Annotated in this window: 23 protein-coding genes; 12 read left to right on the top strand and 11 right to left on the bottom strand. The window is 68.1% G+C overall.

The genetic code is table 11. From position 1 onward, the window contains the following. Positions 1-120: 120 nt before the first annotated feature. Positions 121-342, top strand: coding sequence for a hypothetical protein (locus NA8_RS16870; protein ID WP_063051337.1), 222 nt, complete (start codon positions 121-123; stop codon positions 340-342). Here the strand turns inward: NA8_RS16870 and NA8_RS16865 are convergent. Then, a complete protein-coding gene (locus tag NA8_RS16865; protein ID WP_063051354.1) occupies positions 315-2,681 on the bottom strand; it encodes a heavy metal translocating P-type ATPase in 2,367 nt (788 codons plus the stop codon). The genes NA8_RS16870 and NA8_RS16865 overlap by 28 nt on opposite strands. A 353-nt stretch (positions 2,682-3,034) precedes the next feature. On the opposite strand from NA8_RS16865, the gene NA8_RS16860 reads away from it, so the two are divergent. The 4 genes from NA8_RS16860 to NA8_RS33830 all read left to right on the top strand — a co-directional run bounded on the left by NA8_RS16860 (position 3,035) and on the right by NA8_RS33830 (position 7,341). Further along, a complete protein-coding gene (locus NA8_RS16860) occupies positions 3,035-3,364 on the top strand; it encodes an ArsR/SmtB family transcription factor (protein WP_063051353.1) in 330 nt (109 codons plus the stop codon). A gap of 88 nt (positions 3,365-3,452) precedes the next feature. Next, entirely contained in the window at positions 3,453-5,285 is a 1,833-nt protein-coding gene (locus NA8_RS16855) for a phosphoenolpyruvate carboxykinase (GTP) (protein WP_063051336.1), read from the top strand. Continuing rightward, entirely contained in the window at positions 5,282-6,940 is a 1,659-nt protein-coding gene (locus NA8_RS16850; protein ID WP_174550090.1) for a SulP family inorganic anion transporter, read from the top strand. The genes NA8_RS16855 and NA8_RS16850 overlap by 4 nt, the downstream gene beginning before the upstream one ends. Before the next feature lie 242 nt (positions 6,941-7,182). Next, the gene (locus tag NA8_RS33830; RefSeq protein ID WP_157106747.1) at positions 7,183-7,341 is read left to right on the top strand and encodes a hypothetical protein; all 159 of its coding nucleotides are present in this window, start codon (positions 7,183-7,185) and stop codon (positions 7,339-7,341) included. Positions 7,342-7,350: 9 nt separating this feature from the next. On the opposite strand, the gene NA8_RS16845 is transcribed toward NA8_RS33830, so the two are convergent. Beyond that, entirely contained in the window at positions 7,351-7,974 is a 624-nt protein-coding gene (locus tag NA8_RS16845; RefSeq protein WP_245663875.1) for a LysE/ArgO family amino acid transporter, read from the bottom strand. Positions 7,975-8,048: 74 nt separating this feature from the next. On the opposite strand from NA8_RS16845, the gene NA8_RS16840 reads away from it, so the two are divergent. Continuing rightward, the gene (locus tag NA8_RS16840) at positions 8,049-8,930 is read left to right on the top strand and encodes a LysR family transcriptional regulator ArgP (RefSeq protein WP_063051334.1); all 882 of its coding nucleotides are present in this window, start codon (positions 8,049-8,051) and stop codon (positions 8,928-8,930) included. Between the two features lie 562 nt (positions 8,931-9,492). Next, positions 9,493-10,812 (top strand): phosphatase PAP2 family protein, encoded by a 1,320-nt coding sequence (locus NA8_RS16835; RefSeq protein WP_157106746.1) that lies wholly within the window; start codon positions 9,493-9,495, stop codon positions 10,810-10,812. A gap of 417 nt (positions 10,813-11,229) precedes the next feature. On the opposite strand, the gene NA8_RS16830 is transcribed toward NA8_RS16835, so the two are convergent. Then, on the bottom strand, positions 11,230-12,600 hold the full coding sequence (locus tag NA8_RS16830) for a flavin monoamine oxidase family protein (RefSeq protein ID WP_063051333.1): 1,371 nt from the start codon (positions 12,598-12,600) through the stop codon (positions 11,230-11,232). A 62-nt stretch (positions 12,601-12,662) separates the two neighbouring features. Here NA8_RS16830 and NA8_RS16825 point away from each other — a divergent pair, with 62 nt between their 5' ends. Then, positions 12,663-13,265: a TetR/AcrR family transcriptional regulator gene (locus tag NA8_RS16825; protein ID WP_063051332.1), complete on the top strand. Its 603-nt coding sequence runs from the start codon at positions 12,663-12,665 to the stop codon at positions 13,263-13,265. A 248-nt stretch (positions 13,266-13,513) separates the two neighbouring features. On the opposite strand, the gene NA8_RS16820 is transcribed toward NA8_RS16825, so the two are convergent. The 5 genes from NA8_RS16820 to NA8_RS16800 all read right to left on the bottom strand — a co-directional run bounded on the left by NA8_RS16820 (position 13,514) and on the right by NA8_RS16800 (position 36,788). Next, a complete protein-coding gene (locus NA8_RS16820) occupies positions 13,514-16,081 on the bottom strand; it encodes a helix-turn-helix transcriptional regulator (protein WP_084466864.1) in 2,568 nt (855 codons plus the stop codon). Between the two features lie 273 nt (positions 16,082-16,354). Continuing rightward, a complete protein-coding gene (locus NA8_RS16815) occupies positions 16,355-32,434 on the bottom strand; it encodes a helix-turn-helix domain-containing protein (RefSeq protein WP_157106745.1) in 16,080 nt (5,359 codons plus the stop codon). 9 nt (positions 32,435-32,443) lie between these two features. Beyond that, positions 32,444-33,085: a hypothetical protein gene (locus NA8_RS16810; protein ID WP_063051329.1), complete on the bottom strand. Its 642-nt coding sequence runs from the start codon at positions 33,083-33,085 to the stop codon at positions 32,444-32,446. Between the two features lie 982 nt (positions 33,086-34,067). After that, positions 34,068-35,462 carry a hypothetical protein gene (locus NA8_RS16805; protein ID WP_063051328.1) on the bottom strand — a complete coding sequence of 465 codons (1,395 nt, stop codon included), beginning with the start codon at positions 35,460-35,462 and terminating at the stop codon, positions 34,068-34,070. Between the two features lie 957 nt (positions 35,463-36,419). Beyond that, positions 36,420-36,788 carry a VOC family protein gene (locus tag NA8_RS16800; RefSeq protein WP_063051351.1) on the bottom strand — a complete coding sequence of 123 codons (369 nt, stop codon included), beginning with the start codon at positions 36,786-36,788 and terminating at the stop codon, positions 36,420-36,422. Positions 36,789-36,851: 63 nt separating this feature from the next. On the opposite strand from NA8_RS16800, the gene NA8_RS16795 reads away from it, so the two are divergent. Then, complete coding sequence (locus NA8_RS16795) at positions 36,852-37,310, top strand: MarR family winged helix-turn-helix transcriptional regulator (protein WP_063051327.1); 459 nt, start codon at positions 36,852-36,854, stop codon at positions 37,308-37,310. A 212-nt stretch (positions 37,311-37,522) separates the two neighbouring features. Continuing rightward, entirely contained in the window at positions 37,523-38,314 is a 792-nt protein-coding gene (locus NA8_RS16790; protein WP_157106744.1) for a hypothetical protein, read from the top strand. A 242-nt stretch (positions 38,315-38,556) separates the two neighbouring features. Here the strand turns inward: NA8_RS16790 and NA8_RS16785 are convergent, their stop codons facing one another. Further along, positions 38,557-39,156: a YdeI/OmpD-associated family protein gene (locus NA8_RS16785; RefSeq protein ID WP_063051350.1), complete on the bottom strand. Its 600-nt coding sequence runs from the start codon at positions 39,154-39,156 to the stop codon at positions 38,557-38,559. A gap of 68 nt (positions 39,157-39,224) precedes the next feature. Then, on the bottom strand, positions 39,225-39,662 hold the full coding sequence (locus NA8_RS16780) for a carboxymuconolactone decarboxylase family protein (protein ID WP_218019473.1): 438 nt from the start codon (positions 39,660-39,662) through the stop codon (positions 39,225-39,227). An 80-nt stretch (positions 39,663-39,742) separates the two neighbouring features. On the opposite strand from NA8_RS16780, the gene NA8_RS33825 reads away from it, so the two are divergent. After that, a complete protein-coding gene (locus NA8_RS33825; RefSeq protein ID WP_169810516.1) occupies positions 39,743-40,318 on the top strand; it encodes a MarR family winged helix-turn-helix transcriptional regulator in 576 nt (191 codons plus the stop codon). Between the two features lie 322 nt (positions 40,319-40,640). Here NA8_RS33825 and NA8_RS16770 read toward each other — a convergent pair whose 3' ends face one another. Continuing rightward, the gene (locus NA8_RS16770) at positions 40,641-42,185 is read right to left on the bottom strand and encodes an amidase (RefSeq protein WP_245663874.1); all 1,545 of its coding nucleotides are present in this window, start codon (positions 42,183-42,185) and stop codon (positions 40,641-40,643) included. A 427-nt stretch (positions 42,186-42,612) separates the two neighbouring features. On the opposite strand from NA8_RS16770, the gene NA8_RS16765 reads away from it, so the two are divergent. Then, positions 42,613-43,917, top strand: coding sequence for a cytochrome P450 (locus NA8_RS16765; protein ID WP_063051322.1), 1,305 nt, complete (start codon positions 42,613-42,615; stop codon positions 43,915-43,917). The last annotated feature ends 118 nt before the right edge of the window (positions 43,918-44,035 follow it).

Genomic DNA, 44,035 nt, shown 5'->3' with positions numbered 1-44,035 from the left:
TGCTGAGGCGGTGCGTCACGGCACTCCATGCCACGTTCTGATCCAGCAGCGTGTTCAAATCTGTGGCGTGGTGGTCCGCCCGGCCGGAAGACCTTCAACAAGACCTCGCGAAGAACCTCGATGCCGATCTCGCGGCCCTCGAGCCCGGGGTCGCGAAAGGACTTCGGCGAACGCGACATCTGCGTCGAAGGAATCGACAAGCACGCCAACGATGTCGTGCGCCAAGCCGACGACGAGGCGCAAGACCTGCGCGCGACGCACTGGCTGATGCTGCGCGCCCTGGTTGCCGAAGGCCGGCTCAGCGGGCAGCAGCGTCAGCGCCGCAGGGGTTTGCGTGGGTGAAGCCGCTGAGAGGCCGCGTTGTTCTCGGGCTGGTCGTCGTCGGTGAGGGTGAAGTAGTTTTCCTCCTCTTGCAGGAAGTGCAGCTGTAGCAAGGTGTGCAAACCATAGAGGCAGGCGAGCAGGTCGTCGATCTGGTCGCTGGTGATGGCGCCCGCCGCGTGGGCGCGGTCGAGGTGGGCGCCGATGCGGGTGGTGAGCCGCTGGATCTCGGCGTGGGCGCGGCTCATCGTCGCGGTGGCCTCGGTGCTGCCGAGCGGGCCGGCCAGCGCCGGGTACAGCAGGGTTTCCTCGGCGCGTTCGTGGGGCAGCAGATCGGTCACCAGGAAGTGGTTGGCGTCCTCGACAGCGGCCAGGGCCGCGGGATCGTTGGCGGTGGCGAGCCGGTCGGCAGCGGTACGCAACAGCGTGAGCATCTCACGCAGGGTCTCGTGTTCACCCGCGAAGCGGTGCAGCAGTTCCTCTGTCGCCGCGGCCACTTCGGTGCGAGCGGCTGGACTGCCCCGTAACGCTCGCAGCGCGTTGAGGATCACCGCCACATCGATGACCTCTTGCAGCAGTGCGCCAGCGGCGGGCGGGAGGAGCCCGGCGGCGGCCACGATCATCGCCAGCAGCGACAGGCTCATCCCGACCCCGGCGCTTTGCACGGCGATCCGGCGCGACCAGCGTGCGGTTTCCATGGCGTCGGCAAGCCGGTCGAGCCGGTCGGTGGTGAGCACGATGTCGGCGGCCTCCGAAGAAGCGGTCGACCCGCGTGCGCCCATCGCCACACCGACAGTGGCGGCCGCCAAGGCGGGAGCATCGTTGACACCGTCACCGACCATGGCCGTCACCGCACGCTCGCGTTCGCCGCGCACCGCGCTGACCTTGTCGGCGGGACTCTGCCCCGCGTAGACCTCGTCGAGGCCGAGCACGGCGGCGACCTCGCGGGCCGGTTCGAGACGATCGCCGGTGAGCATCACCAGCCGGTTCAACCCCGCCTCACGCAGTCTGCGGATTGTTCGCGGCGCGTGCCGCCGCAACGGATCGCGCAGCAAAACCGCCCCGAGAAGCTCCTCGTCGACGACGATCCACGCTATCGCGGCGGAGTCCAAGCGCGCTCGGCTGTCCACCGCGCGCGCCCACTCGGATCCCGTCGCCGAATCAGGCAGTTTGCCCACTTCGACGCGGTGGCCGTCGACGGTGCCGGAGATGCCGCGGCCAGGCTGTTCGACGACAGCGGTGGGCAGCGACAGCGCCGCGTCGCGGGTCAGCGCCTCGGTAACGATCGCCTCGGCCAGCACGTGAGGCGACAGTTGGTCCACCGACGCGGCCAGCCGCAATGCCTCGGCCGCGTCCTGGCCAGGGGCGGCGATCACCTCGACTACCGCGGGCCGGCCCGCGGTGAGCGTCCCGGTCTTGTCCATCACAAGAGTGGTCGCGTGGCCGAGGTTCTCCAGCGCACCGCCGCTGCGGATCACGACCCCCTGGCGGGAAGCCCGCGACAGCCCTGACACGATAGCCACCGGCGCGGCCAACAACAGCGGACACGGGGTGGCCACGACGAGGACCGCGACCGCGCGCACCGCTGACCCGCTCAACAGCCACGCCGCCCCGGCCACGAGCAGCGTCAAGGGCAGAAACCAGGCCGCGTACCTGTCGGCCAACCGGACCACGGGCGCGTTCTCGGCGCCGGCTTCTCGGGCCAGCCGCACGATTCCGGCGTAGGTGCTGTCCGCCGCGGTCGCGGTCGCACGGATCTCGAAGGAGGCACCGGCATTGACGACACCGCTGCGCACCGGTTCCCCGATCCCACGCTCGACCTGCAACGGCTCGCCGGTGAGCACCGATTCGTCCAGTACGGCCACTGTGTCGAGCACCCGCCCATCGACCGGCACCACCTCGCCGGGCGCCACAACCAGCACATCATCGACGGCGACCTCGTCCAACGCGATCACGCTCACCTCGGCGCCGATGCGGCGGCGAGCCGAACGCGGTGCATGCTCGAGCAGAGACCTCAGGTCGTGCGACGCGCGTCGCTCGGCCGCCGCGTCCAATGCACGACCGGTCGCCAACATCACAGCGATCAGCGCACCAGCGAGATACTCGTGCACCAGCAAGGTGCCCACCAGCGACAACACCGCGATCAAATCCACCCCGACCCGACCCCGCAGCAGCGTGGTGACCATCCACCACACCGCAGGCACGACCGCCACCACCGTCGCCGCGATCCAGCAGCCCTCAGCGACCTCGCGCAGCCCGAATAGCCAGAACACCAGTCCTGACATCAAGGCGGCCACAGTCGCCGACGCCAGCACCGGCCCCACCCACGCAACGACCCGTCCGGACCACTGCTCGATCATCGAATTCGTTCCGGACACGCCCGCTCCTTCCCGAACAGCGCCTTCCGACGAGCGGATTCGTCTCAGCAAAACCGACCCGGGCACCTCCTGGACAGGGTCGCAATTCCCGAATGCGGAGGCCGTTCGCCCTGGCGAAACGCACCGCACCGAATCCCAGCAGCCATGACTCGGCCTGCGTGGCCAGGGGGCCGCGACGACTCGATCGTGGTGCTGACTGCGATGAGACCGCGTGCAGCGAGGAGCCCTCCGCGCGAGGATGCCCCGTGCGACTTGCCAAAAGCATTGTTTGCTAAACTCTGCAAATAAGGCGGTGGCCGATACCGCCTCGCCGGGAACCGAAGGGAGTGGTGGCGATGCCAGGACTGCAGCGGCCGCTCTATCAGATGAAGGCCGACTTCTTCAAAACCCTCGGGCATCCGGTGCGGGTGCGCGTGCTCGAACTGCTCAGTCAGCGTGAGCACGCAGTTTCGGAGATGCTGACCGAGATCGGGATAGAGGCGGCCAACTTGTCCCAACAATTGTCGATCCTCCGGCGCGCCGGCCTGGTGACCGCTCGCCGCGAAGGGCTCTCGGTGACCTACGAATTGACCACTCCCGAGGTCGCCGAGCTTCTGGCGGTCGCACGAGCCATTCTCACCGGCGTAGTCGCCGGTCAGGTCGAAGCCCTCGAAGAACCCGCCTGACCTCGCCACCCATAAGGAAGCCGCTCGCTCACTGATTGCAATTTTTCTAAACTAAATACCTAGCAGATTTCGAAGGAGAGATTTCGTCGTGACCAACCACTTAGACGTTGCCGCGAGCGTGCAGGCACCGACCGAGCATGAGGGCATCCTGGCGTGGGTCGCCGAAGTCGCGGAGTTGACCGCACCCGATCGCATCGTTTTCTGCGACGGCTCTCGGGCAGAGTGGGACCGACTCACGGGGCTGCTGGTCGAAAAGGGCACCTTCGTGCCGCTTGCGGCGAAGCCGAACTCCTTCTGGTGTGTGTCGGATCCCGACGATGTGGCGCGGGTGGAAGACCGCACCTTCATCTGCTCGGAAGATCGCGAGGACGCCGGCCCGACCAACAACTGGGTCGATCCGCTGGACATGCGCACGGTGATGACCGAGCACTATCGCGGGGCCATGGCGGGACGGACGATGTATGTGATCGCGTTCTGCATGGGGCCGTTGGATGCCGAAGATCCGAAATACGGGGTGCAGGTCACCGATTCGGAGTATGTGGCGGTTGCGATGCAGATCATGACCCGCTCCGGCGCGCACGTGTGGGACAAACTCGCCGACGGGACGGGCTTCGTGAAGTGCCTGCACTCGGTGGGCGCTCCACTGGGAGAAGGCCAGGTGGATGTGCCGTGGCCGTGCGATTCGACCAAGTACATCTCACATTTCCCGGAGCGCCGGGAGATCTGGAGTTACGGCTCCGGCTACGGCGGTAACGCGCTGCTGGGCAAGAAGTGTTTCGCGCTGCGGATCGCCTCGGTGCTCGGCCGTGACGAGGGGTGGCTGGCCGAGCACATGCTGATCCTCAAACTCACCACGCCCCAGGGAAAGATCCACTACATCGCGGCCGCGTTCCCGTCCTCGTGCGGCAAGACCAACCTCGCCATGCTCGAACCCGCCCTGCCCGGCTGGACCGCGGAGACGATCGGCGACGACATCGCCTGGATGCGTTTCGGCGCCGACGGCCGGTTGTACGCGGTGAACCCGGAGGCGGGGTTCTTCGGCGTCGCCCCGGGAACCGGCGCGCAGACCAACCCGAACGCGATCGCCACGATCGATGCCGGTAATTCGATCTTCACCAACACCGCACGCACGGACGCCGGTGACGTGTGGTGGGAAGGCTTGACCGACACTCCGCCCGGGCATCTCATCGACTGGCACGGCCAGGACTGGACCCCTGAGTCGGAAACCCCTGCCGCGCATCCGAACTCCCGCTACTGCACCCCGATCGAGCAGTGCCCGTCGGTGGCGGCGGAGTGGAACGACCCGGCCGGGGTGCCGATCTCGGCCATCTTCTTCGGCGGCCGCCGCAAGACGACAGTCCCGCTGGTGACCGAGACATTCGACTGGGAACACGGGGTGTTCACCGCGTCGGTGCTGTCGTCGGAGACCACCGCGGCGGCGGCTGGAGCGGTAGGTGTGGTGCGGCGCGATCCGATGGCGATGCTGCCGTTCCTCGGCTACCACGTCGGCGACTACTTCGCGCACTGGCTGAAACTCGGCGCCGCCGCCGATCCCGCGAAGCTGCCGAAGATATTCCAGGTCAACTGGTTCCGACGCAGCGCCGACGGCAGCTTCCTGTGGCCCGGCTTCGGCGACAACGTGCGTGTACTCGAGTGGGCCCTCGAGCGCTTGGACGGTGCCGCCGATGCCGTGGAGACACCGATCGGGTTCGTGCCCACTGCCGAGGCCCTGGACCTGACCGGCCTGTCGGAGCGAGCCCGGAGACTGGCCACCGCGGCGCTGGCCGTCGACATCGACGAGTGGGTGGCCGAGACCACGTCGATCGACGAGTGGTACGCCACCATCGGCGGCAATCGGCTGCCCGACGGGCTGCGTGCGCAGTTGGCCGCCCTGAAGATGCGTCTGGCCAAAGCCCTGTGAACGCGCTCGCACTACTGCCGCGCTGGTCGGACTGGCAACCCGTGCTGCGCGCGCCCGGCGCGGACCTGGTGTCGGGTCTGATCGTGGCGCTGGTGGCGCTGCCGCTCGCACTCGGCTTCGGAATCTCCTCCGGGTTGGGCGCGGCCGCTGGACTGGCCACCGCCGTTGTCGCGGGCGCGACCGCGGCGGTGTTCGGCGGCTCCCGCTTCCAAGTGTCCGGGCCCACGGGCGCGATGACGGTGGTCTTGGTGCCGATCGTCGGCCAGCACGGCGCCGGCGGGGTGCTCGCCGTGGGGCTGCTCGCCGGTCTCGTACTCGTGGTGCTCGCAATTGCCGGGGTCGGGCGGGCCGTACGCTACATGCCGGCCCCGGTGATCGAAGGCTTCACCGCCGGCATCGCGGTGGTCATCGCGCTGCAGCAGGTCCCGTCCGCGCTGCGTATCGAGCACGCCGAGGGCGAGAAGGTGTGGCAGTCGGCATTCGACGCGGCATGCCAATACATTTCGCACCCGCACCACCTGACGCCGGCGACCGCACTGGTGGTGGCAGCGGTAGTCCTGGCCGGTGGCCGGTACCTGCCGAAGCTGCCGTTCGCGCTAATCGCTGTGGCCGCAGCCACCGTCGCGGTGCGGGTGTTCGATCTCGACTTGACCCCCATCGGGCAGATCCCAACCGGATTACCGGCTCCCTCCATAGGATTCGTGCACCTCGACCAGCTCGGGTCATTGATCGCGCCTGCACTGGCAGTGGCGGCACTCGCAGCACTGGAATCACTACTGTCGGCGACCGCCGCCGACGCGATGGCCGTGGGCACCCGCCACGACCCCGATCGCGAACTGCTCGGCCAAGGCGTGGCCAACATCGCCGCCCCGATGTTCGGCGGTGTGCCCGCCACCGGCGCGATCGCTCGCACCGCAGTAAACGTCCGCTCCGGCGCGCGTACCCGGCTCGCGGCGCTGACCCACGCCGCCGTGCTGGCCGCGATCATCTACCTGGCCGCACCCATGGTGGCCGAGATCCCACTGGCAGCCCTGGCGGGAGTCCTGCTGGCCACGACCGTCCGGATGGTGGAGACCGCGTCGCTGACCGCGATCGCCCGTGCCTCGCGCGGCGACGCGATCATCATGGCGATCACCTTCGGCGTCACCGTCGCGCTCGACCTGGTCACCGCGGTCGCCGTCGGCGTCGGCATCGCCATCGTGCTCGCTCTTCGGTCGGTCGCGAAAGAAGCCCGGCTACAGCAGGTCCCACTCGAGATGCCGGCCGACGGCACCGACCATCTGGCCGAGGAACACGACCTGCTGCACGACCATATCGTCGCCTACCGCATCGATGGGCCCTTGTTCTTCGCCGCCGCTCACCGGTTCCTGCTGGAACTGGCCGAAGTGTCCGATGTGTACGTGGTCATCCTGCGCATGTCCGGCATCACCGCCTTGGACACCACCGGCGCGCTCGTGCTGAAAGACGCGATCGGCAAACTCGAACACCGCGACATCACCGTCCTGATGTCCGGTCTGCGCGAGGACCATCGTCGCCGCCTCGCCACGATCGGCGCCTTGCCCACCGGCGGCGACGCGCACATCTTCGAGCACACCCCCGAGGCCATCGCCCACGCCCGCAGATGCGCGCCGAACCCTGCCGGACAAACCACATGAGCTCCACGATCCGCTCCAGCACACCGGCACCGTTTGTCTTCCCAGAGCCAGAGGGTCCAAGGACGCGGCACCGCTGGCTCGGCACGCCGCGTGTCCGGACGAATCACAGCGCCCGCCTGGATTCAGGATGTGGCGGCTGCACCGCCGGCGGGAATCTGGCCGTACCGGGTGAGCCGGCCCGACCGGATCCAAGCATGAATGCCATTCCGGCGCGGCGGTCGAGGCGGAGTCGCTCACCGGGAATGCCGGCAGGGCCTGCGCCGGCCACCGATCCCGGCCAGGCGGCCGAGCAAATGGCCGCCTACGCCGAGGCCGGCGCGGCACGCGTCGTCCTCGCGCCGTCCGGGCCGCAGTGGGAGGCCGGCTACGACTTCGCCGCGAAGATCAAAGCGCAGCTCTGATCGCGGTGCTCATCCGCCGCACAACAGTCCCACTCCGAGACCGAGCAGCACCGCCGCGATCAGCGAATCCAGCACCCGCCAAGCCAGCGGACGGGTGAACAGCGGACCGAGCAGGCGCGCACCGAAGCCGAGAGCGGTGAACCAGAGCACGCTGGACAGCATCGCCCCCGCGCCGAGAAACCATCGATCCGGGCTCGCGTAGGTGCTGGCGAAGGAACCCAACAACACCACGGTGTCCAGGTAGACGTGCGGATTGAGCCAGGTCAGCGCCAGGGTGGTCGCCACTGTCGCGCCGAGTGCCGCGGTGGCCCGCCCCGCTTCGGTGCGCAGCGCCGCGGCGCCGAGCGCCCGCCGGACCGCCAGGCCCGCATAGCCGATCAGAAATGCCGCGCCCGCGTAGCGCGCCACCACGAGCACCGCGGGAGCCGACTCGACGACCACGCCGAAGCCGGCGACCCCTGCCGCGATCAGCACGATGTCAGACACCGCGCACACCGCCACCACCGCGTGCACATGCCCGCCGCTGATCCCTTGACGCAGCACGAACGCGTTCTGCGCGCCGATCGCCACGATCAGCGACAAACCGAAGCCCAAACCGGAGGCGGCGGCCAGCGCCGCGGAGGAAACGCTCACGTCCAGCGACGCTAAGGGCGCGGACCATACCCCGGCAAGCTAAAGATTCTTAAGTATCATTAGCATTTCTTGATATGGATCTGCAACTCGACCAGCTTCGCGCACTCGACGCCGTAATCACCGAGGGGACTTTCGACGCGGCGGCGCGGCGCTTGAGCGTGACGGCGTCGGCGGTCAGTCAGCGCATCAAGGCACTCGAGGACGCCGCGGGCCGGATCCTCGTGCAACGCACGAAACCGGTGCGCGCCACCGAATCCGGGCTGGCGGTGCTCCGATTGGCCAGGCAGATCCAGTTGCTGTCGGGGGACACCGCGCGCGAACTCGGCGGCGAGCCCGCCGACGGTCCGATCCGGGTGCCGATCGCGGTCAACGCCGACTCGCTGGAGACCTGGGTGCTGCCCGCTCTCGGCCGCGCGCCGCGCGGCGTGTGCTTCGAGATCCATCGCGAGGACGAGGAGCACACCACGCGCCTGCTGCGTGACGGCACCGTGATGGCGGCGATCACCGCGACCGCGCAACCGGTGCAGGGCTGTAAGGTCGAGCGGCTCGGCGCGATCCGCTACCGGCCGATGGCCAGCCCGGAGTTCGCCGCCGCCTGGTTCGCCGACGGCGCGACCGCGAAAGCCTATGCCGCCGCTCCGGTCGTGCTGTTCGACCGCAAAGACGACCTACAGGATCGCCTGTTGCGCAGACGCGGTCGCAAACCGCTGGATCCGCCGCGCCATTACGTACCGTCCTCCACAGGATTCGCCGAGGCGGTCCGGCTGGGGCTCGGCTGGGGCATGCTGCCCGACCTGCAGACCCGCGGGGACCGGGCCGCCGGCCGTTTGGTCTCGATCGATCCCCGCGTAGTCATCGATGTCCCGCTGTACTGGCAGCAGTGGCGGCTGGACTCCCCTGCCCTCGGCGCCGTCGCCGCCGCCATCGCGGCCGAAGCAGCGGACGTGCTCCGCTGAACACGAGTTGTGCTGCCCGGCATCGTATTCCGCTTTCCGAACCATTGCGGGCAAGGTCGTGCTGGTGCTGGCCTGTTCGGCCGCCCACCACCGCAACGACGCGGAGCCGTCGCGGTGAAAGACGAGTCCCAGATCCCGCGTCACTGCGCGAGAGACAGAAGACTCGCCCTGTACGCCGGTTTCCGAAACGGCGGGATCGGGATTCGGTCGGGGACATCGCGAAGTTGTCGACCGTGACCTATCCGGATTGATTGCGGCCGCTCGTTTCGGGAAACCGTGGACAACGAACGATCCGGACCCGGACGTTCTCTGGTGACCTGTCGCGGGTCTTCGCTGCACGGCGGGGTCTCGCACGATCGCAGGAGGTGTTGTGTTGTCTGCCGACCGCCACGACGGGGATGCCGCGACGGGCGCCGACCGCCCTGGCGGCCCGGCCCCTCGGAGTGAGGCCGCGGCCGCCGAACGATTCGCTGTCCGCAGTGCCGCGGCGTTGTTGGGCGCTGTGGCCGTCGGTATCGGGTTCGGTGTGCTCACAGCGCTGGTCCGGACACGGTGGGAACCGATGCAGACAGCGGATCAGGCGGTCACCGACAGCCTGGTCTCCGTGGTGGCCGAGCACAGGATTCTGCGGAACATCCTCACCGGCATCACCGATCTCGGCGGGACCGGCACGCTGGTCCTGGTGCTCGCCGTCTGCGGGCTCTGGCTGCTCATTCGTCGTCTACCACGCCTTGCTGTCTACGTGGTGATCACAGGCACCGGTGGGTTGATCCTCAACCCGATCGTCAAAGAGCTTGTCGCCCGGCTACGTCCGGTGGTGGAGACTCCCGTCTACAGCACCGACGGGTGGAGCTTCCCCAGCGGACACGCGATGAGCTCACTGGTGTGCTACGGCGTTGTCCTGCTGGTTTTCGCACCGATCCTGCCAGCGGGCCCACGCCGCGCGGTGGCCGTGTTCGCGGTCCTCATCGTGGCGGCCGTCGGCCTCAGCCGGATAGCGCTGGGCGCGCACTACCTCACCGACGTCCTCGCGGGCTGGCTGCTCGGGTCGCTGTGGCTCGTGCTGGCCACCGTCGCGTTCCACCGATGGCGGGGCGACGCCCGAGTCGGCAACGCGGGCCCGCTGCCCGGTGACGTACCACCGGCCGACGAAGACGACTTGCGGCCGGTCCCGCTTCGGCATGCGCCCACCCTTCCCCACCCATGGCGAGGAATCGGCGAACTCGCGGTTGCGTGGGTGCTGCTCGTCGGAGGGCTCGTCGGAATCGGCATGCTGGTGCGCACCCCGGAAGCCGAAAACCCTGTCCGGCGGTGGGATCACAGCGTCGTGGAAACGTTTGCCGAGCACCGTGACCCGACGCTCACCTCCGTCCTCGGCGTGTTCGGCGAACTCGGCAATACCACCGCGGTCATCACGGTCGCCCTGATCGTCGCCGCGCTGGCGGTGGGCGTCCTGCGCAGCTGGCGCCCGGTGTTGTTCCTCGGCAGCGCGCTTCTGGGTGAGATCACGCTGTTTCTCACCACCGCCGCGATCGTCGACCGCGACCGCCCCCAGGTTCCGCACCTCAATCCCGACCTGCCACCCACTGCCAGCTTCCCTTCCGGACACGTCGCCGCCTCGCTGACGCTTTACTCAGCCACCGCTGCACTCCTGTGGGCCACCACCCGCCGACGACGGTATCGGCTTCTGTCCGCCGCCATCATCCTGATCCCCGGGCTGGTGGGCGTGCAGCGAATCTACGCCGGTGCGCACTACCCCACCGACATCATCGGCGCGGTCCTATTGGCAACGATATGGACAGCGATCGCCTGGTTGGTCGTCGAACCCGTCGAGACCTCTGGTCAGTCGACGCAGGCGCACGTTCGCCATGCCCAGGCTTGATCGAAGAATCCGCACGGATCCCTCGACCGGCTGCGAACACGCGGTCACAACCACCGCCAACACCACAGGCGCACCGAAGAAGAACGAGCAAGCCGAGCAGTGGCGACCGCAGCTCGTTCATGTTCGCCGGCATGGAGGTCGCGACAACGCAGGAGAATAGTCGGCATATGACGGTGGTGCGGTACGGAGGCGATGCGCTCGACAGCTATCGATAGGCCCTGTGGCAGACCGACGTTGTCGACCCCGACCTGCGCCGTAGCGGTGACACCGTCGCCGACGCCACCAGAAACTGATGGCCGATGCCTGCGCGGGGGCTGGCGCCGGGATATCCGGCCCTGGCCGATTCGGCGAGGGTAACCGCATCGGCGGTGGCCGGATGTCAGAATCTCTTCTTGTGCAACGAGACGGTGTTTGCCGTCATTTGCTCGCTGCGATGCCGGCCAGGATGTTGTTGATCTCCTCGGCGACGCGGTGGCCGGACTCGGCGGCACCGTCGATGTAACCGGGCCACCGGGTGGCGGTCTCGGTGCCCGCCCAGTGCAGCGGGCCGATCGGGCGGCGCAGCGCGGGCCCGAAGCGGGTCAGGGTTGCGGGGGTGGTGAACGCGCCGTAACAGCCGCGGCTGAATTCCTCTTCGGCCCAGTCCTTTTCGATGTAATCGATCGGTTTATTCGCCTGCTGGCCGAAGTATCCGGCCAGATCCCCGAGCACCAGCGCGCGCCGGTCGGCCGGGCTCAGTCGCGCGCTGGCGTCGGCGTGGCGGCCCTCGAGGAACCCGACCAGTACACCGGGACCGTCGGCGAAGGGGGTGTTGTCGAAGACGGTGCCCAGAGCGCGGCGGTCGCTGTTGGCCTGTCCGCTCCAGCCTTCGGCCCGCCAGAACGGTTCGTCGTAGGCGACATTGACCTTGATCACCCGGCCCATCGGCATCCGCTGCAGGAGCTGGTCACGATCACCGGGCAGACCCGGGATGAACCGCATGCGGGCGACCAGCGGCGGCGGCACCGCGATCACGGCGCGGCGCGCACGCACGGTGACATCGTCGGCGCGGACCCGCACTCCGGACTCGTCCCAATCGATTTCGGTCACCGGACTGTCGAGGACGATTCGGTCCCCGAGTTCCTGGGCCATGGCCAGCGCGATCGTCTGTGTGCCGCCCACGACCCGGTCCTGCTGGGCCCCCTGGGTGACGTTGATCAGCGCGTCGAGGCCCCCGGCGGCGCCGATGTAGAAGTTCGCCCACAGCGCCGACATATCCTCGGGGCCGGTGGAGAACACGGCCTCGGTGACCAATCGGAAGAAGGCCCGCCCGTCGGTGGTGCGGGCGTGGTTTCGCAGCCAGGTGTCGAAGGTCTGCGCGTCCAGGGACTCTGCCAGTTCGTACTCCCACGGCTCGGTCCGGACGACCTTACGTGCCAGCCGGTCCAGTCGCAGCTGCGTCTGGGCGATGTCGAGCAGCGTCAGCGGGTTCACCCGTGGGATACGGCCGGTGTATTCCGAGCGCGAGCGGCCCAGCTCGGCGATGTGACGCCCGGCGGTGTGGGTGGGATAGGTCCGCAGTCCCAGCTCCCCGATCAGCGCCATCACCTGATGCTGGGTCGGGCCGACCCACTGGCCGCCGACCTCGATCGGCGAGCCACCGGGCAGTTCGGCGTTGAGCAGGCGGCCCCCCACCCGGCCCCGTGCCTCGAGTACCAGCACGTCGGATCCGCTGCGCACGAGGTCACGGGCAGCGACCAGCCCCGCGGTACCGGCGCCGACGATGACGACGTCCACTGACTTGTCCATGCCACCGCTTCTCTCATGCATCACGTATCTGTCATACATTCTGTATGTGTTAAACATAACGTATGGAGTCGTTGCGTGACAAGCACGTCGAGAACACCCGGCAAACACTGCTCGACACCGCCGCACGCCTGTTCGCCGAACGGGAGTACGCCGATCTGTCGGCCGAGGAACTGGTGCGCGCCGCCGGCCTGACCCGCGGCGCGCTGTATCACCACTTCGACGGCAAGAAGGGACTGTTCGAAGCAGTCATAGACGACCTCGAACAACAAGCAGCCCAACGCATCCGAGCCGCGATCGACTCCTCGACCGATCCGGTGGAACGCGTGGAACGGGCCATGGAGACCTTCCTCGACATCTGCACCGAGCCCCTCTACCGCCACGTCGTCCTGCTGCAAGGCCCCATCGCGCTGGGTTGGCGGCGCTGGCGCGAACTCGATCAGCGCCACCTCAGCGGCCTGGTGGTGGAGGCTGCGCACAATCTGCTCGACGCCGACCGAATCCAGCCTCATCCGCCCGAACTGCTCGCCAGCGCCTTCTACGGCGCGCTCACCGAAATGTCCCTCAGCATCGCCGAATCCGACGACCTGACACACGGCCGCGCCCGGGCAGTTGAGCTGGCTCGCGCACTCCTCAACGGACTGGTCACGCCCGAAACAGGTAACTGAGGCCAGCGGCGAACCAGCGAGGTGAGCAAGGGCTCCCCACCTGGTGCACGATTGACCACTTCAGGACCATGACTGCCGTCTGCACACCAACGGTCGTGACACCCGTGGCCGGTCCGACCAGCGATGGATCGCACACCTGATGTTCTCACCGGTACAGCAGAGGCCCCCGAATTACGCTGTGTTGCCGCCGGATCGGGGGTGTCCGACGCTTCGCGACCGGCGCGACCCGATCGGCCTTCTTCGTCCGGTCAGCGGAGACGAGGATTCGGACGGCCGCGCTGTGGCCTGCGTGCGGCCTCGGCGCTCACCTGGGCCTGTCGATCGGTAGGTACCAGAGAGCGGATAGCCGCGCGGGAGTCGATCATCAATTTGTGTAGTACGGCGGCCATTTGAGCGTCGACAGTCTTGAAGGAGCTGCCGCGCCGGGCAGCGATGGCCGTGTTGGTCCACCCCGCCGCGGCAAGTACGGCGACCTCCTGTTCGGCCTCCGACAGTTGCTGCCACGGCGAGGGGCGGCTGCGCCGGACCGGATGTTCGACGGGCAGCCTGTCCATGGACAGGTTGCCTAGCGCCAGCTGCGCCACTTCGCCCGACTCCGGCCGCAACATCGCACCCTCTCGTTCGGCCTCCGCGAAGGCGTCGTCGCCCAATACTCTTCGGGCGGTGTCCGCGGCGAATTCGGTCTCGGTGGCGAACGGGCCGAGGTGGGTGATGTCCACGCCGAGCTCCTCGCGAAGCGTGGTCCCGCCGCCGAGCAGGCGTGCGATATCGCGCGCCCGGGCCGTCGCGGCTGCGAACGGTTCATCGCCGATGGCGCCGACCATGCGGGCCAGGGTCCATGCCAGCATGTGCACGGCCCATACCGCGCCCCACCTGTCGCGCATCGCGAGCTGATCCGACAATGTCGCGCGCCCGACGGCAAGCGCCTCGTCCATGTCGCCGTGCTTACTAGACGCGATCACCCATGCCAGCTTCGCCCAGCAGATCGCCCATCGGGCACCGGAGCGCTCGGCATTGCCGAGATGGGAGCGGCAGGTTTCCAGCGCTTGTTCGGCAGTGCCGAAGAACGCGGTGGCCAGCGCTTCGAACATTTCGCTCATCGCCGCACCGCCCTCGTCCCCCTCGGCGGCGAAACGCGCCCGCGCCCGGGCCAGGACGTTGATCGCCCGCGTATCGCAGCGGATCAGCATCAGCTCGGCACCTCGGGCGAATTCGACCGCACCGGGAAGCCCGAGGTCCACTTCGGGTTCCGCGCGCCAGCGCAATCGGTCTGCGTCGCCGGGTACGCAGCGGGCGACGCATTCGTCGAGCATCCGTTCGGCGTCTTGGTGCATCCCCTGGCACATACTGATCCAGGCAATCAGCGACATCGCCCCGACCTGCAGCGAAACCGGCTCGGGGTCGAGGTCCCGGGTGGCCACCAGCGCCCGCTCGGCCCACCGGCGCGGCTCCCGCAGTGAGCCGGTCAAGAACGGGATGCGCAAGGCGATCAGCCCGGCAGCGATCTCTAGTCCGACCGCCGCCTCGCCCGGCGTGGCGATACTGCTCTCCATGGCGACCAGTAGGTTGTCCCAGGCCGCTCGCGCCCAATCGAGCAGCGCCTGCTCGTCGGGCCCGAACCAGCCGGCACGGGCCGCGGCCACCTTGTCGCGGTAGTAGCGCCGGTGCCTGCGCGCCAGCCGGTCGGCTTCCGCGCCGTGGTCCCGCAGGCGTTGCTGGGCGAAGAGACGAATGGTTTCGGCCATCGAATAACGCACCGTGGTCTCGGTTAAGTGGATCGACACCAGGGACTGATCCACCAACCGCACCAGCAGGTCTTCGATCTCGGCCGGGGCCAATCCGCCTTCGCGGACGGGCTCGTCGTCGGCGCAGACCGCTTCGATGGCTTCCAGCTCGGCGCCGACATCCTGTCCGGCCGCGTCGGGGTTGTCGCTGCCCATGTCGTACCCGGCCGCGAACACCGACAGGCGGTCGAACAACAGCCGTTCCTTGTCCCGGCAGAGATCGTAGGACCAAGCGATGACATCGCGGATACCCTGGTGCCGCACGTCCGCCCCGACTCTGGGTCCGTTCCGCCACTGCAATCGCCGATCGCCCGCCTCACCGCTGAGGTCACGCAGGATCATCGGCAGCGGCTGACGAGACAGACGTGCCGCCGCCAGCCGGATATAGAGCGGGTGATTGTGGACATGCCGGCAGATCGCGGCGGCCAGGTCGGTTTCCTCCTCGGCGAGAGTATGCCCCACGAGGTCCGCGCGGGCGCGGAACAAGGCCAGCGCCTGCTCACGCGATAGCGCGGGCACCGGCACGAGTTGTTCGTCGACCCACCCGATCGCCTCGCGGCTGGTGGCCAGCACGGTGAGGCCCGGTACGGCGTCGAGTAGGCCGGCTATCACTGCGCCCGCACCGTCGAGGACGTGTTCGCAGTTGTCCATGACCAGGATCGTTTGCACATCGCGCCCGGCTCCGTCTCGGCGGCGCAGCGTGTCCAGTACCGCGTCCCATGCCGACCTCCCGGAGAAATCGGCCTCGATCACCGAGCCCGCGACCTGTTCCTCCACCGCTGTCGCCTCCGCGCCCGGGGCAAGCACCGCCAGTCGTACCCAGTGCACCGGGACGCGCCGCGCCCGTTGGAAGTGCTGCACAGCCTCGGTCGCCAATCGGGTCTTTCCGATGCCACCCGCACCGATCAATGTCACCAGGCGAGTATTGCCCAGCAACGCCATCCTGATTCCTTCCAACTCCCGATCGCGGCCCACGAAATCGCTGGCGGCCGCGGGCGGCAATCCACTGACAGAAGTTCGTCCTGCCGACATACAGGCAGCCTAGCGGAAGAAGGAATGGGACGGTGCCGGGGCACACTGCCGCGGCCAATTCTCCGGCAACCCGGCGTTCTCTCGAATGCTTCGATTCGAATTTCCGCTGCGTCGACCGAAATGCAGTTATTCCGCTGCGTCGACGAAGTAACGCAGCTTACGGAGATCGACTTTTCATGATCTCTTCAGGCATTACAGCGGCACCGATGATTCGTGGACGAGTTCGGGGCCGAAGGTGAAATTCGCGGTCCGAGAAAAACCTACCCGGGCACCTCAGCGCGGCATTTCCGAGCCGGGATAGAAGCGACTCATGAACGCCGCGACGATAGCGCCCGGGGCGTCCAGTCCGGCGAGTAGGCGCAGCGCATACCTCGGGCTGATGCCGGATTCGCCTCGGGGGTTGTGCGCACGCTCCTTCTGACTCAAACCCGTCAGGCCGACACCTGCGCGTGCGGCCAGCTCCGCGCGTGACAGTCCCCTACTCGTGCGAGCGGCGATGATCCAGTCTTTGGGATGGCGGAACCCGTCGGACCGGGGGTCGGGAAATTCGCCGTCTTCGTCCGGAAAATACTCCCGGAAAACTGCGTCGGCCAGCTCGTCGGGAGCGTCCAGGCCTTCCAGCAGACGCACTGCCATCTCCCTGGTGATCGCCACGCCGCGCTCCAGCGAACCGATGTATGTCGCCGAATCGGCCACGCCCATGCGAGCGGCCAATCCGGACTGGGTCAGTCCGCGAGCCAGGCGAGCAGCCTTCAACCACCGCCGGAACGGCTGATCGCCGTTCGGTGTCGGCCACGCTGCGGCTGGAGCGGCCCCGTCGGGCGGATCGGTGGCGGCCTCCTCGGTCAGGTCGCCGACACCATCGTGGGCGTCACCGTCCGAGAGGCGCGACCATGGCGTCGTCCGCGGCGACTCCCCCGATACATGCCTACGAGAAGACTCGCCGGGTTCGGTCGGCTTGCTCCCGATGAATCCGCCCGGCCTATTCGTGCCCTCCTCCGGCGCGGAATCGCCGCGCCGAACCGGTGGAGTCGACGGCTGGTCCGGGTCGGCCTTCGTCTTGCTCCACGGCGTCGGCGGACTCTGCTCACTCATGGTGACGTCGGCGTGTGCACGATGGTCGAATGCACCGCGCAACCGGACGACCGCGTCGGCGAGAACGTCTGCCGCAGCACCGACAGGCAACCCCAGCCGCTCGGCAGCGCGAGCCAAGGACATGCCCTCGACCAGATGAAGCATGACCAGCCGCTCCGCGATGGCCGGGTCGGCCAGGTCGGCGAGCGCGGAGCGGACCGTCATCGCGAAGTCGGTGTCGGCGAACCCCGCCGAAGCCCGGTCGGCCAACTCCCGGCGCGGCGACCCGTCGTTGCCGCTGATCGGCGCATCCAGCCGCAGCGTGGGTCTAGCCAGAATCTCCCGGGCCAACGCGACATCGGCCGGCTTCACTCCCGCTCCCCGCGCGATCTCGGTGTCCTCGAGCGCCGCACCCGCGGAGACCATCCTGTAGATCTGCGCTTCCACCGTGCTCACGAGTTTCCGTGTGCGGTTGTCGAGATCGGGGAATCGCAGCGCGAGACGGTACCGGAACACCGCGCCGCGGCAACCGGCCCACGCATGAGCCGCGAACGACGCAGACGGAACGTGGTTGCTCATCGCGCTCAGCATTCCGATCCAGGCGGCCTGTTCCGCGTCGTCACGGATATCCGGAGATTCGCGACGCGCCACCGCCTTCGGCACCCACGCGAATCTTTCGAAAATCTTGTCCTGGGCCGCTTTCTCTTCCGGCGACCCCACCCGAGTCACAACATATTGTTTGAACAGTTCTTCTTCGTCTCGATAGCCGGACCGCTCGTAACGATCCGCATAGAATCGCTCGACGATCTCCAGCAACAACTCGCCGCCGACGCCCTGCGCTCGACACAGTTGTCGCAATTTCCTCAGCCGCGGCAGATAGCGATCGTTCTCGATACTGGAAAGAGTGCTGCGAGGCGTCCGCACTCGGCGCGCGAGCTCAGATGTCGAAATTCCTTCGTCGTGACGCAGCGCCGCAAGCCAACGCCCCAGCGATTCGTGTGCAGCGGGATCGATATCGGCGGTGATATCCGAGTAGAAGTCCCGCACCGCCTGGATCAGCAAGCCACCCGAGACGCCCAGCGCTCGGCAGATCCGCCGGAACGTGCCATACAGCGGGCGTCGATTCTCGGTCTCGACCTGTGCCAGGTACTTCGTGGACAGACCGGTCACACGGGCGAGTTCGGCGCGGCTCATGTCCCGGTCGTTACGCAGCGCGGTGATCCATCCGCCGAGGTCGTGTGCCGCCGGCTCGAGGTCGAGATCGATGTGTGGATAGAAGTGCCGAGTCGCCACCCGCAGCAATACGTCATCGATGCCCAAAACCTCGCAGATCCGCCGGAAAACCGCGAACCTCGGCGCATAGTTTCCGCTCTCGATATGGGCTAGATGACCCCAGCCGGGCCCGATCGCGTTCGCGAGATCGGGCCTGGTCATATCCCGATCGTGACGCAGAGCCACGATCCAGCTGCCGGGCGACACGGAATCGTGCGCCGTCGGGTCGACACCGAGCACGAGATCCGGATAGAAGTGGTGCGTGGCTGTGCGCAGAAGTTCCGGCGCGACTTCCAGCGCCCGGCAGAGTCGCCGGAAGATGATCGAGCTCGGACTGTATTCCCCGCCCTCGATTCCGGCGAGGTATCCCGCCGATGTGCCCGCGGCTCGTGCCACCTCGGCCTGGGTCGAGTCGTTGCCGTGCCGCAGCGCCATGATCCAGTTACCGGGTGCGGCGGGATGGTGCGCCGTCGGGTCGAGATCGAGTACGAGATCCGGATAGAGGCTACGCGTGGCCTCCGCCAGTGCCTGCTGTTCCACGCCCAATGCGCGAGCAATCCGGAAGAACACGTTCGGTGGCGGGCGGTCCCCGTTCTCGATTTCCCCGATCCGCGTCGGCGTCACTCCGACCGCGCGCGCGAGGTCGGCCTTGGTCATGCCCCGGTTGTTGCGGTGCGCGGCAACCCAGCCACCCGGCGAATCATGCGCGGCAGCGTCGGTTTCGAGTTCGACCTCCGGGTAGAACCGCCGAGTGACCTCGGTCAGTTCCGCATCCTCGACTCCCAGCACGCGGCAAACCTGCTGGAAAGTGCCGAGCGTTGTCCGTCGCCCGTTCTCGATATTGGACAGTGCGGCATTGGTGAGACCTGCCGCTTGCGCAACATCCTTCTGCTTCCTCCCTTGTTCGAGCCGCAACGCCTTGAGCCACGTGCCCCGCGCGGCGTCCACCGACGGATCGGACTGCTCCCCCGGCCTGCTGCCGATGAATCCGGACGGACGGTCCGCCATCCCCCTTCGTGCGTCCACGCGACCCGCCGCCTCCGAGTCGCCGGTCCCGCGCAGACCCCGGTCGAGCGCTGCGGCGAACCACTCGACGAAGTCCGGCTGCCGCCTCGACATGGCCTGCAGATCGATGTCGTGCGGTAGGCGGATCGGCCGGCCGAAGGCGAAGGTGAACACTGTCGCCGCGAACGTCCGAATCGTCGCGTCGCTGCCCCGCGTCATCAGCGGCGCCTGGAACAGCAGGTAGACCGCATCGGCGAAACGACGCAGCACATCGGCAGACGGTTGCTGCGACCGCTGGCCGACAGCCGCGGCCAGTTCGGCCAGGGCGGCATCGAAGATCCTCCGCTGGTCGCCGGCCAACGCCGTCTCGATCACGAACCGGCCACGCTCGAGCGCGCACAGGACATTCCCGTCGACACGGTCGCCACTGGGCAGTTCCACGACGTTCTGCAACACCGTGCTGCCCGGCGCCTCTACGTCCATCCTGCTTCGGACGAGACGTCCGATCGCGAGCGTGGTCCAGAACGCCGGTGTCCCCACGCCGCCGTGCCACTTGCCGGTTCGTGGATCGCGGCGAACCCCGGCGCGCAGACCGGGCAGGTGCCCGACCATGTCCATGTTGGGCGCGTCGTCGCCCAGCCTGGTGCGGAAGTAGTCGGGATGGCTTTCCCCGTGTTCCCCCACCACGCTCGGGTCACGCTCGACGGCCCAGACCTGCCGCATGTAGCGCTGGTGCGATATCCAGAAGTACAGCTCCGCCAGCGCCCTGCGGCCCCCGGCCGGAGTCACGACCGAATCCCACCGGCTGACAAGCTTTCCCAATCCGCGATTGGCCACGTACGCCTGCCAGAGCGAGAACATTCGCAAGGCCGCGTTCCCGCCGGGATCGTTGCTCTTCATCCGCAACCCCGGCACCGGGAAATGCTCACCACGAAGCGGTCCTCGCCCGGCCCGCACTTCGTCGTTGAGGACACGTGCATCGCTGGTGAACGCCCGATCCGGCCGCTCGGGGGTGGGCTTCGACGGTCTGCTGCCGATGAATCCGTGGTTGCCCGTGTCCGGCCGGTTCCCGGGTCGATTTTCCTGCGCGGGGAGATCGACGACGAGGTCGTGGGTGATCCGCGGTGGCCGACCGGCGGTGACGTACTCGTGGATCACCCACTGCGGCGTGCCGACCGCCGCGCCGTGAATGTCCGTCTCGGCGAATCCGACGGCAAGGGCCTCGTATTCTCGCAGTGTCGCTTTGGTCTCGTCGACGAAGGCGTATACCGGCAGTCGCGCGAGCCAGGTCTGCTTCGGTTCGCGGATCAGGCCGAGTTCGTGGAGCCGGGACCAACTCTCCTCCAGCACCTGCCCCAGGCTGCCCGACAGCAGCTCCAGGGCATCGATCGCGTGGACGAATTCGTGGACCGCATCGTGGTGGAACGGTCGGTCACCGACTGGGTTGAAACCGCGCTCTCGCAGCTCGATACCGCGTTCGACAGTCCACGCCGGCCTGCTCGCATTGCGCAAGCTGAACTGTATTGCCACGGTTCGAAACGTCGACTCGGAGTCGCGCTGGGCGAAGGACGCGGCTCCGGCGTTCTCGTTGCCCAGGTAATCGATCCACAGGCCTCTGATGTTGGTACGGCCCGGAAACCTGGTGAGCATCTCGGCCAGCCCGCCGAGAATTTCCTCGACGACGTGGGCAGGAACATCCGGATGTTCGAACCCGGCGATCGTGATGTACGGGTAGTCGAGATTGAACGCCTCGACCAGCCGCGCCTTGGCCTGCGCTTGGATGTCCAGCCCGGCGCCACGCAATACCTCGTCCGGCGTGCGCACGGCGTGCCACTCGATCTCCGCCAGCGCGTCCATGTACCGGCCGTGTATGTGATGCAGCGCGGGCTTGTACTGGTTGGGTATCGGAAGATCCGAGATCCACGATTGCAGGTACGCCACCTGTTCCCGAATGCCCGAGAGTTCCGACCTCGGCATGCCGTGGTGCTGCCACTCCTCGCGCCCCTCGATTTCCCGCACGAACTTCGCGGCGAATTCACCGGTCGGCGTCGCGTTGATCGCGGATGGGGCGCGACCACCTCGCACCTCGTTGTCCGGACCGACACTCCAGTTTCGCGCGGCACGGTTCGTCCTGGTCACCGCGTCGAAAAGGCCGAGTCGCCCGGCCGAGCCCGAGTCGAGAATCCCGCGGTCCAGTGCCCGCAGGCTGTCGCCCGGCCGCCCGGGAACGATCTCCCGATAGACGGTGTCGTCCTCCAGAATCAGGCAGGTAGGCGCTACCGGCGCGTCCATGATCGCGGCGACCTTCCTTTGCAGTACCTGCTCGATAGCGACGACAGGATCGGTGTAGGTCTCCGCGAACACCCGGGTACCGTTGCCGAAGGTCACCGACTCGACCCGCACTCCCGGCGCATCCTCTACCAGCGAACGTTCCGCTGTTCCGGACTCCCTGCCCGCGAGCACCAGGTCTTGGAACTCGGGACCGGCGGACGCGCCGCCGCTGGACGGATTCTCTTCCCGCGGCCGGCTGCCGATCAGGCCGGCCGGACCATCGCTGCGACCTGTCGTCGGTTGGTTGTCGGATCGTTCTTCATGCCGCCGCGCCACCGTTGCGGGCACCTGCTGTCCGGACATATCCGGTGCCGACACGGCCGATCCACTCCGTGACCAGCCGCTGCCGGGGAGGAGAGATCCGACCGCGGCCGTCACCGTCGGTGCGAATGCGGCCAGGGTCGTGATCCGCTCCGACTCTCCGTCGGCGGACCGCCGGCTTCCGGTGCGGCCGGAGAGGATCCGATCGGTGACGATCCCCGCGACGGCGGAGGCGAGGAGCCGGGCGGTGCGGGCGTCGATATCCTCGACCACCTCGTTGAAGTGCTCGGCCAGCATCGCCTGGTGCCGGTCGTGCGGCTGGTGCGATCCGGGGCCGGGTGCCAGCAGGTTCAGGTGCAGCAGGCGGGCTTCGTCCGGATGCTCCGCGAGCGCGGTGAGGTAGGCATGGACGGCGGCCCGCAGCCGTGACAGCAGGTCGTCGGCCGCCGCCTCCGGCATGGCGGCGCGGGTGGCGGTCCGCACGCGTTCGACGGCTGCCGCGCACGCGGCCTCGAAACCGGTTTGCTTGTCGGAGAACAATGTCCGATATGTGCGGGGTGATACGTCAGCGCGCCGCTGGACGGTCTCCGGAGACATCTCGGTGTAACCCTGTTCGGCCGTGACAGCCATCAGCTGTGTCAGAATCCGTTCCCGCTCGTCGGGTTCCGCCTGCCGCGCCGAGCGGCTGCGCTGGTCCCGAGACGACTTCCCGGACGCGGCCGGGACGTCGGCCGCCGAGTCCACGGCCGGGGTCGGCGTGCCGTTGCGAAGCAGATCGACGAGATTTCGGCGGAGGGCGGGCACGGCGGTGACGTCGCCGGTCACGGCCCAGTCGGCGAGGATGCCGTAGATCGCTGCCGCCAAGGCGCGGCGCTCCCGCGTCGGCGTGATCGACTCCTCGAACACGGTCGCGAGCGTGGCGGCGATCTCTTCGATCATGCCCACGGTGAGTGCGGCGCGCGCTCCCGGGTCGGCGGCGAATCCCTCGGCCAGCAGTAGGCGGGCCGTGGCCGGACGTGCGGCCAAGGCGCTCACATACGTGTTCACCGCGGTGGTGACACGGGCGGCGCGGTTCGACGTCGGCGCGGCGCCCACCTCGTCGACGACCAGTCGATTCAGATTGCTCCGGGCCTCCCGGTGCGCGTCGGCCAAGGCGCTGGAGATGGTCGGGAAGTGATCGTGGAATACGTCTCGAGAGATTCGCGCGCGCCGGCAGACGTCATCGATGGTGGTTGCGCCGAATCCCTGCACCGCCACCGTCGCCGCGAACGCCCGCAGGATGCCCGCGCGTAAACCGTGGCTCCGCGCAGCGGTTATCACGGACGGATCGAACAGCCACTCGTCCACGCGCGCCGCGGCGAGCCGGATGGGCAGCGGGTCCCGCGACGGCGCGAACTTCACGACCGTATAGCCCATGACGGCCCGCCGCACCGCGGGATCGGTTTCCATCGCGTCGGCCACGTCGAGGATCAGTTCGTAGTCGGTTCCTTCGCCGCGCACCACCACATGTCCGTTTTCGAGCGTCACCTGGGCGCGAGAGGGCCGGATGTCCCGGCGCGGGTGTCGATCGGTGTTCAGGGCGGCATGCACGAGCATCTTCGCGCTGCGCTTGCGGGTGAACGGCTCCAGCAGTCGCTGCAGCCGGCCGGCGGCAGCCCAGGCGGCAGGCACATCGTCGAGTACGGAGCCGAGTGCAGTGGCCCAAGTCCCGATCTCCGGCGCCGCACCGAGATGCTGTTCGACGATGTTGAACCGTTCCGCCTGCTCGCGGTACTCGTCCAACTCGGTGAGAAACCTGCCCACTCCGCTGGACGACGGCACCACGACCGGCACACCCTGTTCGATCGCCTCGGCGGCGACCAAGCCGAATCCCTCGGCACGCGACGGCATCACCACGACCGTCGCCGAACGAATATCCGCCTGCAACGCCGCACGATCCGACGTCCGCGGCGCCACCTCGACCGCATCCGGGTCGCCGATCAGCCCGACCAACTCGGAGCGGGCCGACTCGACACCGCGTCTCGGATAACCGCGCACGATCAGCCGCACGTCACGCCCGCCGGCCCGAAGCCGACGCACCACGCGGGCGATCTCCGCAACCCCCTTCAACGGGTCGTCCGCACGACCGAACAACAGAATCCGGGCCGGGGCACCCGGCGCGGGGACCGGCGGCTGTTCGGCCGGCACCAGACCCGGCTGCAGTTCGTGCACCGAGCCGTGCCCCGCCATGACCGCAGAGGACAGCGCGTCGGCCGCGAGCACCGGTCCCAGCCCCGCCACCAGATGTGCCCGCCGCGCCAAAAAGACATCGGCCGCGACCTTGGCCCGGCCCCGTTCCGGGTTGTTGCCGAGGGTGTGAAACAACATCGGCGTCAGATGGTTGATGCGAACGAGTCTCGCTGCGGGGTACCGTTCCTCAGCAGCCAGCGCAGCGGCGAGACCGTCGCCCGCATCATGCACGATCACCAGATCCATCGATTCCGGCAGTTCGTCCCAGTCGGACAGCATCCGCTCACGCGTGACTGCCAACGACCCGCTTACCCGGGGGCCGATCACCTTCACACCGGGGATCCGAGGGGCGCGACCCACCTCTCCTGTCCGCACCGTCACCGCGTGCCCGGCCTCCGCCAGTGCCTGGCACAGCGCCACGGTCAACGTGGCCATGCCGGTTCCGCCCAACCCCCACTGGGCGCAGCACACCAGAATCCGCTGTCTGGCGAAGTCGAGACGGAGACGATGCCAGACTTGGCCCTGAGGCAATGGATCGGCGGTCTCGATGTCGATGCGGCAGTCCACATCGGACAGCTCGCGGCGCAGTTCCTCCGACGTCACACCAGGATCGGTATCGGTGGCGTCCGGCCGGGTGTAGTCGAGCTGCGCGACCAATCGCGGCCGGCCGTCGGTGTCCTGCGAGGAGGTCACGACGATCAGGGGAGCGTCCCCCGCCCGGGCGAGTTCCGCGATCCGCGGCATCGCCTCGATCACGCCCTCCGACATCCCCGACAAGTCCGGTTCGGGCAGTCGAGTCGCGACGGCGGCGGCCAGCAGCGCGGGGTCCCGCGTGTGGTCGCCGGGCCCGACGACCACCTGCCAACGAAAACCGCTGTATTTCTCCCGCATCTCGGCCGCATGCGTGCGGGCGTCGCGGTATCCGTCCATCGGCGTGTAGACCGAGTCGCTCGCCAACCGGTCGGCGATCTCCCGCAGCTTCGCGGCGTGCTCACGACGCAGGTCCCGATTCGCCAGCAGCCACCCGTCGGGAGGACGGTATCCGCTGTCGGGATGTACGAAACCCGCATTGCCGCGGAGACGGTTGATCAGGGCTTGACGAACAGTAAGGTGAGAATCTTCGGGCATCGGGCGCTCGAAAACACGCCCCGGGTCGAAGCGGCACGACATGAGGTGCTCGAGTGCCCATTCGATGCTCCGTACGACCGCGTCGGGTTCCGACAACGTCTGCAGGTCCGCGGCGGCGACCCACCGGGCAACTCGCGTTGCCGTGTGGAATTCGCCGTCGGTCATCTCCCCCCAGCGCCGCCGCATCTCCTCGACCGCCGCCGGTGAGGCGATCATCCGGATTCCGGTCCGCTCATCGAAAGCGGTGCCGTGCACGGCGAATCCGAGCAACCGGGCGGTACTCGCGTCACAGCCGTGCGACAAGGCGCGGTCATGGAGCAACTGAGCCGAGCGCAACTCGTCGTAGCCCTCGGGGTTGTCGCCCCGCCTCCCTCCGCCGTAGACGAGATCGCTCCATGCGTCGGCGGCTATCGCCGAGATGATCTCGCGCAGGTCCGCGCCCTGGAGGACACCGTTGTCCACGATGTGGCGCAGGTCCTCGGCTACGCTCATGCCGTTGTGGTACAGCGCGACCACCCCGAACTCGCGCAGTTCGAAGGCGTCGTCGTGGAGATGGTCGGCGCGACCGATGTCGGGATGGCCGTACAGCGTCCGATTGGCGAAAAGCCCCTCGGCGGCCAGCCGTATCCCGCGCCGGATCTCCGGATCCGCGAGCTGTTCGGGCGACACCCGCGCCCGCAGGATCTCGGTCACCTCGTCGATCTCGTGCGCGATCACCTCGGCGGGCAACGGCGGACACGCCGGACTCAGCAGGTGATCCATGATCCAGTCGGCCGAGGCCCGGTCCTGCGTCTCCTGCATCCAGGCATAGACGTCGGCCAAGAGAGCGACCCGCGGTCCACCCCCGGCAGGCTGCCACGACCTACCGGCCAGGTCTTCGTGTGCCACGATCCCGGTTCCGACACCGGGCCAACCCACCGACACCCGGAACCGGCCGCGCGCCAACACCGAGCGCTGTTCCTCGTCCGGCGCCCAGCCTTCGGCCGCGCACCGCCGGTACAGCCACTCCGGAACCGACAGTTCGATGACATCTCGGCCACCCGTCAAGTCCGAACCCATCACCCGCACCGCCGCCGCACGTCCCACTACGACGCCGTGCTCGGCCAGCGCGCTGCCGAGTTCGCCGACATTGATCGGCCGGGCCGGTTCCGGCGTACCGGCATCCGGCGTTTCCCGTTCGGCGCCACCCTCCGGATCGGACGATGGCCTGCTGCCGATGAGACCGCCGGGGCCACGCGGTCCGGAGCGCTGTTCGTGCTCGTCCTCCCCGGAGCGGTCCTCCGGGTCCGACAGCGGTCGGCTGCCGATAGGAACGACATGTCGACTCGACCGCGACACAGTCTCGGCCCCCCGCTGGGCATCGGCGGAGAGGGTGGCCGCGCGGATGCTGTCCGCAGGACGATCGTCAAGTGTTGCGCGATGGCCTGCCAGCGCGAATTGGTCCTGTCGAAATGGTGGGGCGCGACTCGACCACAGTGACGGCGGGGACGACCCGGGGCCTCGAGCGGAGACAACCGGACCCCGTGTCGTGGACAGGCGGGCGAGAGGTTGGCCCGCACTGTCGAATTCGATCGCGAAAACGTCCCGGTCACCCTCGCCGAGCTGGTCGATGAACGGCTGCTGTTCGCGCTGCCACTGGTGGAAGGGGACGGCCTTGTTCAACAGCGCGCGGGATCCGGCCAGATCGGCGGGCTTGATCGGAGCCTCTCCGGGGGCGGCCGCGATGTCCAAGACCAGCAGGTTCGGGGCATCCGCCCGGTCACTGTCGTTGACCAGCAGCACCAGGTGGCTTTCCACTTCTCCCTTGTTCATCCACTTGTAGACCAGCGCCTGGCTACCTCCGGGCCTGTCCTTCAGCGATGCTGCGGCCTCGTCCAGCGAACCGAAAGCCCGGAAGGCGCCGCCGAAAGCGCGTTCGGTGTCTTCGGCGTCGTGGCCCCGCAGCGGCATGTCGGCGGGCATGCGGTAGCCCTGTTCGTTCTCGGGGTACAGCACCCGCATCATCGTCACACCATTGTTGACGCAGCTCTTCGGACTGCGCTGGTGGACAGCGATGGTGAGGTCGAGCAGGGCGGTGACGGCCGAGTAGGTGGAGGCGGCGTGAACGAGGCGTTCGGTGGCCGGGTCGCCGGTGGTTTCGGCGCGGGCAAGCAGGCGGGCGACCGCGTCGGCGATCCCGTCGCGTGCGGTGGCGGCGTTCACCTCGGTGGCGGGAACCTCCAGCAGGCCCGCCAGTTCTCTGCGGGCAGTCTCGACGGCGGCGCCGACCTGGCGCACGCCCTCCGCACCGGCGACCTGGGCGGGGTCCCAGCCGAGTTCGGCGGCCAGCCGGTTGCGCTGGGGCATCAGATGATTCAGCGCTTGCTCGTCGGTGAAGGCGTCCGCCCGCATCAGCGCCGCGGGCGGGGCGTGGTCGAGGTGCTGGTTCAGCGCTTCCACGGCAGCGGAGGAGACCCCTGCCCGTTCCAGCAATCGGCTCAACGGGTCGTCGTCATCGTCGGTGTCGAACACGGCCGCGGCCGCCTGGACCGACGCGGGAATTCCCAGCCACCCCGCCAGCCGCGCGAACCGGTCCCCCCGCAGGCGCGGTTGGACGGCGTCAGGCGCGGCGTGCACGGCCTCCATCGCGGCACGGTCCATATCCGTCCTGGCCTGCCCGAGACCCGGCGCGTTATGGACCGTATCCGGCCCGGTGTGCAGGAGGCCCGGAGCGATGGCGGTCTGGGGTGATACCGCCGACATGGCAGCGGTAACGTCTGCGGTAGGGGGTGCGTGGGCTTGGTGCGCGCGGCGCATCGCACGCTGCAGGTACGCGCGGTCGGCCGCGTCGTTCTGCAGGGGAGAGGTCAGGCTGCGCATCTCCCGCTCGGCCGCGAGCACGTCGGCCGCGGTGGCCGCGACCTCGGTCCGCGCCGCCTGCACGGCCTCCTCCGGTCGTGCCGCATCCGTGTCACCCGCCCGACGAGCGGCTTCGGCGTATTCCGCGGTGGCCTCGGCGTGCTTGGCTACCGCGGTCCGGTAGTGGGTGACCGCGACCTGCGCACCGTGCTGCCGCGCTTCGCTGTAGAGGCGGTCGGACGCGGCTACGTTGAAACAGAAGCTGCCGTTGCGGCCGTTGCGGCCCGCGCGCGCCGACCATTGATGGTCCTCGTCCGGATTGGTCGGCGAACGCCCCAGCATGTGCGCGTGCACCCCGCCCAGCTGATCGACCTCGTCGCTGATCGACACATCGAAACCCCGGCCAAGCATCCCCGTGCCGACGGTCACCGCGCCCCGGACACCCGCGGCGTCCTTGACCGACAGCAGGTGCTCTTCGGCGGCATTGTTGTCGCGGTGCTCGGCGAACCACCGGGCGTCGATCGCGCTGTGCTCCACGCCCGCCTTGGTCAGCATCAGCGAGAATTTGCGAGCCAGATCGTTGAACGGGCAGATCACCAGCACCGGCCGCCCCTCGGCCTGCAACTGCTGCACCCGGCCCACCGCGTCCCGCAATTTGTCCGGTTCGCTGAGGAAGATCCGATCCTCCTCCCCCGTCAGTTTCGACCGGCCGAAGTCCTCCACCTTCGCCAAACCACCCTCGACCGGGAAATTCTCCTTGATCTCCGCCGCGGTCCGCTCCAGCGTGCCCGACATCAGATGCAGATGTTCGTAACCGGCGAGGACGTCCTCCACGGTGACCTGTTTCGATCCCGTCCCATCGGAATACACCGGGGCGCCGAACATCGCCTCCACCATCTTGTGGCGGCCTCCGAACCACCGGCTCTCGGTGCCGATCTTCGGATCGCTTCGCGGCTTGCCGTACTCGTCCAGAATCTGGACCTTCTTCTCGGAACCCTGTCCGAATATCTGGAAATCTCGATTCAGTTTCAACCGGCCCGACCGGACGTCCAGGAAGGCACGGGCCATCTCGGTTTCCTCGGCGGTAAATTTCCGCCCGGTGTGGCCTTCCCACAACCGGCTCACGGTGTCGAGGCACCGCTCGGGTTGCTCGCGCAGCAACCGCGCCGTCAAAGTCCGTGCCGCGGCGAGCTCTTCCACCGGCAGCGACCGCACCGCCCCGGCCGCCTCCGCTGTCAACGGCCCATCGTGGAGTGCCTCTTCGAGATGCACCGACAGGTCCTTCGCCGCCGTGATCCTGCTGCGCAGGACGGCTTTCAAGAAGTCACGCACCCGGTACACCCCGGCGGCCTCCACGTCCGAGGCGAGTTCTCGCTGCCCCTCGGACTGGTAGTGCACCGTCTGGTTGTGCACCAGTACCGCGTCCGCCTCGTCGATGGTCGCGGTCTTCCCCGGCGGCGGCCGGTCGAACAGTTCGGCGGTCGCGCGCTCGTCGTAGGTCATGTAGTACACGGTCGGCCGGTCCGGTTCGCCCGGCGGGGCGTGCGGATCCCAGCGCGCGACCTCGTACCCGAGACTTCGCAGCATCGGCGCGAATTCCCGAACCCCCTCGTTGGCCAGCACCTCGGTCGTGGTGATCACATGATGCACCCGCACCGAATCACCGCTCGCCTGCTCTCCACGCGACAACTGCCGCAACGTATCCAGCGCACCGACCATGGATTTGCCCTGTCCGGTGCCCATCTGACGCATGAACCCGTGCTCGCCGAGCAGGAAGGCCTGGAGCTGGTTCCACCGCGGCGTCTTCCCGGTCCCCTCGCGCATCGCGTCGATGTACCGCAGCAGCGACTCCACTCGATTGCCATGCTCCATCGCGTGCCTGCGCTGCTCCCACGACTCACCGGCCAGCTCTTCTCGCCGCAGCCGATACAACGCCAGCGCCTTCTTCGCCGCGGCTTCGAACCGCGTCTGCTGCTCGGCGGTGAGATCCTGCTTGGTCGCCGGATCCGCCGAAGGCAGTCCCGCCAGAGCCTCTGGCAGCCCCTCCGCCGGGCGCTCGGGTCCGTCGTGCATGGACGGGCGAGCGTCGGCGGGCGCGGCATCCTCGGAGCGCGCCGCGGACGGCGGCTCGTGTGCCGGCGGTACCTCCGTCGGTTTCGGTGCCGTAACCCGTGCCGGGCCATCACCGCCCGCACCGTGGCGGACGGACGCATCGCCCACCCCTACCGGCGGATCGACCTTCGCCGAACCCGGGCCCGGCCGCGCAACCGGCGACTCGTGCCCAGCCGGACCGTCGACGGTCGGAGCCCGGGCGCTCCGGCCGTCGACGACGTGCGCGGCGTCCTCGCCGTGATCTGCCGATCGCTGTTGTTGCGAACCGGAGTGGTCGCCGTCCGCGCTCGACAGGACCGCGGCCGCGGCCTCACTTTTCCCGAGCTGCGCACTGTCATCAGCACCGGGAACGCCCGCGGCCTGCGCATTGTCACCTTGCACACCGCCACTACCGGCCTGGCCGCCGTCACCGGCTCGCGTGTTGTCAGTGCCGCCAACCCGCGCATCGCCGCCATTCCGGGCGTCGCCACCATTGTGGGTGCCACCGTCATGGGCATCGGCACCGCCATGCGCTCCGCGGCCATCCTGTGCAGGATCACCGGCGTACGCGGGGTCAGCGATCTGCGCATCGCCACTGCGGCCCTGCGCAGCCCCACCGGCCTTCGTGCCGCCACCGGAGGCTGCATCACCACCGGCGGGAAGGTCTACACCGGGCGCTCGATCGCCGGCACGGTCTGCCGATGCCCCGTGTCCTCCTCGGGTAGGCGAATCGGTGTCTCCCGGCTGTCCCTCCACCGGCGCCTGACCGTTCGCGTGTCCATCCAACGCGGGAGCCTGTTCGCCCGATCCCGAATCGGCGAGGCGCCGCGCCGGATCTCCCGACTCGTCCGGCTCATACCGGCCCTCGTTCGTCGCTCCCGGCGGACCAGACGAAAACAGGTTCTCCCCAGGCTGCGATACTCCGGCGTCCGTCGGGTGGCCGGGCGAGGCCGAGTTCGCGGGCTGCCGGGGGACGCCGTCGTTGCTGTCCACCACAGCAGGCATCAGCGATTTCGTGCCCTGAGGAGCCCCCGCCAGCCGCATCACGGCATCCTTGCTGAGACTCACCGTGGAAGGGTCCGGAGGGACGTAGCCCCCGCTGCCGTCGACCACTTTTCCGGGCGGGGACCCCAGATCCGAGTGGCCGCCACCGTGGACATCCACGACTCCGGCGAATCCGCCGCTGAGCAGCGACGCCAGGACGTCCTCGAAGTGTTCCGGCCAGCCGGTGATCAAGGCCGCCGCACCCAGACCGGACACCGCACCCGCGACCCCCTGCACCAGTCCGAGCGCCGAACGGCCGGTTTCCAGACGGGGAATGACTCTGGGCGCGAGCTTGCCCGCGGCCAGGCCGCCCACCGCACCACCGGCGCCCGACACTCCCGCGGCTTCGATCGACTGCAGATCGATACCCCTCGGGTTCTCCCCATTCGGGCCTTTGACGGTCGGATTCCGGTCACCGGAGACGACTTGCATAAGCTGTACCGCGAGATCCACACTCGCGGGCACCGCGGCGGCCGTGCCGACCGCGAGTGCGAACCGGTACGGCCCCAACGCCGACAGCCGGGCCCCCGTCTTCGCCGCGCCCACCTTGTAGGCCTGCTCCAGGCCCGCGCGCATCAACGCGACCTTGCCACGGCCTTCGATCAGCATCGACTCCACCACGGGAGCCGCCGCAACCTCTCCGGCCGGACCGGCCGCGGCGGCTGCCGACAGCGTCGTGATGATACGCCAGGCCAGCTCGACGCCGAACGCGAACATCACGCACAGCGTCTTCTCCGCATCGTTGGCGGCCGCGTGCGCTTGATCGGCCAAGGCCAGCGCTTCCTCCCGCAGCCTGGCCGCGCCCTCCCGGTGCAGATGCAATATCTCGCGCACCCGGTCACCCAGCGCGCCGAGCGAATCCTCCTGCACCAGCAGCTTTTCCGCGTCATCCGCGTGATTCTTCATAGCGGCGGCCTTGGCCCTCAGCTCCGCAGCCATCCAGCGCATTCCGGATACATCGGCGCGTGGCAGGTCTCCCCCGAAGACCACCAGTTCGATCGGGCGCCGCACCACGGGGGGCAAACCCTCGAACAACATACGCAGCTCCACGACCGGGTTCAGCGACCACGAACCGTCCACCGGCACCGCCTACACCAGCCGCGACGCCGCATCGACCAGCACCGCGTGCAGTGCTCGCGCCTGGCGGCTCGCCTCGTCGCCGCGCACGACGACATCGGCCAATGCGACCCCGAGGGCCCGGCTCGCATCGAACTCTTCTGCGTCCCCGGCCAGCTCGGCACGCCAACGCCGGTAACCGCTGACCACCGCGGCGAGTGTGCTGGTCCGTCCCGCCTCCAGACGCAGGTACTCCGCGATCAGGACGCGCTGCGCCTGCCTGCGTGCGAGACCGCCACCGACGAAGTCGAGCGCCCTGCCGAATTCGCGGAGTGTCGACAGGTAGATCTCCGGCTCCGCCGCCTCGGCGTCGGACTCCGCGGTTCCCGTCGCTCGCCTGCACTCCTGCGCGGTCCGCTGGTCGAGGGTGATGGACCGACCGGCGCCCGTCCCCCGCGTATCGCGTGGTTCGGGACTCCACCACACCGGCCCCGATTCCGCATCGAACTCCGCGACCGCGACGACATCCAGAGCGATCACCGGGTAGTCGGTGAGCACGCGGTCCACGGCGGCCACGAATCCCCGCACGACCGGCACCTGCAGGCCAGGGGTATCGAAGCCCGTGACCCGCACGCCGTGGCGCTCGGTCAGCATCCGCGCCAGCCAGCCGACCACGGGATGGATGACCGGGGGCGCGCCGGAGCGACGCCGATCGCGCCCACGTGGTGATTCGGCGGCGGGGTTCTGCGTCCGCGGCGGAGCACCGAACCGAGCACCTTGGGGTCGCGGCTGGGCACCGGCGGGTGGTCCAGCCGTCCTCGGCGGCTGCCCGGACCACGGCGTGTCCCGCCGTCCCACACCACCGGGTGGGCCGACTCCCGCCTGCCGCCCGGCTGGGGCACGGGGCGAATCCCGCGTGGCGGCCGGCGGAAACACCGCCGAGGCCGGAGGACGGCGACCGGAATCTCCGGCAGGCTTGCCGGGGCTGGCGCCGCCCGGTCCGCCTCCCCCCTGGGCCGCCTCACGGCGTGCTGACCGACCGGAAGAATCCCGCTGCGGACCACCCTCCGGCGTGGATCGTCCCGCCGGCGCGTCCGGTGTCCGCGGTCCGACGGGGATGGATCCTTCGGCGGGGTCAGCACTCTTTGCGGGCTCAGCCCGGTTCGCTGGATACGGCGGGGCCGTGGAATACGCCGGGCCTGCCTCTGCCGGAAAGGTCGCCGCGGGTTCGGACGCCTCGGGTGGCTGCGCGCCTGCGGGCGAGGACGTGCCCGCGCTACCGTCCGGCCGGGGCGCCGCAGGCACGCCGATCGGATTCAGTTCGTCGGCCGAAGTGGCGACCCGGCCGGCGCCGACCCGGTCCTGTGATTCGAAGTGGCCTGCGGCGTCGACTATTCCGGCGGCCGTGCTGTGCAGGCTCTCCTCCATTGCCCGCAGATTGGCCAGCAACTGGTCGGCATGCGGCTTGAACTCCCTGGCGAACGCGACACCCAGATCATCGTCACCCCAAGTGCCCTCGGCGTGCGCCAATGAAGCGCGTAGTCCCGCATAGGTCTGCCCTACGCGATCCCCGAGTTCGGCCAGTCTCGCTCCCCGTTCGCGCATGCGGTCCGGATCCAACCGAACTTCACCGTGCACGTCGCGATCCCCCTCCGGGTCAGGCTCGGCTGTTACCGCGCAACCGGAACCGCCGCTCGAAACCGGCGACGAATACCGACAACGGCACCGACGTGGCCGAGCGCTCCACCACCCCGTCATCGGCGACATAGAAAATCGCACGGTCCAAGGCGATTTCGCCGTTCGGTACCGGCGAACGTACCATCCAGCCCACGCTGATGCGATCGGCCCGCAACGTCGACAGCGGGTATCCCGCAGTGTCGTAACCCTGTCGGAAGATGTGGTCCCGGACGAGATCGAGCGCATCCGCTTCGCCGATCCCCTCGGCGTGGTTCGCGTCCAAATCCGCGAGCACGAACTGGAACATCGCTCCGTCGATGTCGATGTCGGCGCCGTCACCGAAGACCTGCACGATCGCCTCGTGCGTCACCGCACCGGCCTGCGCGGCCGACACCAACAATTCGGCCGTGTCGGATATACCACCCGCCCGGTCGCCCAGCAGACTGCCGACGACACCCGCCACGGTGCCGACCGTCCACACTGCGGGCAACGCCGACGCACACTCCGCCATCGGCGCGGACTCACCCCGGTACCACCGACCGGCCTCCCACCAGTAGCAAAACGACAACAAACCGGTTGCCGCCCGCGGATTGAGCACCGGGTCGGATACCCAACCGGGCGCTCCCGCGAAAAGTTTCGGCATTGGTGCGCCGGCGTTGTACGCGGCGTCCAGGACCGACGCGTCCCACACGCCACCCGACAGCACGGCCCGGTCGCCGGGCAGGAGCGTCAGCGTCGAACCGCTGCGCCCCGCGCCTTCGAAGATGCCCACCGACGGACCGATCCGCGGCCCCTGCCCCGAGCCGACCGCCACGAAGGCCGCCGCCAGCACCGCCCACCGCGCCCACAACACGGCCAGCTCCGGCAGTTCGCCATCCACGGCCACCGCGCGCAACGCCGCACGCTGGTCCGCACGCACTGCCTCGGCGGCGGCGCGCGGCGTCCGCGTCGGGCGTTCTCCGCGTCCGAGGTAGGCCGCCAGCCACACCGGCAGCCGATCCCGTGGATAACGTTCCAAGTCGGCGAGATATGCCGCCGGTGCGAACAACTGCTCGCCGGGGAACGGCAGGGCACCGTGATCGGCAGTGGCCTCGACACCGTCGGCATCGACGCGCACCAGCATCCGCCACCACGGCCCGTCGTCGGCCATTGCCGACACCTGCCGATGCCTGCGCACCGCATCCCACACCGCATCCGGTACCGGGCACCGAAACGAGCGGATACCGTCGTCGACCGTCAGCACCGCCGATTCGGCGACCACGGTCATCGCGAACCACGCCTCCAGCCGCTGCCACCCGGGCACGGCCATCGCACGCAGCCCATCCGCGATCCGATCGACCAGCCCTGCGAGATCCTCATCCCCGGCCCGTGTCACGGCACTCTCCGTGCTCCGGGGACGACGAACACGCCGAAGTCACGGAGGCGCCGACGCGCGACCTCGACCGCGAGCAGTGCATCAGAAGTTCCCACAAATGGCCTGGAATCAAATCGTCGTCAGGATCCGAAAGGTTCTCAGGCGAAGATTTCGCACTTCGCGCCCCAGCGCAATGCCGGTATTCACCAGCCATGGCAAGTCCAGCGGCCGGTGATTCGCACAGCGGAGCCTACCTTTGCCGACACCCCTGACCGACCAGCGATGAGTCCGGTCGGTCTTCGCGGTCATGCGGACGCCGATCTACTCGTTCGGGGTGTCCCCGGACGGCCACATCAACTACCACGACGGCAGCGGGACGTTGTCGCAGCAGTGGCCGGCGAGCAACAGGCTGCGGTGGTGTGGGGTGGCCGTTCGGTGGTGAAACAGTCACCGCAGCCCGAGTACGGGGGCGGCCATACCTAGTACAGGCACTACGGCTACCGATGTGTCTTTTCTACCTATCCCGCAATCCTCGGTTTGTCGGTGGCCAGCGGCTACGGCCAGCGGGATCGAGGGGTTCTCGCCGGGTGTGGTCGCGAACCGCACCGCGGGACGCGCGGTGATAACGGCGAAAAACCCCGGTCGGCGGTCCGCCGCCGGGTTCGGACGTTCGAAGGCAGGCCTCCGCGCTCGAGGGAGGTCGGTGGAAAGGGTTGCCGTCGGCCGAGGCGGACACTTGTCTGAGTCGGCCGACACGAACAGAAATGGTGTCTGCGATGACACACCATTGGATCCGGTCCGGAACTCGAGCAGACGGCTGACCCCGGCCGAGTGGAGAGCAGTGGCCGGTTAGCTCGATCCCGGCCGCACTCCGCTCGAGGTTGGATGGGCTCGGGTGCGCGAGTAACTCAACGGCGCCACCCACCGCCGGGAACGCCTCGACACCGACGGCTTCCCGGCACGCGGCGAAGGGGCCTGTCAGGCGCGGTCGTGGAGAGTGACCCGGTATCCGTCGGGGTCGGCGAAGGTGAAGGTCCGACCGAAGGGGCCGTCGATCGGTGCGGAGACGATGGTGTGACCGTCGGCGACGAGAGCATCGTGAATGGCCTGGACGTCCGTGGCGTGCAGCCAGATCGCGGCACCGATACCGGGCTGGGCAACGGAGGCGAGATCGGTGCCGGGAACGACGTCGCGGAGTGCGAACGCGATCGGCTCCGTCTCGAAGACGACGGCGTGCGGAGGCCCGGCCTGCGAGCGGACGAGGCCGAGGTACTGCTCGTAGAACGCCTGCGAAGCGTCGAGGTCGCGCGCTTGGAGCGAGATGAAGTCGGGGCCGGTGACGGGCATGATGATGCTCCTCAAGTCTGTGTCAGGTTTCTGACACCGATGAATTTATGTCAGAATGCTGACATGAGTCAAGACGGTGCGGGCGTCGACCTGGAGACGTCAGTGGGCTACCTGCTCAAAGAGGCGTCGAGCGCCCTGCGCGTGGCCATGGAGGAGGTGCTGCGGCCACTCGGGATGAGCGTGACGCACTACTCCTGCCTGGAGCTGCTGGCTCAACGACCGGGCCTGTCGAACTCCGAACTCGCGCGGGGCGCGTTCGTGACACGGCAGTCGATGAACGTGCTGCTCCAAGCCCTGGAACGAGACGGCTACGTGACCAGGCCCGCGCAGGCACCCGTCGGAAAGGTTCTTCCCGCGCGCCTCACGCCTCGCGGCCGACGGAGCCTCGAGAAGGCGACCGTAGCGGTCCGGTCCATCGAGGTCAGAATGCTGGCCGGCCTGACCGAGACCGAGCAGTCGGACGCGTTCCGGATCCTGCGGAGCATGATCCGTTCCCTGCGCGACGGCACCGACGGTGCGTAGCTCGGTCCCAGCGCACGTCTCGTCGCGCTCGGATAGCAGTGCAGAAGGTCGCGACCCGCTCGACGGCCGGCCTGCCACGAGTACCGCGCCGCGTCGTGCGGCTTGCTGGACTGCGCGGGGCGGATGGCGCGCAACGAGTGACCCAACCTTTCGGCATGCGTGGGGGTTGTTTCCTGTAAGGCGGTCGACGCCAATGACTTGGAGGTGCACCGATGAGCAGTGGCCGAACCGAGCAGGGCGGACATGGTCGCGACGTTGCGCGGGATCGGGTGGGGGTGGGTTGCGAGGCTCCGGCGACCGCTGTACGGGGATCCTTGTGCGAGCGTTCTCTTCGACAGTGGATCATCGTCGCACTCGGTCTGGGTGTGCTCGTCATAGCGCTCGCCTCCGCCGCCGGCCCATACCGGCAGACCCGGGAGTTCCGGGCGGCCGTGGGGTGCGAGGAGAGTGCGGGCGACTGTTTGGCCAGCGAGCGAGGTTCCATTGCGGGTCGGCGCACCTACACCACCACGACGACGCAGACCGACGCCGACGGCCACACGAGCACGACCACGACCACCCACTACGAGGTCACCTGGCAGCGGACCGACGGGTCACGGCAGACCCGCGAGGTGTCGTCGAGCTTCTACGGCAAGGCGCGGGAGGGTCAACCGGCCACACTGCGACTTTGGCGCGGGGAGGTAGTCGGCGTGGAGGTGACCGACGGGAGCGAGTGGTTCCTACCGGAGTCCGGCAAGACGCTCGGCTACTGGCTGTTCCTGGCCTTCTTCGGCCTCGGTGTCCTGCTGTGGGGGCTGTTGTTCGGCTGGTGGGACGGGTTGTTCATGCTCGCCTTCCGTGCGTTCGCCTGGATGTTCATCGGCATCGTGCCGGTTGACATGACGACGCATGCCTTGACCTACGGCCTGCGGACCGGGGCCGGTCTCGGCATAGAAATCGCGATGGGCGCCCTGTGCATCGGCGTCGCCGGTTGGATGCTGACCGGCTCGCTCAACGGCAGGTGATGCGCCGATCACCCGCCGCCGCTACAACCGACCGTTCGAACGCCTCGGCCGTCACCTGTCATGGGTTCATTCTCACGGGATCTCGATTCACTGGCTGCGTCATATCACCACGACGTGGGTCGAACGCCACTGCCGCTGGAATTCGACAGCTGATGGCGGTCGTGGCGGGCCAAGGCGATATCGAGTTCGCGCACGGCCGCCGGGTTCATGGCGAGCGCCGCGACTTGGTCGCGGACGGCAGTTCAACTGCCGAGGGCGCGCTTTTGTGGGTGGATCGTCTCGCCGCGGGCGAGCATTTCAACGAACTGGGTGATACGGCGGGCTCGGGTCTCGGCGCGTTTGGCGTTCGCGATCCGATAGAGAACGGCGTAGCGGTTTTGAGAGGTGAGGATGTCGAACATCGCTTGTGCCTCGGGTTTCGCGGCCAACGCGGCGGCCAGGTCGGCCGGTACCTCGATGCCGGCTTGTCCCGCGTAGGCCGTGTCCCAGCGACCGTCGGCCTTGGCGCGTTCGACCTCGATCATTCCGGCCGGATGCATCCGGCCCTCGCTGATCAGACGGGTCACGATGGAAACGTTCCGCGCTGACCAGGGACTTTGCCTTCCGCGAGGGGTGAAGCGCCGGCAGAAGGTGACCTCATCCCGTCGTCGTAGCCGACCATCGATCCAGCCGTGGCACAGGGCTTCGTCGAGCGCCTGGTCATAGGTCAGGCTGGTGGGCCGGGTCGTGTTCTGCTTGGCGAGAACTAGCCACACCCCTGCCGAGCTGTCGTGGTACCTGCTGAGCCACTCCCGCCAGGCTCGGATATCGGTAACGGTCAGTTCCAGTGGTTCGTCGCTCATCGTCATCTGAATCAAGTCCTTCGCCATGTCGACCACCGCGGCCCTGGACGGATGACGCCCGCCCGCCTTCACCAGGTCTTGCCGGCCTGCTCCCGGATCGTGTGGTTGATCCGGTTGAAGAAGTTGGTGAGTGCGATATTCAGGATGATCGCGAAGACCTGCTTCTCGTCGAAGTGGGTGGCAGCAGCGTCCCAGACCTCGTCGGTCACGCCCGGCGAGCCGTCCTGGATCCGGGTGGCGGCCTCGGCCAGCGCGAGCGCTGCCCGCTCCTCCTCGGTGAAGAACGGGGTCTCCCGCCAGGTGACCACGCTGTGCAGCCGGTCCTCGGTCTCTCCATGCTTCTTCGCCTCCTGGACGCCGGCGAACACACACGGGCTGCAGCCGTTGATCTGGCTGGCCCGCAGATGGACCAGCTCGAGCACGAGCGGGTCGACGCCACCGGCGTGAATCGCCTTTTGAAGATGCTGGATCCCTGTGATCAAGTCGAGACTCGCCACGCTCTTCATCCGCGCTTCCACGGGTTCCGCCGTCGACCCCCCGCGCTTCCCGGTAGTATATGTATGACTCATACATATACACTAGAGCTATGCCGCAAACCAAGTCAAGCCGCCAGCACGCGGCCAACGTCCTGGGTGCCTTGAGCCTCGTAGTCGCCGACCGGATGAACACCGCCGTCGAAGCGATTGCGACGCTCGGCCCGTCGGCCCCGGCCGCCCTCGCCGCGATGCACGAGTTCCTCGACGGCGGATCGGTCACGCAGCTGAGCTCCGTACTCGGCCTGACCCACTCCGGCACTGTCCGCCTCGTCGACCGCCTCGCCACCGAAGGCCTCGTCGAGCGCGTCGGAGCGCAGGACGGACGGGCCGTCTCCGTTGTCCTGACCCAACATGGCCGGTGCACGGCCGAACGGATACTTCAAACGCGCGAGGATTCACTGGCGACCGCACTGTCCGCGTTGTCTCCGAACGAGATCGACAATCTTGCAGCAGCGCTGGACACAATGTTGACCACAGTGGCCCTCGCCAGAGCCGAGGAACGCTCCACCCGCACCAACCACCGTCCACAACCTTGGCTGTGTCGCCTCTGCGACTTCGCCGCGTGCGGCCGTAGCGAGGGCAACTGCCCAGTCGCCAACGTGGTGACGGCCGGCAAAACGAGGTAACCGAGACTCCGCGTTAGCGCAGGTCAGCGATATCCGTTGCTCTTTCGGCCAGGACTACCAGGCCCCCAACGCACTCTAAATCGAATTCCACAGCACGACGCATGTTCAGCACGAGCCCAAGGGAGGCTCAGACCGGAGGAGTTCGCCGGCCGCCGCCACATCGGCGCAGCCAGCACCTGACGATGGCCGAGCACGCCGAGCAGCCCGTGGCCTGGCCACGGGCTGCTCGGCGCGGACGATCGCCGTGCGCCTGGGGCGTTCGCCGTCCGGCTTGTCATTCGCTATCCGTGCCTCGTCCTCGACGGATACCCGGTGGTGCGCCCTATCGGGGTGCCTGGAAGCCGCCGATCTTCTGCTCGAGCAGTTCGGCCAGCCGCAGTGGGGTGCGGTCCTCGAACATCGGACCGATGAGCTGCACTCCCACCGGCAGCCCCTCGGGGGACCGGCCCGCCGGTATGGCAGTGGCGGGCAGGCCGGGCATGGTGGCCACACCGGCCCATACGAACTGGTCGAAGTACGGGTACTCGACGCCGTCGATGTCGATGTGCCGGTTCTCCAGACCTTCGTTGTGGTCGTGCGGGAAGGCGGGAGTGGGCGTGATGGGGCACACCACGGCATCGAACTCGGCGAAGAGCCGCCGCCAGCCGTGGCGGTGGAGTTCGCGACGGTTGTTCGCCTCGACCCAGTCGCGGTGGCTGAGCACCATGCCGCGCAGCCGCGCCGCATCGAGACTCCGGTCGTCCGCGCTCAGAGCGGCGGCGCGGGTCTGCAGCTGTTCGTACACGTCGATGGAAATACTTGCGGCGGCGTTGGACATCATCAGCAGCATGTAGAGCGTCGCCGCTTCGGTCGGATCGGGCAGCAGCGGACTGCGCCGTTCGACGCGGGCGCCCTCGTCGACGAGCGCCTCGCCGACCCGGTTCACGCCTGCCCGCACCGCCGATCCGGTCGGAATGAGCGGATGGTCCTCGATGATCAGGACACGGAAGTCCGACAGCCGCTCGTGGCGCGCGGGCGGCAGCGCGACGTCGTAGGCGACGCCGTGGGTCAGCGGGTCCGGTCCGGCCATCACGTCGAGCAGCATCGCGAGGTCGCGGGCGGTGCGCGCCATCGGGCCGACGACGGCGAGGTCGAGGTCGATCGGCGAGGCCGGCGCGGGCGGCGCGACCATGCCGCGGGTCGGCGCCAGCCCGAGTGTCGGCTTGTGCGCGTAGACGCCACAGAAATGCGCGGGGGTGCGCAGCGAACCGGCGAGGTCGGAGCCGATGGACAGCACGCCGAATCCGGCAGCCAGGGCCGCCGCCGAACCGCCGGACGACCCACCCGACGTGCGGCCGTGATCCCACGGATTGTTGGTGGTGCCGTAGATCTCGTTGAAGCTTTGGATATCTCGCAGTATCAACGGCACATTGGTCTTACCGAGCAGCACTGCGCCGGCCGCCTTCAACCGCGACACCTGTATCGCGTCCTCGGTCGGTACGTAGTTCGCGTGCTGTGGCATGCCCCAGGTCGTGGGCAGCCCGGCGATGTTGTAGCACTCCTTGACCGTCACCGGAATACCGAGCAACGGCCGGTCCTCGCCGCGGGCGCGCGCCTGGTCGGCGTCGCGTGCGGCGGCCCGCGCACGGTCGAAGTCCGGCACACAGATCGCGTTGATCACCTTGTCTTCCCGCTCGATACGAGCGATCGCCTCCTCGGTCAGTTCCACCGAAGTCACTTCACCCGCATGCAACGCAGCCGCGATCTCTTCGGCCGACTGAAAATTCCAATCCATGAAATCCGACGCTATTGGGCTGCCGGAGAGGACATAAAATGCCGCTTCGCACAATGGCGAAGTCGAACGGACCACCTGCACCGGTGAAGTCACGCACTCGTTCTGCCATCGAGGACGCCCCGCCCCAGGTCACAGCGTCGGCAGCGGGCCAATTCCATGAGCACAGGGCATAAGAATGCTGCGCGGTGCAACGGGATAGATGTCTCAATACCTATCTAGGTTCCTCCCCCGGCCACAGACTATTCGCCCGACCATCGGCCATGACGCCCGGCAGGATCTGTATCGGCCTGGAAGTTCAGAAGACCTTCATCAGACACCCGCGCGTACGTCGCGAGGCTGCGAACCGACGTATGCCCCGACAGCTTCATCAGCACCGTCCAGCTGCTATCGCCTCCGGCGCCCAGCTGCATGATTGAACCGCACGCACTAGGTCTCGGAGATGTCACTCCGGCAGGTTTCCCAAAGCCTGTGATATTCGTTACATCCAAGGGGCACGACGGTTCGGCGATGGAGGGGCTCGATGAAACCGCACTATGCGTATCGGTGGGTCAACAACCATGGGTTGATCCGCCTGTTCAATACGATACTGCTCCGTCGTGGTGACCTGTTCGCTCGGTTGATCGGCGGCGCGGAGGGAATCGAGAATCCGTACGCCCTGATCGAGGAGATGCGCGGGGAGGGTGGGTTGCACCGCGCTCTTCCGGTCTGGATAACCTTCGATCACGATATGGTCCGGGAGATACTGCGCGACAACCGTTTCGGTGTCGGTATACCGACCGTGCTCGGTATACCGCGGCCCGTGTTGCGCGCGCTGGAGCGTCAACCCCTCCCACCGAATCCGGTGGATCCGCCGTCGATGCTGGTGATCGACCAGTCCGAGCACACCCGGATGCGCAAACCGGTCACCGCAGCCTTCACCCCGCGTGCCGTCGCCCGGCTGCGCGACAGGATCGAGTCGGTTACCGAGGAACTGCTCGCGGCGCTCCCCGACGACGGCCCCACCGATCTGGTGGCGCGGTACGCGGCGCAGGTGCCGATCGCCATCATCTCCGAGATGCTGGGTTTCCCGGACTCCGATCGCGAGATGTTCCTGCGCTGGGGCGACGACATCAGTCCGTTGCTCGACCTCGGGATCTCCTGGCGGACCCACCAGCGGGCGATGGAATCCTCGGAGCGGGTGCACCGGTATCTCGTCGAGCACGTCGAGCGCCTTCGCGCCGAACCCGGCGACGATATCCTCAGCAGCCTGGTCGCCGCGGGCGATCTGTCCACCTACGAACTGTGCGCGTCGGCGACCCTTCTGATGGCCGCGGGCTTCGAGACGACGGTCAGCCTGATCGGCAAGGGCATCGTCTGGCTGCTGCGCCACCCCGATCAGATGGACCGGTTGCGCGCCGAGCCGGAACTGTGGCCCAATGCGGTGGAGGAGATCCTCCGGATCGATCCGCCGGTGCAGACCACCGCTCGCACCACCCGGACAGGGCTGGAGATCGGTGGTATCCGGTTGCGCGAGGAGTCGACCGTGGTGCTGTCGCTGGCCGGCGCGAACCGCGACCCCGCCGTGTTCCCCGACCCGGCCCGTTTCGACATCACCCGGGACAACGCCAAGAATCATCTGTCCTTCGGCAACGGTCCCCATGTGTGCCTGGGCGCCGCTCTGGCCCGTATGGAAGCGGCGCATGCCCTGCGCGCACTGTTCGAGGCGTTTCCGGACCTGCGATTGACCGATCCGCCCACTCGGCGGCCGCTGTTCACCCTGCACGGTTACGAGTGCCTTCCCGCACACACCGGCCCGCGCGTCCACAGCCACCAGCCCGTCGGCTGACCCACACCTGCGGCGTATGTTCGCGGGCCGGAACAGCGGGTTCGCTGCGCCGACGGGGAGCGGTGGTCCCGGCGGGCGGCGGCTGCCGGACCGCGGGGGTGACGCTGCCTGGGTTCCC

It is taken from the genome of Nocardia arthritidis NBRC 100137 (assembly GCF_001612765.1).
GTDB classification, from domain to species: Bacteria; Actinomycetota; Actinomycetes; order Mycobacteriales; family Mycobacteriaceae; genus Nocardia; species Nocardia arthritidis.
This window is presented reverse-complemented; position numbering and strand designations above follow the sequence as displayed.

Coding starts and splice junctions, on each gene's coding strand:
- NA8_RS16870 (WP_063051337.1), top strand. CDS start 121: ATGCCGATCTCGCGGCCCTCGAGCCCGGGGTCGCGAAAGGACTTCGGC.
- NA8_RS16865 (WP_063051354.1), bottom strand. CDS start 2,681: ATGATCGAGCAGTGGTCCGGACGGGTCGTTGCGTGGGTGGGGCCGGTG.
- NA8_RS16860 (WP_063051353.1), top strand. CDS start 3,035: ATGCCAGGACTGCAGCGGCCGCTCTATCAGATGAAGGCCGACTTCTTC.
- NA8_RS33830 (WP_157106747.1), top strand. CDS start 7,183: ATGCCGGCAGGGCCTGCGCCGGCCACCGATCCCGGCCAGGCGGCCGAG.
- NA8_RS16840 (WP_063051334.1), top strand. CDS start 8,049: ATGGATCTGCAACTCGACCAGCTTCGCGCACTCGACGCCGTAATCACC.
- NA8_RS16835 (WP_157106746.1), top strand. CDS start 9,493: ATGCAGACAGCGGATCAGGCGGTCACCGACAGCCTGGTCTCCGTGGTG.
- NA8_RS16830 (WP_063051333.1), bottom strand. CDS start 12,600: ATGGACAAGTCAGTGGACGTCGTCATCGTCGGCGCCGGTACCGCGGGG.
- NA8_RS16825 (WP_063051332.1), top strand. CDS start 12,663: ATGGAGTCGTTGCGTGACAAGCACGTCGAGAACACCCGGCAAACACTG.
- NA8_RS16820 (WP_084466864.1), bottom strand. CDS start 16,081: ATGTCGGCAGGACGAACTTCTGTCAGTGGATTGCCGCCCGCGGCCGCC.
- NA8_RS16800 (WP_063051351.1), bottom strand. CDS start 36,788: ATGCCCGTCACCGGCCCCGACTTCATCTCGCTCCAAGCGCGCGACCTC.
- NA8_RS16795 (WP_063051327.1), top strand. CDS start 36,852: ATGAGTCAAGACGGTGCGGGCGTCGACCTGGAGACGTCAGTGGGCTAC.
- NA8_RS16790 (WP_157106744.1), top strand. CDS start 37,523: ATGAGCAGTGGCCGAACCGAGCAGGGCGGACATGGTCGCGACGTTGCG.
- NA8_RS16785 (WP_063051350.1), bottom strand. CDS start 39,156: ATGAGCGACGAACCACTGGAACTGACCGTTACCGATATCCGAGCCTGG.
- NA8_RS16780 (WP_218019473.1), bottom strand. CDS start 39,662: ATGAAGAGCGTGGCGAGTCTCGACTTGATCACAGGGATCCAGCATCTT.
- NA8_RS33825 (WP_169810516.1), top strand. CDS start 39,743: ATGCCGCAAACCAAGTCAAGCCGCCAGCACGCGGCCAACGTCCTGGGT.
- NA8_RS16765 (WP_063051322.1), top strand. CDS start 42,613: ATGAAACCGCACTATGCGTATCGGTGGGTCAACAACCATGGGTTGATC.